Genomic DNA, 57,212 nt, shown 5'->3' on the forward strand with positions numbered 1-57,212 from the left:
AGGCCCGGCTTCATCGCCTGGCCCGCCTGCGCAGCCACTTGGCCTCAACCCTTAGGTCGGGAAGAGGTGTCCTGATCCGGAGCGTCTCTCGACGGTTGGGATCAGTGGCCTGTGTCCGTGAAGACGCCTCACCGAACGAGGTGTCTGTTGAAACAACGTTCACATAATGAACCTGTAAGACGGGAGTGTCAATTCGGGAAAGGCCCTGCGGGCGGCGCCGGCGTGCAGGCGGCGCCCGCTCCGGAGGCCGCGCTGCGGATGCGCCGACGATCACTCCGACCCAAGATGTCAGCACGGGATCGGACTGCCATCGAGGAGACGGAGTCGAGGAATGGCCTGGGCCATGGTGATCATCGCCGGCATGCTGGAGACCGGCTTCGCGGTCTGCCTCAAGCTCAGCGACGGATTCTCCCGACTCGGGCCCACCCTCGGCTTCGCGCTGTTCGCGCTCGGCAGCTTCGGACTGCTGACCACGGCCCTGAAGAGCCTCGACGTGGGTCCCGCCTACGCCGTGTGGACCGGCATCGGCGCGGCCGGGACGGCGATCTACGGCATGGTCTGGCTCGGCGACCTGGTCTCGGTGCTGAAGATCGTCTCGATCGTGCTGGTGCTGACCGGCGTCGTCGGACTGCAGCTCAGCGGCTCACAGCACTGACCGGCGCGGCACTGCCCGAATCACGGCACCGCCCGAGTCACGGCACTGAGACCCGCATCACGGAGCGGCGCGCGGCGGGTCGGTCGCGCTCGGCGTGTTGGCGTCCCGCAGGGCGCGCATCAGCTCCGCTAGCCGCCGGGCGCGCTCCTCGCCCAACGGCGCCAGGAAGTGCTCCCGCAGCGCCGCGACATGGATCCGCTGCGCCTCCTCGCCGATCCGCAACCCCTCGGGGGTCAGCACCGCGTGGGTGACCCGGCGGTCGCTCGGCGAGGTCTGACGCTCGATCAGTCCCGCGGTCACCATCCGGTCCGCCAGCTTGGTGAACCCGCCGCTGGTCAGCGCGACGTCCTGGGCCAGCCGGGTCATGGTCAGCCGCTGCCCCGGAGTGCGCAGCAGCCGCAGCAGCACCTCGAACCACGGCCCCGGCACCTCCACCCCGCCGACCGGTCCCACCTGCAGCAGCGGCGCGGTCCGCGCGTACGCCTCGATCACCAGTCCCCACCAGGTGACCAGCTCCCGGTCCTGCACACCCGCGTCCACCGCCATACCGACCACCCTAACGACCGCACCCCGGACGGTGCTGGCTCCCCTCATCGCTGATCGTTACTGTTCGGACCATGGCCGACTACCACGACGATCTCCGCCTCGCCCACGTCCTCGCGGACCACGCCGACTCGGTGACGCTGGACCGCTTCAAGGCACTTGACCTCGCCATCGACACCAAGCCCGACCTGACCCCGGTCAGCGACGCGGACCGGGCGGTCGAGGACCTGCTCCGTGGCGACCTGCGGCGGGCCCGCCCGCGCGACGCGGTGATGGGCGAGGAGTACGGCAGCAGTGGCGGCCAGGGACCGCGCCGCTGGGTGATCGACCCGATCGACGGCACCAAGAACTACATCAGGGGGGTCCCGGTCTGGGCCACCCTGATCGCCCTGATGGAGCTGGGCCCCGGCGGCGAGCAGCCGGTCGTCGGCATGGTCTCCGCCCCCGCGCTCGGCCGCCGCTGGTGGGCCGCCAAGGGCTCCGGCGCGTTCACCGGACGCAGCCTGACCCGGGCCGGCCGGATGAAGGTCTCCGACGTGGCCCGGATCGAGGACGCCTCCTTCGCCTACTCCTCGCTCACCGGCTGGGAGGAGCGGGACCGGCTGGAGGCCTTCCTGGACCTCTCCCGCAGCTGCTGGCGGACCCGCGCCTACGGCGACTTCTGGCCCTACATGATGGTCGCCGAGGGTTCCGTGGACCTCTGCGCCGAGCCCGAGCTGAGCATCTGGGACATGGCCGCGACCTGCGTCATCGTCGAGGAGGCCGGCGGGCGCTTCACCGGGCTCGACGGCGTTCCCGGGGTACGCAGCGGCAACGCCGCGGCCAGCAACGGACTGCTGCACGGCGAGCTGCTGCAGCGCCTCGGCTGACCCCCGGAGCAGGGGCGGGACGGAACCATCCGGAAGGGACGGGACGTTCCCCCGGTACCGTGGAGAGGTCCCGCCCCCGCACCCCGCTGCGCGCGCAGCATGGAGGAACACCGGTGTCCTGGATCAGCGACCACCTGCTGGCGCTCAACGGCACCCTGGTGCTGCTCGCGGTCTTCCTGCTGCCCGCCCTGGAGTCCTCGGTCTTCCTCGGCTTCCTGATCCCCGGCGAGACGGCCGTGGTCATCGGCGGGGTGACCGCCTACAACGGGAAGAACGCGCTGTGGGTGGTGATGGCGGTCGCCATCGCGGGCGCGGTCATCGGCGACAGCATCGGCTACGCGGTCGGCAAGCGCTGGGGCGACCGGCTGCTGAACCGGATCCCGGCCAGGCTGATCAAGCCCGCGCACGTCCGGCAGAGCAAGGACCTGATCCAGCGCCTCGGCGGGCGCGCGGTCTTCGCCGGCCGCTTCGCAGCGGCGCTGCGGGCCCTGGTGCCGGGCCTGTGCGGGGTCTCCGGGATGCGCTACCGCACCTTCGCGGTCTGGAACGTGCTCGGCGGCGGCGTCTGGGCCGTCGGCTTCGTGCTGCTCGGCTACTTCGCCGGCGCGGGCTGGCACCGGGTGGAGCACTACGCCAGCGTCGCCAGCTGGGTGCTGGTCGGCGTGATCGTGGTGGCGGCGGCCGGCCTGCTGCTGCTCAAGCACCGCGCCGAGAAGCGCGCCGCAGCCCGCTTCGACCAGGAACCCACCCCCGAACGCACCCCCGCCTAAGGGGCGCGAGGAACTGCGCTGCCAACCATGCAAGTCGTAGGGCCTCTTCCCCAAGGTCCCCCGCGCAGCGGTCAGCGGTTATGCGCTGAGGTCCGCCTGCAAAGCCTCCAGCAGGCGCGCGGCGCGTTCGGCCACCCCGTCCGGCCCGTACTCGCCGGCCCGCTCGCACCACTTGCGGGCCAGCAGCAGGTCACCCCGCCGGGCCGCGATCAGGCCGAGCCGCAGCGCCGCGCGCCCGTGCCCGGCGTCGGCGGCACGGGTGTACCAGAGCATCGCCTCGGACTCGCTGCCCTCGCGGGCCAGCAGCAGCCCCAGGTTGAAGGCCGCGCTGCGGCTGCCGCCCTCCGCGGCGACCCGGTACCAGTGCTCGGCCGCGTCGGTGTCGCCGCGCTCGGCGGCCCGTACGCCGACCCGGACCTGGGCACGGTGGTGCCCGGCCTCGGCCGCCGCCGCGTACCAGCGCTCGACCTCCTCGGCGAAGCGCTCCTCCGCGCCCTGCTCCAGCAGCACCGCCAGCCGGAACGCCGCCTCGGCCGATCCCCGCTCCGCCGCCTGGCGGTAGCGCGTCGCGGCGGCGCCCAGGTCGCCGCGCCGCTCCTTGGCCACGGCCAGTTGCAGCGCCGCCTCGGCGTGTCCCTGTCCGGCGGCGCGGGCGTACCACTCCTGGGCGCGGTGCTGCTCGCCCCGTCCGGCGTGCAGGATGCCCAGGTTGAAGGCCGCGTCCACGCTTCCGGCCTCGGCCGCCTTGGAGAACCACGGCTCCGCGCCCGGCGTGTCACCGCGCTGCAGCAGCATCACCGCCAGGGCGTTGCTGGCGTCACGGTGCCCCGCGTAGGCGGCCCGGCGGTACCACTGCTCCGCCTGCGCCTCGCGGCCGTCGGCCGCGCAGAGCAGGCCGAGGTTGAACGCGCCGTTGTGGTCGCCCGCGTCCAGCGCGGTGCGGTACCACTGCTCGGCCATCTCGGTCTCGCCCCAGGAGGAGTGCAGCGCGCCGAGCGCGTTGGCGGCGTTGCCGTCACCCGCGTCGGCGGCCTCACGCCACCAGTCCGCGGCGCCGACCTCGTCCCCGCTGTCGCGCAGCAGAAAACCCAGCGCGCAGGCCGCCTGCGGCTCGCCCTCCTGGGCGGACTGCCGGTACCAGCGCGCGGCCTCCTCGCGCTCCCCGCGCCGCTCCAGCTGGACCCCCAGCCGCAGCGCGGCCCCGGCGTGGCCCCGGGCCGCGGCCTGGCGGTACCAGGGCTCCGCGCCCGGTGCGTCGCCGGCCGCCTCGCGCAGCCGTCCCAGCCGGTAGGCGGCCTCGCGGTGGCCCGCCTCCGCGGCGGCGCGGAACCACCGCCCGGCGCGCTCGTCACGACGGTGCTCCAGCAGGTCGGCCAGGGCGTAGGCGCCCCCGGTGTGGCCCTGCTCGGCGGCCTGGTGCAGCCAGTACTCGGAGCCGGGCTCGTCGCCGTGGTCGCGCAGGTGCAGCCCGAGCGCGTGCGCGGCCGGCGCGCTCCCCGCGACCGCGGCGGTGCGCCACCAGCCGGCCGCCTCGTCCCGGTGGCCGCGCTGGTGCAGCAGCACACCGAGGTTGTTGGCCGCGGCCCGGATGCCGGAGGCGGCGGCGCGGCGCAGATACGGTTCAGCGTCGTCCAGGTCGCCACGGCGCAGCAGCAGGGCGCCGAGCAGGCTGCCGGCCCCGGGGTCCTCCTCGGCGGCCAGCCGGTAGCGAGCTTCGAGGGCGGCCTCCTCGCGGGCCTCCAGGGCCGACTCGAAGCTGCGGAACCGGGACCCCTCACCGTCCGTGTCGTCACCGGCCTCCGCCGGGACGGTCTCGGCCACGCCGGCCCGGGACTCCGCCAAGGCGTCCAGCGGGGCCTCCGCCCGGAGGTCCGCCGGGGACGGGTCGGCCGCCGTGAAGTCGGCCGCTGTCAGGTCGGCGCTCGGGCTCGTCCCGGTGGCGCGCTGCAGTGGCAGCCGCCCCGCATGCGGATCGTCGTCGTGACCGACGCCCGCCACTCCCCCAGCGATTACCGACATGTCGACTCCTGCGTCCGCCGAGTCTCTGCGCAGCCCAGGCACGCACCGGAGCTCATGGTCGCTTTCCGACCTCGCGCCGTCCCCCATGGGTTTCATCGTCGCACCACCCGCAACCCGCGTACACCTGGTATACCCCAGCCGATGAGGTTACTTCAGCGCTTTGTCGATTTCGCGACACATCAACCTCATAACGCGGTTGCCCGGGCCGGTCGCTGATGCCGCCACAGGGCCGCCAGCCGACTCCTGAGCCCCGCTTTCCCCACCCGAGGCAGCGCTAGACGCATCGTCAGATTCCGTACCGGAACGGACGATTGGCATGAAGAGCCGATCAGCCCACCACACCGTACGCCCTCACCGCCCACAGGCCGATCACCCGCAGGGGTGAGACGTGCGCCACACTCCCTGTGCGAACCTGCCTCGCACGTGCGGAAGGCCCGGTGCTGATGCACCGGGCCCTCCGACTTCGCGTAGCGGGGACAGGATTTGAACCTGCGACCTCTGGGTTATGAGCCCAGCGAGCTACCGAGCTGCTCCACCCCGCGTCGTTGTGTCCTCAGACTATGTCACCGGCCATGACCAGCGCAAATCCCTTACCCGGCGGCCCACTCCGGCCGCGCCGGACAGGCTTCGCGGGACAGCGCCGCCGGATGGGGGCGCTCACCGGGCGTCACGCCGGGAACGGGCCGGGAATGCGCCGATGGCCCGGTGCTGATGCACCGGGCCCTCGGACTTCGCGTAGCGGGGACAGGATTTGAACCTGCGACCTCTGGGTTATGAGCCCAGCGAGCTACCGAGCTGCTCCACCCCGCGTCGTTGTGTCCCAACCATAGCACGGGGCCATGGTGCCAACGGACGCGCAGTTCACGGCCTCGCCATGCCCCCGTCGACGCCCCGCCGCGGCGCGGTCACGGTGCCTTCACGGACCTTTGGCGGCGGCTGCCGCGGCGCTCAGCGCTGCCGACAGCCGGGCCTGGGCCTGCTGGTAGCCGGCGGTGTCACCGTGCCGCAGCGCGGTCTGGCCGTCCTGGACCGCCTGCTGGGCGATCCGCAGGTCCGCGGCCAGTCCGGAACGGGCGCCGAGCACCCCCGCCAGCGCCGTCGGCAGGTCGTCGGCCAGCACGGTCCGGTCGCCGTAGGACGCCACCACCCGCACCAGCGGCGGGACGGCCGTGTCCGTGTCCGTGCCCGGCCCGCGCACATAGAGCGGCTCGACCGTCAGCATCCCCGCCCCCACCGGCAGGGTCAGCTGGCCGCCATACTGAACCGTCTCCCCGTCGCGCTGCCACTGGGCGAGCTGCGGCATCACCGCGGGGTCGGCCGTCAGCGCCGCCTGCACCTGCGCCGGGCCCGGGGCGGCCGGCGCCGTCGGCATCCGCAGCAGGTTCAGCCGTCCGTAGCCGGGCCCGGGCGTGGAGTCCACCGCCAGGTACGCCGCCAGGCCGCCGCCCCTGGCGCGTACCAGCACACCCGTCAGCGAGGAGGCCCCGGCGGGCTCGCCCGGCAGCGGCGCGGAGACGTAGGCCGGCGGCTGCGCCTGCCCGGCACCGCCGGTCGGGTCGGCCGGCACGGTCCAGGCGTCCCCGCCGTCGTAGAAGGTGCCCGGGTCGGTGACGTGATAGCGCGTCAGCACCTGGCGCTGGAGCGAGAACAGGTCCTCGGGATAGCGCAGCTGGGCCAGCAGTGCGGGGCTGATCGCGGCCCGCGGCCGGACCGTGCCGGGGAACGCCTTCATCCAGGTCCGCAGCACCGGGTCCTGCGCGTCCCACTGGTACAGCGTCACCGCGCCGGTCCCGGCGTCCACGGTCGCCTTGACCGCGTTCCGTACGTAGTTCACCTCCGGCCCGGCCGCCCCCAGCGTGCCGCGCGCGGCGTCGGGGTAGTCGTCGCTGGTGGTGTAGCCGTCGACGACCCAGACCGCCCGGTGGTCCAGCGTGATCCGGTAGGGGTCGCCGTCCGGGGTGAGCCAGGGCGCCACCGCCTGCACCCGCTGCAGCGGGTCGAGGTCGTACTGGATCCGCGGATCGGCGTCGGGCGCCGTAGGGAACAGCAGCGTCGGCGCCCCGAACTTCAGCGCATAGGCCAGTCGGGTGAACCGGCCGGACAGGCTCACCCCGCCGGCCGACGAGGCGTCGTCCACCAGCGAGTAGGCGGCGCTGCCGGTCCCCTCCGACGAGACACCGCCCGAGCTGCCCTGGCGGTCCGAGCCCGCCTGTGCCGGTGTGCCGTCCGCGCCCGGGCCCGCCGCGCCGCCGGTTCCGGCCGGGGCCGGGGGCAGTTGCAGCCGCAGGTCGGCGGGGGCCGCCGCCGGGCCGGCGACGAAGTCCGTGGTCCGCGTCCCGGCGATGCCGTAGGCCGCGCGGGTGGCGCTGATGCCGCGTTCGACGAACGCCGCCTCGCTGGCCTTCTCGTCCGGCCTGACCTGCAGCTCCTGTACGAACGCCGGATACACCGTGCCGACCAGGACCGAGCTCAGTGCCAGCAGGCCGAGGCCGGTCACCGGCAGCAGCCAGCTCCGCAGCACCGGCGTCAGCAGGAACAGCAGCGTGCAGATCGCGGCCACGCCGCAGAGCACGGTCTTCCCCGGCAGTACCCCGTTGGCGTCGACGTAGCGGAATCCGGTCCAGGTGTCGGAGCCGCGGAAGGTGCTGGGCTGCACCGCCAGCTCGTAGCGGTCCAGCCAGTAGGACACCGCCTTCAGGGCCAGGAACAGGGCCAGCAGCACGGCCAGGTGCGCCCTGGCCGCACCCGAGCAGCGGGCACCGCCGCCGGACTGCGCGCGCAGCCCGCCGAACAGGTGGTGGGCGGTCGCGGACACCAGCAGCGACAGCACCAGGGTGAGGAAGCCGTAGTCGACCACGAAGCGGTACCAGGGCAGCCGGAACACGTAGAAGGACAGGTCCTGGTGGAACTGCGGGTCCAGTTCGCCGAAGCTGGTCGCGTGGGCCCACCCCAGGAAGGTCTGCCAGGCCGCGGCGGCGGCGAGGCCGCCGAGCAGCCCGGGGAGGCCGGCCACCAGCAGCAGCACGCTGATCCCGCGCCCGTCGACCAGGTCCCGGTAGCGCTGCACGCTCAGCTGCTCCAGGGACCAGCCCGCCGGCGCCGGACGCAGCCGGTACGCCAGCCAGGCGTTGACGCCGGTCATCCCGGCCAGCACCGCGCCGAAGCCGGCGAACAGCAGCGCCTGGGTGGTCAGCCGGGTCGAGTACACCGACGAGAAGCCGATCGAGCGGTACCAGAGCGACCCCGTCCACAGGTCCGCGCCGATGGTCAGTGCGGCGAACAGCACCAGCGCCGGCACGCCGACGCGCAGCAGCGACCGGGACAGCCGGTGGCCGGGCAGGCCTCCGCCGCCCCAGCGGCCGGCGGGCCGGGAGCTGCCCCGATCGGGCATCTGGAATACCAACGCACGCACCTCGACAGGACTGGCCTCCGCGGGGACCGGTCCCCGCGGAGCTGGCCGCCGCGGACCGACCGCTGCGGCGGGAGGCCGAGCGCGACATCCCACGGTGCAACTTGGGAAGCCGTCGCCTGAGTTCCCGTACCGGCTCATCGGGCAGAACGTGTGAGGATGGATGCCATGTCCGAAACACCCGTGGAGAGCCTGCCCCCCGCCGCTCGCCCGATCACCCGCGCCGTCCTTGAGATCGACGAGTACGCCTCAGGTCTCGGCTGGGACCAGCCCGCCCGACTGTTCGCCCTGGTCGACACGGCCGCACTGCTGAAGAACGAGCCGGGCCTGGCCCGCCAGCTCGGTCTGGAGCCGGGCACGGCCGATCAGCTGACGCCGATCGAGCAGGACGAGGTGCCCAAGGGCACCCCGCTGGACAGCTTCCTCGGCACCATCGCCTGGCCGGACGCGGTGGCCGGCTGCGCCCTGGTGGTCGAGCGGCTGATCCTGCCGCCGACCGCCGAGGGCCGGATGCCGGAGGGCGTCTCCGAGAAGGAGCTGACCGCCTGGGTGGCCAGGCACCCCGAGCGCCAGGAGGTCCGGATGACCGTCGCCGTGCTGCGCGACGGCAGCCGGGAGACGGCGCTGCGGCTGCGCGAGAAGGACGCCCCGCGCGAGGTCCTCACCGGCCCCGACCTGGTGCCGGGACTGGCCGAGGCGCTGCTCACCACCTTCGCCTGACCGGCTGCCGCGCACTCCCTCGCGCGACCGCCCACCGTTCCGCCCCCGGCGCTGCCGGCCGCACCGGCTACCTGGTGCAGGCCGGCAGCGCCGCGGTGGCGCCGGAACGGATGTCGCCCAGCGCGGCCAGTGCGTCGGATAGCGAGTTCACCTTGACCAGCCGCAGCCCGGACGGGGTCGCCGCCGCGGCCTGCGCGCAGTTGTCGGCCGGGGTGAAGAAGTACTGCGCCCCGGCGTCGCGGGCGGCGATCAGCTTCATGGTGATGCCGCCGATCGGGCCGACCCTGCCGGTGTCGTCGATGGTTCCGGTCCCGGCCACGAACCTGCCGCCGGTGAGGTCGGTGGACTGCAGCTTGTCCACGATGCCCAGCGAGAACATCAGGCCGGCGCTCGGCCCGCCGACGTCGCCCAGGTTGATGTCGATGCTGAACGGGAAGGTGTGCTCACTGCCCGGGGTGATACCCACCAGGGCCTTGCCCGTCGCCGGGTTCTTCACCGTGGTGATGGTGATCTGCTGCCGGTCGGCGTCGGTCTTTCCGGGCGGCACGATGGTGAACACCACGTCCTGGCCCGGCGCGTGCCTGGTCACCAGCGGCGCGATCTGGTTCTCGTCGGTGACCTTCGTACCGTCCACGGCCAGGATCACGTCACCGGCATGCAGCTTCCCGACTGAGGGGCCGCCCTCGACGACCGCGGCCACGATGGGCTCGTTGCCGACCTTGTAGCCGAGCTGGGTGAGCGCCGCCGCCTTGGCGCTGTCCTGCGAGGCCGAGAACTCCTCGGCGTTCTGCTGCTGCGCCTGGGACTCGGTCTGGTTGTCCGGATAGAGGTTGTTGTGCGGGATGACGTCCGCGTCGCTCTTCAGCCAGCCGGAGATCGCCTCGACGAGGTTCAGCTCGTAGTCCGCGCTGGTCACCTCGACCGTGGTCATGTTGAGGTTGCCGCTGGTCGGATAGGTCTTCTGGCCGTTGATCACGATCACCGGCTTGCCGTTCTGGCTGCCGAGGGTGTTGTAGGTCGGCCCCGGACTCATCTCGGAGTAGGGCGCCTTGATCAGCAGGGCGGCGCAGAGCAGCGCTATCAGCAGCAGTGAGGAGGCGAGCATCGTCGCGGAGCGGCGTGGCATGGCACGACAGTACGGGATCACGTCTCCGGCGGCGGCTCCGTGGTCCGTTCCATCGCGGCCCGGAACCGCTCGTATCCGGCCAGCGACGCGTTGTCGCCGGTCGTGCGGGTCCGCGCGGACCAGGTCGCCCAGAGGGCGGCGAGGATTCCGGCGACCAGGGGAATGATCCACCACGCGAGCACACCCATGTCGTACTCCCAGCTCATCGTGCCTATGAGCAGACTATCTGCTCGCAGGACCAACGATCACGGAGCCATTGGGGTCACGCTCACGCGCCGACCGGGGCGGTGCCGCCGCCTCGCGGCCGGTACCCGCTTCGACCAGCCGCGCCGGCCGCCTGCTCCGACCGGGTGTCGCACCGCCCGGAACGGACGCCCTGCTCCGTCCAGGTGATGCCGGTTCCGAGCTGGTGAGCGGATCTCAGCAGGCGGAGACCCACTCCTCGGTCCCGTCCGCGAACCGCTGGTGCTTCCAGATCGGCACGGTGTGCTTGAGGTCGTCGATCAGCCGCCGGCAGGCCTCGAACGCCTCGCCCCGGTGCGCGCAGGAGACCGCGACGATGACCGCCGCGTCGGTGACCTCAAGCCGTCCGAGGCGGTGCACGGCGGCCAGCGCGACCACCGGGAAGTCGGCCACGACCTTCTCGGCGACGCGGCGCAGCTCCTCCGCGGCGCTGGGGTGCGCGCTGTACTCCAGCGCGGTGACGTGCTTGCCGCCGTCGTGGTCGCGGACCGTCCCGACGAACACGACGGTGCCGCCCGCCGTGGTGTCACCGACGGCGGCGTGCACCTCGTCGAGGGAGAGCGGGGTCTCCCGCAGGGCGAGCAGGCGGATCGGGTCGACGACATCTTCCATGTGCACCATGATGACCGAATCCTCCGACAGCTCACTCATCGATTTCGTATCGCGGACATCACATTCCATCATCCCCCGGTGACGCCACCGGTCCGCTTCAGATCCGGCGCCGCTTGCGGGCCCGGCGCACCAGGGCCGCGGTGCCGACCAGCGCCACGGTGGCACCGGCGGCGCCGAGCGTGGTCGCGGCGTCCTTGCCGCCCAGCCGGCGGCCGGCCACCGCGTGGTTCCCGGAGACCTGCTGCAGCAGCTCGCCCAGTACCTGCTCGTTGGTGCGCAGCGGACGCCAGCCCGCCTCGTGCAGCCGGCTGCCGGAGACCACCCACGGGTACATGGTGTAGGCCAGGTCCCCGGCCGGGGCCGGGGTCAGCCCGAGCCGGTGCAGCCGGGCGGCGGTGCCCAGGGCCAGCGAGGCGGGCAGCTCCATCCGGCGGATGCCGGTGATCTCCTCGACCTCCTCCTGCTCCAGCCAGCCGTCGCAGCCCACCGTGACCTCGCCCTCGACCAGCCCCAGCGCCGCGTACTCCAGCGCCGAGGCCAGGTCGTCGAGGTGGCAGAACTGCCAGCAGGGCCGGGAGCCGGCCACCACCAGCAGCCGGGGCGCCTCGAAGTGGCGCGTCAGTACGGTGTCCACGCCGGGGCCGACCACCACCGCGGGGCGCAGCACGGTGACCGAGAGCCCCGGGTGTGCCAGCGGCGCGCGCTGGGCCAGCCGCTCGATCTCCAGCAGGTCGCCGACCAGCGAGGCCTCCTCGGTGGCCTGCAGCGGCGCGTCCTCGGCCAGCGGCACCTCGTTGTCGGCCAGCGCCCCGTAGACCATCGCGGAGGTGCACAGCACCACCCGGTGCACCCCGGCGGCCGCGGCCGCGGTGAGCACGGTCTGGGTGCCGCGTACGTTGAAGGCACTGCGGGTCTTGGGGTCGCTGGTCATGCCGAGGTCCAGGGCCAGGTGGACCACCACGTCCACCCCGGCCAGCCGCTCGGCCACGGCCGGGTCGCGCACGTCGAGCACGCGCCACTGCACCCCGGGGACGTCGCCGCGGCGCTCGTCGAGGGCGAGCACCCGCCGCACCGCGGAGGAGGCGGCCAGCCGCGCCGCCAGGCGCTGGCCCACACCGGAGGCCGCCCCGGTCACGGCCACGACGAGCGGCGGGCCGCTGTACTCGGGCCCGGTGGGCTCCGCGACCGGCTCCGGCCCGGCGTCGGTCGCCGGGTCCGCCTCGGCCGGCCCGCCGGTCTCCGTGCCGGGAACAGCCTCCTCCGCACCCTCCGGAGCGGACTGCTCAGCGGTCAGCCCAGAGCGAACGTACGAAGGTGGGGAACTCACCGGCTCTCCTTCACGGTTAATTTTGATGCGTACGTGTGATGCGTACGCTCGTGTCACGTACCGACCATCCTGCCCGAGGCTGGGGCATGGCGGTGCACCCGGCACGGGGGTGCTCCGGCCACGGCCGGAAACCGCCCGTCCCCCTGCGCCGTCACGCACCTCCCCCGCACCGGGCGCAGACCATCCCGCCGCTCGGAGCGACGGCCGACGAGATCGAGGCACCTCGTGAGCGACTTCCCCTTCGGCTTCGGCGTTCCCGAGGAACCCGAGGACGGAAAGAAGAGCGGCAAGGGAGACGGGGGCGACTCGGACAGTGGCACGGGCTCGGGCGACTCGGGCTCCGGCGGTTCGGGCTCGGGCGGTTCGGGCTCGGGCGGCGGCGGCCCCGCCAACCCGTTCGGGTTCGGCTTCGGCGGGCTGCCGGGGGCCGGCGGCGGCAATCCGCTGGAGGGACTGTTCGGCGCGATGAACCCCACTGACCTGGGCGCGGCCTTCCAGCAGCTCGGCCAGATGCTGTCGTTCGACGGCGGCCCGGTGAACTGGGACCTGGCCAAGGACCTGGCCCGCCAGGCCGTGGTCCAGGGCGCCGAGGACGGCTCGAAGGACCGTTCGGTAGGTGAGTCCGAGCGGAACGCCGTGTCCGAGGCGATCCGGCTGGCCGACCTCTGGCTGGACTCCGCGACCTCGCTGCCGGTCGGCGCGAACAGCGCCGTCGCCTGGAGCCGGGCCGAGTGGATCGAGGCCACCCTCCCGGCCTGGAAGGAACTGGTCGACCCGGTCGCCGAGCGGGTGGCCGCGGCGATGGGCGGGGTGGTCCCGGAGGAGATGCAGGCCATGGCCGGCCCGCTGCTCGGGGTGATGCGCAGCATGGGCGGGGCCATGTTCGGCTCGCAGATCGGCCAGGCGCTCGGCGCGCTGGCCGCCGAGGTGGTCGGCTCCACCGACGTCGGCCTGCCGCTCGGCCCGGCCGGCAAGGCCGCACTGCTGCCGCAGAACATCGAGGCCCTGGGCGAGGGCCTGTCCGTGCCCGCCGACGAGGTCCGCCTCTACCTGGCCCTGCGTGAGGCCGCCCACCAGCGGCTCTTCGCCCATGTCCCGTGGCTGCGGCAGCACCTGTTCGGCGCGGTCGAGGCGTACGCGCGCGGCATCAAGGTCGACGCGAGCCGGCTGGAGGACCTGGTCGGGCAGATCGACCCGAGCAACCCGGAGGCACTGCAGGAGGCCATGTCCGGCGGGCTGTTCCAGCCGGAGGACACCCCCGAGCAGAAGGCCGCGCTGGCCCGCCTGGAGACGGCGCTGGCCCTGGTCGAGGGCTGGGTGGACGCGGTGGTGCACGCCGCCGCCGCGCCGCACCTGCCGCACGCCGCGGCGCTGCGCGAGACCCTGCGCCGCCGCCGGGCCACCGGCGGCCCCGCCGAGCAGACCTTCGCCACCCTGGTCGGCCTGGAGCTGCGCCCGCGCCGGCTGCGGGACGCCTCGCGGCTGTGGGCCTCGCTGGCCGACGCCCGCGGCGCCGACGGCCGGGACGCGCTGTGGGAGCACCCGGACATGCTGCCGACCGCCAAGGACCTCGACGACCCGGACGGCTTCGTCCACCGCGAGGAGCCGAGCGGCGAGGACGTGATCGACTTCTCCAAACTGGACGAGATGCTCGGCCGGGCGGCCGCTGCCGGGGACGAGGGCCGCCCCAAGGGCTCCGGCACTCCGGGGGACGGCGGTCACGACAGCGGTTCCGCCGACGGTGGCAACGACCACTCCGACGACTCCGACGACCAGGGCTCCGACGACGACCGCAAGGGAAACGCGTGAACCAGCAGCTGTTCCGGCCGGACGCCCTGCACACCGACGCCCGGCTGGTGCTGAGCGGCTGGACCGCCCCGGACGACGAGCAGGACCTGCTCCGTCGTGACTACCTGGATCATCTGGAGGCCCGCCCGGACGGCATGTGGCGCTCCTGCCGACCGGCGCACATCACCGCGAGTGCGCTGGTGGTGGACGTCGAGCGCGGGCGCGTGCTGTTGACCCTGCACCCGAAGGTGGGCCGCTGGCTGCAGCTCGGCGGCCACTGCGAGCCGGAGGACGTCTCGCTCGCCGCCGCCGCGCTGCGGGAGGCCACCGAGGAGTCCGGCATCGGCTCGGGCCTGGAGGTGTTCCCCGCGACGGCATTCCCCGGGACAGACCCCACCGGGACCGACCTCCCCGCGACGCCGGCCCCGGTGAAGCTGGACCGGCACGCGGTCCGCTGCAGCGGCAGGGACCAGCCGGAGAACACCCACCTGGACGTCCAGTACCTGGTGACGGCTCCGCGGGACGCGGTGGCGCAGATCAGCGAGGAGTCGCTGGACCTGCGCTGGTTCGGTTTCGACGCGCTCCCCGAGCTCACCGACGCCTCGGTCCGCGAGCTGGCCGCCCGAGCCCGGAAACTGCTCGGCTAGCAGACCGCCGGGCGCAGCCCCCCCGGCCGACCGCAGCCGGCTGGCCGCAGTCGGCCGGCCGGCCGCGGTCGGGCCGCCTAGCCGCAGTCGTCCAGCGCCTTCGGGTCGGCCTCGCCCCGAGGGCCGGGGATGTGCGGCAGCCGGGCCGCGGAGACCACGCCTTCCAGGTACCCGCGCGCCCGTTCGGTCCGCGGGTAGGCCTCCAGCAACGCCCAGAAGCGGCGGCCGTGGTCGGCGACCAGCAGATGGGCCAGCTCGTGCAGCAGCACGTAGTCGACCACGTACTCGGGCATGCCCTGGAGCCGGTGCGACAGCCGGATGGTGCCCTCGACCGGGGTGCAGGAGCCCCAGCGGGTGTTCTGGTTGGTGACCCATCGCACACTCACCGGGACGGCCCGGCCGCCCAGGTAGCGGGCGGAGAGCTCGGTCGCGCGCGCCACCAGGGCCTCGTCGCCCAGGACCTGACGGCTCTCCTGGGCGGCCAGCTTGTCCAGCATCAGCGCCACCCAGCGCTTCTCCTCGGCGGCGGACATCCGGGCCGGGATCAGCACCACCGTCCGGCCCGCCTCGCGATAGGCGGAGACGGTACGACTGCGGCGCGCGCTTCGGCGCACCTCGACATCCTGCGCCGCAGGGCGGTCCTCGGCTCCAGCCGGGACCCGCCGACGCGGCACAGAAGGACGGGAATCCGGTCCGGCTGCCACCCGCCAGACGTTACCCGCTGGCACTGACAGAAGTCGTGTCTCCTGGCTGAATTCCAGTGGCAGGAACGGGTTTTGGGCCTCCCAAATACGGTCATGCCCTGGCAAACCAGACAGGCTGCCGATGGCCTGATCCTGAGATGGTCGGACCATCGCCCCGAGCCTGTGGATAACTCTGCGCATGATTCCCACCGGGCGGGCATTCTCTGCTCAGGCAGTGAAAGGAGACCCATGCGCCCCTGTCTGAAGCCCGCCCTGCGTCGTGCCTGGCGCGACCGGGACACCCTGCAGTTCGGCATCAGCTCCGCCCACAGCGCCATCCTGGAGACCACCGGCCCCGGCGACGTCGCCTTCCTGGACCTGCTGGACGGGACCCGCGAGCTGCCCGCGCTCAAGGCCGAGGCCCAGCGCCTCGGCATCGAGCCGGAGCGGGCCGACGCCCTGCTGGCCGAGCTCAGATCCGGCCGGGTGCTGGACGACAGCATGGCGCAACGGGCCCTGCTGGAGCTGCCTCCGGCCGAGGTGGCCCGGCTCGGCCCCGACCTGGCCGCGCTCTCGCTCGCGCACCCGGAGCCCGGCGCCGCCCCGGCCCGGCTGCTGGCCCGCCGCCGGGCCAGGATCGAGGTGCGCGGGGCCGGCCGGGTCGGCACCGCCGTCGCCTCCGTCCTCGCCGCGGCGGGTGTGGGCCAGGTACGGGTGACCGACGGCGGCAAGGTCCTGGAGCAGGACAGCGCGCCGGCCGGGCTGCTGCCGACCGACACTGGGCGGCCCCGCGCCGCGGCCGCGCGGGCCGCCGTCGGCCGGGCGGCGCCCGGCCGGCCCGACGAGCAGGCGGACTCGGTGCGCGCCCCCGACCTGGTGGTGATCGCCCCGCGCGGGGCCACCGCCGGGCTGATGCCCGATCCGCAGCTCAGCCGGGACCTGCTGCACTCGGGCACCCCGCACCTCTACGCCGGCGTGCTGGAGACCCTGGGGACGATCGGTCCCTTCGTCGTCCCCGGTGCCGGGCCGTGCGGCCGCTGCCTGTCGCTGCACCGCACCGACGAGGATCCGGCCTGGCCCCGGCTGCTGGCCCAGCACTGCTCGGGGCGCGGCGGCGGCACCGCCGCCTGTGACACCGCACTCGCCACCACGGTGGCCGGATTGGCGGCCCTGCACTGCCTGATCTTCCTGGACGGGGGCGCACCCCCTAGCCTGGGCGCATGGGCCGAGGTCTCGATGGTGGACGGCTCGATGCGACGGCGTCCGCTGCGCCCGCACCCGGAGTGCGGCTGCTGCTGGGCCTCGGCGGACCAACCGGTTGGGGGACAATGATGACGGTCCTGGAACCCCGGGCCCGGTCGGCCCCTCCGACCTGCACCCCTCGGGTCTCAGAACGCGTGCGACCCGCCGCACCCGCTCGACCGGCGGCACGGTTGCGACGACAGCCCCGACACAACCCCTCGACTGGGAGGCAGGCGTGAGCGATCTTCCGCGCAAGGCCGTGACCCGCACGGCCAAGCTCGCTGCCCTCCCGCTGGGGATGGCCGGGCGCGCCACCCTGGGTCTCGGCAAGCGGATCGGCGGCCGCCCCTCGGAGGTCGTCGCCGCCGAGATGCAGCAGCGCACCGCCGACCAGCTGTTCCGGATCCTGGGCGAACTGAAGGGCGGGGCGATGAAATTCGGCCAAGCCCTGTCGGTGTTCGAAGCCGCCCTGCCGGAGGAGGTGGCCGGACCGTACCGCGCCGCGCTGACCAAGCTGCAGGAGGCCGCGCCACCGATGCCGGCCGCCTCGGTGCACGCGGCGCTGGCGGAACGCCTCGGCTCGGACTGGCGCGACCTGTTCCTGGAGTTCGACGACAAGCCGGCCGCCGCCGCCTCGATCGGCCAGGTGCACCGGGCGGTCTGGCACGACGGCCGCGACGTCGCGGTGAAGGTCCAGTACCCGGGGGCCGGTGACGCGCTGCTCTCCGATCTGACCCAGCTGGGTCGGGTGGCCCGGCTGATCGGCCCACTGATCCCAGGGCTCGATGTGAAGCCGCTGATCAGCGAGCTGCGCAACCGGGTCACCGAGGAGCTCGACTACGCCCTGGAGGCACAGTCGCAGCGGGTGCACGCCGAGGAGTTCGCCGACGACTGGGACATCTGCGTCCCGCACGTGGTCGCCCAGGGCGACCAGGTGCTGGTGACCGAGTGGCTGGACGGACTGCCGCTCTCGACGGTGATCGCCAAGGGCACCCGGGAACAGCGCGACCGGGCCGGACAGTTGCTGGCGCGCTTCCTGTTCGCCGGCCCGGCCCGCACCGGGCTGCTGCACGCCGACCCGCATCCGGGCAACTTCCGGCTGCTGGTCGACGACGGTCCGGCCGAGGGCTGGCGGCTCGGGGTGCTGGACTTCGGCACCGTCGACCGGCTGCCCGAGGGACTGCCGCTGCCGATAGGGACGGCGCTGCGGATGGCCCTGGACGGGGACGCCGACGGGGTGCTGGAGATGCTTCGCCAGGAGGGCTTCGTCAAGCCGTCGATCGACCTCGATCCCGGCGCGGTGCTCGACTACGTGCTGCCCATCATCGAGCCGGCGGCGGCGGAGGACTTCCACTTCACCCGCAGCTGGATGCGCGCGCAGGCGGCCCGCGTCGGTGACCCACGCTCCCCCGCGTACACGCTCGGGCGCCAGTTGAACCTGCCGCCCTCCTATCTGCTGATACACCGGGTGACGCTCAGCACCATCGGGGTGCTCTGCCAGCTCGACGCGACCGCCCCGCTGCGGTCCGAGCTGCTGGAGTGGCTGCCGGGGTTCGCCGAGCTGGAGGATTGGGCCGAGGTCTGAGCCCGGGACCGGGCGTGGGCGTGGGCGGCGGGACCGGATCGCGCCGGACAGCCCGCAGGCCCGGAACCAGGATGGTCCGGGCCTGCTCGGTGTTGATGTCTGACGGGTGTTCAGCTGCAGGATGTTCGACTGCGGGGTGTTCGACTTCAGGATGTTCGACTGCGGTGACGACTACTGCATGACGACGCTGGCGAGCGCCCTGCGGGCCCGCAGGGTGGCTCGCTCGGCGCGCCGCACCAGGAAGGCGGCCCGCACGAGCCGTTCGTGCTCGGCCTCCTGGAGGCGTTCCTGCATATGGACACGGGCCAGGGCTTCGGGCATGAGTTGCATGTGGAGGCTCCTACTGGGGCTGGTCTCGGAGGCCGCACCGCGGTGGGCGTCGGCGGTCATGGTGGTGTGCTGGAACATCAGGGCCTGCTTGTCGGACGTCGGATCGATGGACGGGTGGAGGGAGTGCAGCGCCGCGAGGTCGGACTTGGCAGTCGCTTCCCGGACGGACCTGCGCAGGGCGGTCACGCGTAGACCTCGTTCTTGCGCGGACGGCCACGGGGCCGCTTCCGGGCGACGACGACGCCCTGGACGAACAGCTCGCCGCCCCAGACGCCCCAGGGCTCCCGGCGCTCAAGGGCACCCTGCAGGCACGCGGCCTTGACCGGGCAGGTGACGCAGAGGGACTTGGCGTACTCCACGTCGGCGGGGGTCTCCGCGAAGAAGACCTCGGGGTCGAGGGATCGACACGGGATGGGCGCGTCGAGGCTCTCGGCCTCGTCGAACGCGGTGATCTGCATCAGGGATACCTCCGGGGGGTGGGCCTGCTCGGTCTGGGACGGGGTGGGAGCGGTCGGGGCTGGCGGGCTGGTCACCGGTGACACGTTGTCCTCGTTCATCTCTGTCGGTGTGGCTCTGGTCTGTCGGTGTGGCTCTGGGTGGTGCGAAAAACAGAAGGGCCGCGGATCCCTTATCGGGATTCCGCGGCCCTGGACAGCCGACCTGACACATGGTCAGGATCGTTCTCTCCAGGGATCAGGCCCGCGGAAGGCCCTGCGTGCAACGTTCTGTGCGACATTCAGCGCTGCGTGCTGCCTGGCTGCGTGCTGCTGCTGGGGCTTTTCGGCACCCGCCGCGTAGGCGTAGCCACTGGTGGCTGCGTCTGCTGCTACGGCTGCCGACATCGGTCGCTCGTCGCGCATGGTCGTCCAGAGCGCCGGTCCACTCTCGACACGGATCGCGTCGAATCCACCGAGAACGGTGGACAGGGAGATGGACAGGGACGGCCGAACGGAGACGGGCATGCCGAGGCAGGGGGCGGCCATGGGCCGACCAGTCATTTTGATCAGACTCGTGCTCACAATGTCCGCCTCCCTTCGGCGTGCTCGGAACCCGGCGGGGCTGGGTTCTTCAGATGGTCAGTTGTGGTGGTACGTGGGGCTACGCCCGCGCCGGATGTGACTCCGGTGGGGCTGACGGCCTCGTCTCCTCGACCGTCATCGGCGACGCTAGTGCGCTTCGCGCCGAAGACGCAAACTATTTTTCCGGCGAGTTCTCATCGGTGCCGGACTCGTCCGAGACGTCCTGAAAATCACCCGCGGGAAGCTCGTCCCGACACAACGACAGCACGGCCGCTCCGTACTTGTCCAGCTTCGCCCGGCCGACTCCGGCGATTTTGGCCAGATCTCCAGCCGAGGCGGGGGCGTCCTCGGCGATGGCGACCAGGGTCGCGTCGGTGAACACGCAGTAGGCCGGGAGGCTCTGCACCCGGGCCTGCTCCGCCCGCCAGTCCCGCAGCCGGCCGTAGAGCGCCTCGTCCAGATCCGAGGGGCAGCCCTCGCAGCGGCGCAGCTTGCGCTCCACCGCCTCGGTCAGCACCCGGTCGCAGACCCGGCACCGCAGCGGCGCCGCGGCCCTGCGCCCGGCACCGCCCGGCTTCGACCCGGAGAGCCCGGAGCCCATCGTGCCCGCGGAGGCCCGGTGGCCCCCGGAGTGCCCGTCGCCGCCGTAGCCGGCCGCGCCACCGACCGCACCGGCGCCCCGCCCGGCGCCGCGCGGCGACCGGCCGGTCCAGCTACTGGGGCGCAGCCCGTCCAGGAACCGGGACGGCTGCCGGCTCGCCCGGCCGCCGGGCGAGCGGGACAGCGCCCAGGAGAGGGTCAGATGCGCGCGGGCACGGGTAACCCCGACGTAGAGCAGCCGCCGCTCCTCCTCCACCTGCTCGTCGGTCTTGGCGTAGCTGATCGGCAGCATCCCCTCGGTCAGGCCGACCAGGAACACCGCGTCCCACTCCAGCCCCTTGGCGGAGTGCAGCGAGGCCAGCGTGACGCCCTCCACCGCGGGGGCGTGCTGGGCCGCGGCACGGGCGTCCAGCTCGGCCACGTACGCGGCCAGGTCGAGCGGCAGCCCGGCACCGCGCCGGTCCGCCTCGAACTCCTCGGCGAGGCGGACCAGGGCCGCCAGCGACTCCCAGCGCTCGCGGACCGCGCCGGAGCCGGCCGGCGGCTGGACCGAGAAGCCGCGGGTCGAGAGCACCGCCCGGACCTGGTCGGCCAGGGTGTCCAGGTCGCCGTCGAGCAGCGGGTCGGTGCTGCCCCTGGCGGCCCCGCGCAGCAGCATCCCGGCCTCGCGGATCTCGGGGCGCTCGAAGAACCGCTCGGCGCCGCGCAGCTGGTAGGCGATCCCGAGGTCGGCCAGGGCCTGCTCGTAGACCGCGGACTGGCCGTTGATGCGGAACAGCACGGCGATCTCGCTGGCGCGGACCCCCGACGCCAGCAGCGCCTGGATCCGCTTGGCGGTGCCCTCGGCCTCGGCCGGTTCGTCCTGGTACTCGGTGTAGACCGGGTCGGGGCCGGCTTCGCGCTGCGAGATCAGTTCGAGGCGGCTCTCCGCGGCCCGGCCGCGCGCCTGTGCCAGCAGCCCGTTCGCCAGGTGCACCACCTGCGGGGTGGAGCGGTAGTCGCGGACCAGCTTCACCACCGTGGCGTCCGGGTGCTTCAGCCTGAAATCCAGCAGGTACGCCGGGGTCGCCCCGGTGAAGGAGTAGATCGTCTGGCTGGCGTCGCCGACCACGCACAGGCTGGAGCGCGGGCCGAGCCAGAGGTCGAGCAGGCGTTGCTGAAGCGGCGAGACGTCCTGGTACTCGTCCACCACGAAGTGCTGGTACTGGGACCTGACCTGCTCGGCGACCTCGGCGCGATCCTCCAGCACGGCGACGGCGAGCAGCAGCACGTCCTCGAAGTCGATCACCCCCCGTTCGCGCTTGAGCTCCTCGTAGACCTTGTAGACCTGGCGGATCTCGGCCGGATCCCTGGGTGCCTCGCGGCCCGCCCGGCGGATCGCCGCGGGATAGTCCTCGGGCACCGTCTGGGTGACCTTGGCCCACTCGATCTCGCCGGTGAGGTCGCGCAGCTCGGTCCGCTCCAGCCGCAGCCGGCAGCGTCCGGCCGCCTCGGCGACCAGCTGCACCTTGCGCTCCAGCAGCCGCGGCAGCTCACCGCCGACCACCCGGGGCCAGAAGTACTGCAGCTGCCGCAGCGCGGCGGAGTGGAAGGTGCGGGCCTGGACGCCCTCGGCCCCGAGCATGCGCAGCCGTCCGCGCATCTCCCCGGCGGCCCGCGCGGTGAAGGTCACCGCCAGCACCCGCTGCGGCTGCATGGCCCCGCTGTGCACGCCGTAGGCGATCCGGTGGGTGATGGCACGGGTCTTCCCAGTGCCGGCTCCCGCCAGGACGCACACGGGCCCGCTGAGGGCGGTGGCGACGGCGCGCTGCTCCGGGTCGAGCCCGGCCAGCACCTCGTCGGCGTCACGCGGGGCACGCGCGTGCGCCGACGCGACGCGCGGGACGTCGCCGACGCGGAGCGCGTCGTCGTGGAGGGGCTGTGCGCCCGGGAGCTCGACCTGCATGGGACCCATCCTCTCAAGTCCCACCGGCGGGCCCGCCGAGTTGTCCACAGGGGCCGTATGAAGATGTGGAATGTTCCGCGCGGGCCCCGCGTTCCACGGGTGCCCGCCCCCGTTCCCACGAAGGAGTCCTCTCGATGTCCGCCACGATCACGATGTACAGCACCACCTGGTGCGGCTACTGCCGTCGGCTGAAGTCCCAGCTCGACCGCGAGGGCATCGGCTACACCGAGATCAACATCGAGCACGACCCGGAGTCGGCGGCCTTCGTGGAGAAGGCTAACGGCGGCAACCAGACGGTCCCGACCGTACTGGTGGTCGGCGCCTCCGGGGAGCAGGCGGTCATGACGAACCCCTCACTGGCCCAGGTCAAGGCCGCACTCGTCTGAGTCCGCGGCCACCGCGTCCCCGACAGGACCCCCGCCCCCACCGGGCGGGGGTCCTGTCGCGTCCGGCGCCGCATCCGGGCCGGTCGCCGGTCGCGGGTTCCCCGTCGCCGGCCCCCGGTCGCCGGCCCTCAGTCGCCCGCGCGCTCGCCGAGGGCGTAGACCAGCCGGTTGCGGTCGGCGCAGTAGCGGGTCTCGGTGACCCGGATCGGACCGGCCGCGGTGAACCCGGTGCGCAGCTGCACCATCAGCGGCACGCCCGGACCGGCCTGGAACCACTGGGCCTCCTCCGGGTTGGGCATCCGGGCCGCCAGCTCGTCCACGCAGCCCACCTCGACATGCCCGGCCACACCCAGCGCCACCTCGTCGCCACCCTCGACCGGGTCCGGGTCCATCAGCGCCGTACTGGCGGCGAGCGCGACCGGATAGTGGGTTTCCTCGATCGACCACGGCTCGCCGTCCATATGCCGCAGCACCCGGCGCAGGACCACCGCCTCACCGGCCTTGATGCGCAGCCGGTCGGTGATGTCGGTGGTCGCCCGTACGATCAGCATCTGGAAGTCGGCCGTCAATTTCCGGCCGGCCCGAACGGCCTCCTGGGCATAGGCCAGCGAAGGGGGCGTGAGCGGTGTTCCGGGCGCCGCCACCGACGGAGATCGATACGCATGGTGATCCAGAACCGGGTGATCCTTCAGATAGGTCCCCTTTCCCTGGACCCTGACCAGCAGACCCTCATTGACCAGCACATCAACGGCTAGTCGGACAGTATTACGAGCGACACCGTATTGATTCTCCAGTTCGCTCTCGACCGGGAGCGGCTCACCGCTCTGCCACTCTCCAAGCATGATCCGGCGACGGAGATCAGCAGCCAGTCGCTGGTATTTGGGGGCCTGGCCGGGGCCGCGGGAAATGTTCACGCAGTGAATGTAGCCATTCGGGTTGCAGAACATCCGAGAAACCAGCCAACATAAGTCAAGATTGGCGCAATCCCTACTATTCCAACGACTTGCGCGGACAGCGCAATCATGCCCCCAATCTAGAGACACGGTTCGCCCCACGGGGCGGAACGGGTCGAGGACTTACCGCCATCAGCCATCACCCACGGCCGGAGCCGCCACGATGAACGACCGGAGAGCCTGGGCCGCGATCGCCTCATTCCCACCGCACCCGCAGAACGTCCGCCACGCCCGGCGGATCACCAGGACCGCGCTCGCGGCCTGGGGTGCGCCCGACCTGATCGACAGTGCGGAGATGCTGGTCTCCGAACTGGTCACCAACGCGCTGCGCTACGGCTGCGGGCCCGTTGACCTCACACTTGCCCTGACCGGGCAGTGTCTGCGGATCGCCGTCACCGACGAGGGCACCTCGCTCCCCGCCCCGCGCGAGGCCGGCGAGGACGCCCAGAGCGGCCGGGGCCTCAGCATCGTCGAGACCCTGGCCGACAGCTGGGAGGTGGTGGTCCGGCTCACCGGGAAGACGGTCACCTGCGAGCTCGCCGTCCAGCCGGTCACCCAGCCCGCCCCGGTGGGCTCGGAGCCCACCGGAGACGCCGTGGACCTCATGGACCCCACGGCGCCCGCCGGGAGCGCCCCGCCCGCCCCGGCGGCGGTCGCCGTCGGAGCGGGCGTCACGGCCGGTTCACGCCGCCCGCGAGGCCGCTCTTCGGGTGAAGCGGGAGCCTGATGCGACCGGGGGGCGCGCATCCGACCCGTTCACCACCTACCAGCGGGCCGCCTCGGGCAGCGGTCCGCCGTACCAGAGCTCCACCAGCCGCCGGGCGATGGAGATCCCGGAGGGCGGCAGCACCGCGCCACTGGCCATCCCTGCCGCCAGTTCCTCACGGGTGAACCAGGCGGCCTCGGAGAGCTCCTCGCCGTCGACGGTGATCTCGGTACCGCCGTCGCGCTCGTCCGCGCTGCCGAGGAAGCCCAGCATCAGGCTGGACGGGAACGGCCAGGGCTGGCTGGCCACGTAGCGGACCGTCGGCAGGTCGACGACCACGCCGGCCTCCTCGGCGACCTCACGGGCCACCGCCTGCTCCAGCGACTCACCGGGCTCCACGAATCCGGCCAGGGTGGAGTAGCGCCCCTCCGGCCAGAGCGAGTGGCGCCCCAGCAGCGCCCGGTCCTGCCCGTCGGTGATCAGCATGATCACCGCGGGGTCGGTCCGCGGGTAGTGCTCGTGCGCGCAGGAGGTGCAGCGCCGGACGTGGCCCGCGGCGGCGGGTCCGGTGGCATGCCCGCAGCGCGAGCAGAACCGGTGCGAGCTGTGCCAGTTCTCCAGCGCCACGGCATGCACCAGCAGCCCCGCCTGGCGGTCGTCCAGCAGCGCGCCGACCTCGCGCAGCCCGGCCGGCCTGGCGTCGCCGTCCAGCCGGCCGGGCAGCGTGCCGCCCGCCAGTGCCACCGCGAAGTAGGAGACGCCGTCCTGGTCCGTGCCCAGGAAGTAGCGCTCGCCGCCCTCGGGCGCCTCGAAGCTGGGCAGCAGGACCAGCTCGCTGCCCCGCTCCGTGTCCACCACGAAGGCCTTGCCCTCGGAGATCACCAGGACCCGGGTGGCCGGGTGGCTCCACGCGGCGGCGAGCCACGGCTCGTCCAGCCGGTGCTCGGCGGCGCGGTCCACGCCCGCCCTGGACAGGGCGAGCGGAGGCAGCTCCGAACCCGCCCCGACGTTCCCCGGCTGCGACTGCACCGTCACCTGGTCCCCATTCCCCGACGTGCTTCCACTCGACACCGCCTCGACACCGTCTCGGAACTCAGGACCGGTCGCCGGTGTTCCAGTGCTCGGCGAGGTCGCTCCAGAGGTAGGCCGACGCCTCCACACCCTTCGCCAGCAGGTCCAGCTCGACCTTCTCGTTGACCGAGTGCCAGCCGTCGGAGGGCACCGAGATGCCGAGGAAGAGCACCGGCGCGTCCAGTACCTCCTGCAGATCGGCCGCGGGCCCGGAGCCGCCCTCGCGGGTGAACCTGACCTCCTGCTCGAAGGCACGGCCCATGGCACGGGCCACCGACTGCAGCGCCGGGTGGTCCAGCGGCGTCAGGCAGGGGCGGGTGGCACCGGTGAAGGTCAGCTCGTGCCGGATGCCGGCCGGGAGCTGCGCGGCGACCCAGGCGGCGACGGCCTGCCGGGTCTTCTCCACGTCCTGTCCGGCGACCAGCCGGAACGACAGCTTGAGGTGCGCGGCGGACGGCACGATGGTCTTGCCGCCGGGGCCGGTGTAGCCGCCGTAGATGCCGTTGACCTCGGCGGTGGGCCGGGCCCAGACCCGCTCCAGCGTGGTGAAGCCGCGCTCGCCCAGAGTGGCCCGGGACTTGGCCACGGACAGCCACGCGGACTCGTCGAACGGCAACTCGGCGAAGAGTTCACGCTCGCGCGCGGTGAGCTCGACGACCCCGTCGTAGAAACCGGGGATCGCCACCCTCCGGTCGGCGTCGTGCAGCGCGGCGACCAACCGGGCCGCCTCGGTGGCCGGGTTGGGGACGGCACCGCCGAAGGAGCCGGAGTGGATGTCCTGGCCGGGGCCGGCCAGGTCGATCTGGCACTCCACCATGCCGCGCATCCCGGTGCAGACGGTCGGGGTGTCCTCGGCCCACATACCGGTATCGGAGATGATCACCACGTCCGCGGCCAGCCGCTCGGCGTGGGCCCGGATCAGCGCGCCGAAGTGCGGCGAACCGGACTCCTCCTCGCCCTCCACCAGCAGCTTGAGGTTGACCGCCGGAGCGCTGCGGCCGGTGACGGCCAGGTGCGCGCGGACGCCCAGGGTGTGGAAGAACACCTGGCCCTTGTCGTCGGCCGCACCGCGGGCGAACATCCGGCCGTCCTTGACCACGGGCTCGAACGGCTCGGTGGCCCAGCCGTCCGCGAGCGCCGCGGGCTGCACGTCGTGGTGCCCGTAGACCAGCACGGTCGGCGCGGCCGGGTCGCCGGAAGGCCACTCGGCGAAGACGGCCGGCAGGCCGCCGTCCTCGGTCTCCCACACCTCGGCCACCGGGAAGCCGGTGGCGCGGAGCTTGCCGGCGAGCCACTCGGCGGAGCGGCGCACCTCCCCGGCACGGCCCGGGTCGGCGGAGACAGAGGGAATGCGCAGCCAGTCGGCCAGATCGTCGAGGAAGGCGGGGCGGTGCTCGGCAATGAAGTCGCGGACCGCGCTGTCCGGGGAAGTCGTCATGGGACGACTCTAGTTCGAACCCGCCCCGCCTCCCGCACCAGTCCAGTCGATCAACGATCACGGCCGGACGCCGGGCTCTGCTGCCGGGCTCTGAGGCCGGGCTCTGAGGCCGGCCGCTCGTCCACCGGGCGGTGGAGGCTCTAAGTTCGGGGGGTGAGCCATCTCCGTGTCGCCACCTTCAACCTGTTGCACGGTCAGCCGCTGGACCCGGGCGGCCGCCCCCTCCCCCTCCCGCGCGACCCGGCCGCACCGCTGGCCGAGGCCATCGCCGCGCTCGACGCCGACGTCCTCGCCCTGCAGGAGGTCGACCGGTACCAGGAGCGTTCCGGCCTGGTGGACCAGGCCGCCGTCGCGGCCAAGGCGATCGGTGCGGCGGACTGGCGCTTCGCCGCCGCGCTGCACGGCAGGCCGGCCCCGGTGGCCGGCTGGATCCACGATCCCGAGGTGCCGGAGCTGCGGCTCTACGGGCCGGACGAGGTCGACAGCGGCAGCGGCACCCCCTCCTACGGGACCGCGCTGATCACCCGGCTGCCGGTGCACCAGTGGCGGGCCCGCCGGTTCCGCCCGGCCCCGTTCGGCCTGCCGCTGCGGGTCGCCGGCCGGCGCGGGCTCACCCCCGTCCCGGACGAGCCCAGGGCGGCCGTGGCCGCCGTGCTGGAGGCGGACAGCGGTCCCTTCACCGTGGTCGCGGCGCATCTCTCGTTCGTCCCCGGCTGGAACATGGGGCAGCTGGCCGGCATCCGCCGCTGGATCGCCGACCTGCCGGCGCCCTATCTGCTGCTCGGCGACTTCAACCTGGTCGGCGCGGTGCCCAGGACGGTACTCGGCGGCGCGGCGCTGGTGGACGCGGGCCTGCCCGGACGCGCCCGGCGTGCGGGGTATCCACGCCGGAGCGTGCGGATCCGGGCACGCGGGGCGGCCCCGCTGCCGCGCCGCCCCTCGCTGCACGGCTGGCGGGACCTGGCCAGGACCCCCACCTATCCCGCGCACCGGCCCTCGGTGCAGTTCGACCACGTGCTGGCGGTGGGGGTGCCGCGCAGCGCGGTGAGCGGGATCAGCACCCCGGTGCTCGGGGTGTCCGACCATCGCCCGCTGCTGCTGGAGGTCGAGCTCTGACGGGCGGTGGAGCCCCGGCGGACGTGGAGCCCCGACGGGCGGTGGAGCCCTGAGCCGGCCCGCCCGGGGCGGTCAGCGGACCCCGTCGGCGGCGCTGCCGCGCGGCGGGCCGATGGTGCGGGAGAGGTCCGACACGACAGCCGGGACCACTGGGGCGTACTGCAGCAGCAGCATCGCCGCGTCGTCGCCGAGCTGACGGCCGACATGGCGGCGGACGTCCTCGTGCAGCCGCTGCAGAACGTCGCCCGGGTCAGGGCCGACCGCGCAGTCCGGCAGCCGCTCGGCCAGCGGGTAGAAGGTGCCCCAGCGGTCGCGGGCCTCGATCACCCCGTCGGTGAAGAGCAGCAGCCGGTCGCCGTCCTGGAGCGGCAGCCGCAGCACCGGCGGGTGTACCTCCTCCGGCTCCAGCACCCCCAGCGGCGGGACCGGGTACTCCGGGTCGAGCGGCCTCACCGGAGTGCCGCCGCGCAGCAGGATCGGCGCGGGGTGGCCGCAGTTGACGATCTCGGCGACCTGGTCGGCGGCGATGCCGACCAGCACCAGGGTGACGAACTCCTCCTCGGTGCCCTCGTGGTCGTTGTCGTGCAGCGCCCGGTGCAGGCTGTCGGCCAGCCAGCCGGCCACCCGGTCCAGGGCGGGCTCCTGGTGCGCGGCCTCGCGGAAGGCGCCGAGCACGGCTGCGGCCGTCTCCACCGCGCCCAGGCCCTTGCCGCGCACGTCGCCGATCACGGCCCGGACCCCGTAGCGGGTCTGCACGACCTCGTAGAGGTCCCCGCCGATCCGGGCGTGCGCGGCGGCGGCCGCGTAGTGCACCGCGGGCCGCACCGGCCCGATCCGGTCCGGGATGGGACGCAGCAGCACCCGCTGGGCGACCTCCGACACCAGCCGCGCGTCGGCGAGCGCCTTCTCCTGCCGGTTGCGCAGCAGCACGCTGGTCGCGCCGATCACCGCGATCAGCACGATGGCGAAGACGCTGGCCGTGTGCACCGACTCGTGCATGGTGCCGTCATAGGCGGCGAGGACGAAGGCGGCCCCGATGGTCACCCCGCCGATCGCCAGCGGGAACCAGGTGCGGCCGCTGACCACCGCGGCCAGCGCGGGGCCCGCGGTGAGGGCCGGCTCGAAGGTGACGGCGGGATTGCCGCTGGTGCGGTCGAGCACGATTACCAGGACGATGCCTACCAAGGGCAGCACCAATATGGCGCGACTCCAACGGGTCAGCTGGCGGAACCTTCCTGCGAGTCTCAACGTCGTTTCTCCTGCGGGCGCTGTACAGACGGGTGCAGAACTGGCAGAGGCAGAACTGGCGGAGGACGGACCGGCGAAGAACTGACTGGCGGCAGCGGGTGACCCGCTTACTCTTTCAGGCGCTTTCAGTGGACCGAAGTTGACAGGTTATTGGGTCCACATTAGGCACGAAATGGACAGGCTGCACAGCCTTTTCACGCATCTCTCATCGCTCCTCCGCCTATGGTCAGCCCGTTCGGAGTAGTGCCTCTCATGAGATGTTCAAGTTCCGTGCGGCCGGGCAGCAGTTCGGGCCGCACCACATTGCCGCTGCGGACATAGAGAAAGGCCGCGGAGACCCGCTCCACCGGCACTCCGCACAACTCGGCCCAGGCCAGCCGGTAGACGGCGAGTTGCAGCGGGTCGGCGGTCTCCCGCTGGTTGGTCTTCCAGTCGACCACCTCGTACCGGGGCCCGCACGCGGACCCCTCGCCGTCCCCGTCGGTGCGGTCCCCATCGGTGCGGTCCCCATCGGTGCGGTAGACGGCGTCGATCCGCCCGCGCACCACCCGGCCGGCCAGCAGCAGCTGGAACGGGGCCTCGACCCGGTACGGAGTGCGGGCCGCGTAGGGGCTGCGCAGGAACGCCTCCTTGAGCCTGGTCAGGTCGCGCTCGTCCTCGATGCCCTCGTCCTCGGCGCCCGGCAGGGCGTCCTCGCCGAGCAGCAGCAGCGGCTCGAACCGGGCCTCCACCCAGGCGTGGAACCGCGTGCCGCGCCGCGCGGCAGGCTGCGGCGGCCTCGGCATCGGCCGGGCCAGCTCGCGGGCGAAGCCCTCCGGGTCCTCGGCCATCCGCATCAGCTGGGTGGCCGTGAGTGCGGCCGGCAGCGGGACGTCCCTGACGGTACGGCGGGCACGCAGCAGTTCGCCTGTCAGGGCCTCCAGATCCCGGTCCCAGGAGGCCGCCAGCCGCTGGTCCTCCAACGTCGGCAACAGCTCCGGCTCCGGCAACAGCTCCGGCTCGGACCCGGCACCGGTCTGCGGCTCGTGGCCGCGCCCGGACCCGGGCCCGTCGGAGCCGGTGCCGGCCGGACCGGCCGGGCTGCGCAGCCCGGCGAGAATGCGCAGCCCGGCCGCGCGTCGGGCCCGCTGCGCCTCCCGGTCCAGCGGCAGCGGCCAGGCGTGGTCGGCGGTCCGGGCCAGTGACGGGTTCTCCGCGTCCGGGGCGGGCGGCTCCGCCCAGGCCTCGATCTCGGCCCCGGGGCGGCTCTCGCAGTACTCGCGCAGTTCGTCCAGGAACGACGACGGCCCGCGCGGCTTCTTCTGGGCCGGTCCCCACCAGTGGCCCGAGGCCAGCAGCAGGTTCCGGGGCCGGGTGAAGGCCACATAGCCGAGCCGCAGTTCCTCGGTCGCGGCATGCGCCTTCATCTCGGCGGCGAAGGCCTTCATCCCGGGACCGGTCCAGGGCGGGGTGCCGGGCAGCGTCGCGCCGTCACCGCGCAGCGCGTGCGGCAGCGCCTCGGCCCTGCTGGTCCAGCGCTCCCGCCCGCGCTCCCCCGGGAACACCCCCTTGACCAGCCCGGGGACGGCCACGACGTCCCACTCCAGGCCCTTGGCCTTGTGCGCGGTCAGCACCTTCACGGTGTCGTCGCCGCCGGGCAGGCTGGTGTCCAGGCCCCGGTCGTACTCCTCGGCGGCGCGCAGGAAGCCCAGGAAGGCCGCCAGCGAGGGGTCCCCGTCCAGGTCGGCGAAGCCGGCCGCGACGTCCAGGAAGGAGTGCAGCGTCTCCCTGCGGCGCGACGCCAGCGCGTGCGGGGAGGCGGAGAGCTCCACCTCAAGACCGGTGACCGCGAGGATCCGGTGCAGCACGTCCATCAGCGGCTCGGCCAGCGCCCGCCGCAGCTCGCGGATCTCGGCGGCGAGGGCGGCGAAGCGGGCCCGGGCCTCCTCGGAGAACGGCAGCTCGCCCGCCCCGCCGCGGCGGCCGTCCGAGGGCAGCAGGAAGGTCTCCAGCGCGTCCGCGAGCGAGACCACCTCGGTGGGGTCGGTACCCGCGACCGCGCCGGCCAGCCGGTCCTGGTCGGCGTCGTCGCCGTGCACGCGGACCAGCTCGGCGGCCCGGCGGCCCAGCAGCGCCAGGTCGCGCGGGCCGATCCGCCAGCGCGGGCCGACCAGCAGCCGGACCAGCGCGGCATTGGCCGTCGGGTCCTGCAGCACCTCGCAGGTGGCGACCAGGTCGGCCACCTCGGGCAGGTGCAGCAGTCCGGACAGTCCGACCACCTCCACCGGGACGTCCCTGGCCACCAGCGCCGCGTGCACATCGGGGAACAGCTCCCGCCCGGCCCGGCAGAGCACCGCGATCCGGCCCGGCGGGGTACCGGTGTGCACCAGGTGCGCGATGGAGTCGGCCAGCCAGCGGACCTCCTCGTCGTGGGTGTCCAGCAGCGCGCAGCGCAGCACCCCCGCGTGCTCGGCGCCCGGCCCCGGGCGCAGCGCTTCGACGCCCTCGTGCATCTCCCGCAGCGGCGCAGCCAGCCCGTTGGCGAACTCCAGCAGCCGGCCGCCGCTGCGGCGGTTCTCGCTGAGCGCGTAGCGGGCGGCGGGGCTGCCGTCCGGGTTGGGGAAGTGCCGGGGGAAGTCGTCCAGGTTGGCGACCGAGGCCCCGCGCCAGCCGTAGATGGCCTGGCAGGGGTCGCCGACGGCGGTGACCGGATGCCCGCCGCCGTGCAGCCCGCTCTGCCCGAACAGGCCGGCGAGCAGCAGCCGCTGGGCGACCGAGGTGTCCTGGTACTCGTCCAGCAGCACCACCTGGAACTGCTCGCGGAGCTGGCGGCCCACCTCGGCGCTGCCCTGCGCGAGCCGCGCGCAGGCGGCGATCTGGTCGCCGAAGTCCATCAGCCCGGACTCCTGCTTGCGGCGCCGGTAGCGGGCGACCAGCTCGGCGAGCTCCAGCCGGGCGGCCGCGGCCCGCGGCACCTTGCGCAACTCCTCGTTGCCGAGCTTCGCCCCGGCCAGCTCGGTGAGCAGCGCGGTGTCGTAGGCCTGCAGGTCCGCCGGGTCGACCAGGTGCTCGGACAGCTCGCCGTCCAGCGTCAGCAGCTCGGCGATCAGGGTGGAGAAGCTGTTGGTCAGCGCCGGGTAGGGACCAGGGGCCTGGCGCAGCACCCGGGCCGCGAGCTGGTAGCGGGTGGCGTCGGCCAGCAGCCGGACGTCGGGCTCCAGCCCGATCCGCAGGCCGTGGTCCTTGAGCAGCCGCCCGGCGAAGGCGTGGTAGGTGGAGATCTCCGGCTCGCCGAGGACGTCGTCGGCCGCGGCCGGGTCGAGGTCCACCACGCCGGCCTGCGTCAGCGAGCGGCGGACCCGCTCGGCGAGTTCCCCGGCGGCCTTGTTGGTGAAGGTCAGCCCCAGCACCTGCTCGGGCCGGACCTGTCCGGTGCCGACCAGCCAGACCACCCGGGCGGCCATCACCGTGGTCTTGCCCGAGCCCGCGCCCGCGACGATCACCGCGGGGGCGAGCGGCGCGGTGATCGCGCGCGTCTGCTCCGCGGTGAAGGGGATGCCGAGGAGCTCGTTGAGCTGCTCGGGGCTGTTGAGGGCTGGACTCACCCGAGGAACGCTAGCGGTCGGCACTGACACCGACGCACCCGAAACCGTCCGCCGACCTCGCCCCCGCCCGTGACCCTGCTCACGCGGCCACCGCTCACTCCACCACCTGCCGCCCCTCCGGGCGGCCGCTGCAGCTGCGCCGGAACGAGCAGGTCTCGCAGGCCGGGCCGACGGTCGGGGTGAAGCGCTCGTTGACCACGCGGTCGGCGGCCTCGGCCAGCAGACCCTCGATCCAGGCGGCGTCCGGCCCGATCGAGGGCTGCGCCTGGACCTTGGGCCGGTCCTCGTCGGCCCGCCCGGCCGGCTGCCGGAGCTGGACCAGCTCCGCGCCACCGGGCTCCGCGGGCTGCCCGGCGAAGGCGTCCAGCTGGTCCAGCGCGCCCTCGCGCACCGCCAGCTGGTACACCCCCAGCTGCGGATCGGTGAGCAGGTCGGAGCTGGACACGACCCGTTTGCCGGTCTTGAAGTCGACCACGAAGGCGGCGCCGGTGGCCCCGTCCTGTTCGACCCGGTCCATGCTGCCCCGGATCCGGATCAGCTGCTCGCCGACCTTCAGATCCACCTCGAACGGGTGCTCGGTGGCCACCGGCACCCGGCCGCGCTCGCCCGCGTGCCAGTTCAGGAAGCGTTCCAGCGCGGCCCGCGCCTCGCCCTTCTGCTGCTCGGACTTCCACGGCGCGTCGAAGGCCAGAGCGTCCCAAACCGTGTCCAGCCGCTCCATCAGCACGCCCAGGTCGGGCGGGGTGTGCCCGGCGCCGACCTGCTCGGCCAGCACGTGCACCACGTTGCCGAAGCCCTGCGCTCCGCTGGACGCCTGCTCGGCGTGCACCTCGCGGCCCAGGAACCACTGCAGCCCGCAGCTGTTCACCTGCGCCAGCGCGCTGCCGGAGAGCCGCAGCGGTTCGTCCGGATCGCGGACCGGCACGGCGTTCTCGGTCGGTTCCGCCATCCCCCACCAGCGCCGGGGATGCGCCGAGGGCACCAGCGGCAGGCCGTCCTCGTCGGCCAGCGCGGCCAGCCGGGTCAGCCGCTCCGCCGCCGCCTCCCGCAGCTCCGGACTGCGCGCCGGGTCCACGACGGTCGCGCGCAGCTCGGCGACCAGCGCGGCGACCGCGAGCGGGCGGCGCGGCCGATGCGTGACGTCCTCCACCCGCACGTCCGGGACCCGGCTGCCGTCCGGCCGCTCGCGGTAGAGCTCGCGCAGGAACCGGGACGGCTCGTCGCCGTCCTCGGCCGGGGCCTTCACCGCGGTGACGATCAGCCGCTCCTTCGCCCGGGTGACCGCGACGTAGAAGAGCCGGCGCTCCTCGGACAGCAGCGCCCCCGGGGTCAGCGGGTCGGCCAGCCCGGAGCGGCCGATCCGGTCCGCCTCCAGCAGCGAGCCCCGGCGGCGCAGGTCCGGCCACAGGCCCTCCTGGACCCCGGCGACGACCACCACCCGCCACTCAAGACCCTTGGACCGGTGCGCGGTGAGCAGCCGGACCGCGTCCGGACGGACGGTCCGGCCGGACAGGGTGTCCGCCGCGATGTCCTGCTGTTCCAGCTCGGCCAGCAGGTTGAGCGCGCCGCGCGGGCCCCGGACCCGTTCCTCGGCGCGGGCCGCGATCTCGAACAGGGCGCAGACGGCGTCCAGGTCGCGGTCGGCGTTGCGGCCCGCGGCACCGGGGCGCAGTGCCGCCGTCTCCAGTCGGCGGCGCCAGCGCTCCGACCCCTCCCACAGCGCCCACAGCGCCTCCTCGGCGGAGGCGCCGCCGGCGAGCATCTCGCGGACCTTGCGCAGCAGCAGGCCCAGGTGCAGGGCGCGCCCGGCGAACGAGCGGTCCAGGGTGACCAGCCGCTCGGGCTCCGCGAGCGCCGCCCGGATCAGCACGTCGGCCGCGGGGACGGGCCGCGGCCGCTCGCCCGGCGCCGACTGCCGACCGGACCGGACCGCCGCCCGCTCCTCCTCGCGCAGGGCCCGGCCCAGGCGGCGCAGGTCGGCGCCGTCCAGGCCGCCGAGCGGGCCGGTGAGCAGCGTCTGCGCGAGCTCGGTGGTCAGCGGGTCGTCCGCCCGCGGGCCCGGCTGGGACTCCCACGCGGGCTCCCGCCCGGACGCCGGCTCGGACTCCGGCTCCGAAGCAGGCTCGGCGCCCGGCCAGGCGCCCGGCGCCGCGCCGGCGCGCTCGCGTACCGCGCCCACCGCGCAGACCCGCAGCGCGGTCAGGATCGGCGCCACCGCGGGTTCCAGGTGCAGTGGCAGGTCGTCGCCGTCGACCTCCAGCGGGACCCCGGCCGCGGTCAGGGCCCGGCGCATACCGGGGATGGAGCGGCCGCCGGCCCGGACCAGCACCGCCATCTCGCCCCAGGGGACGCCGTCCTCCAGGTGCGCCCGGCGCAGCAGGTCCGCGATGTTGTCCAGCTCCGAGCCGGGCGTGGGGTAGGTGTAGACCTCGACCGAGCCGCCGTCCCGGGCCGGGATCAGCTGCCGGTGCTGCCGCAGCGCGGCGAGCGGCAGCCGCCCGGTCGGCATCCGCTCGGTGACCGCGCGGGTCGACGCCAGCAGGGTCGCGCCGGAGCGGCGCGACACCCGCAGCACCCTGACCGGCGCCGGACTGCCGTCCGCCTGCGGAAAGTCCTGCGGGAAGTCGAGGATCCCGTTGACGTCCGCGCCGCGGAACGCGTAGATCGACTGGTCCGGGTCGCCGAACGCGACCAGCTCGGCGCCGTCGTCGGCGAGCGCGTGCAGCAGCCGTACCTGGGCCGGGTCGGTGTCCTGGTACTCGTCCACGAACACCACCCGGTACCGGCCCCGCAGCTGGGCGCGGACCTCCGGGCGCTCGGCGAGCAGCACCGCGCGGTGCACCAGCTCCGAGTAGTCCAGCGCCCCGTACAGGTCGAGCACGTCGAGGTACTGGGCCAGGAAGTCGGCGGCGGCCAGCCAGTCCGGGCGGCCGACACCGGCCGCGAAGCGCCGCAGCTCGTCCTCGCCGAGGCCCAGCTCGCGGGCGCGGGCCAGCACCGCCCGGACCTCGTCGGCGAAGCCCCTGGTGGTCAGGCAGGCCCGCAGCTCGTCCGGCCAGTGAATGCCCAGACCGGCCCTGGCGTCCTCGGCCCCGCCCGCCAGCAGGTCGCGGACCATCACGTCCTGCTCGGGGCCGGAGAGCAGCCGGACCGGCTCGGCGAACAGCTCGGCGTCCTGGTGCGCCCGGAGCAGGGCGTAACAGAACGAGTGGAAGGTGGTGGCCTGCGGCGTCCCGCCGTCGGCCGCCCCGGCGCGGGCGGCCATCCGGTCCCGCAGCTCCACCGCCGCCTTCCGGCCGAAGGTCAGCACCAGGATCTCCTCGGGCGCGACGCCCTCGGCCAGCCGCCGGCCGACCGCCTCCACCAGCGTGGTGGTCTTGCCGGTACCGGGCCCCGCGAGCACCAGCAGCGGCCCGCCCCGGTGGTCGACGACGGCCTGCTGGTAGGCGTCGAGCACCGGCGGTACGGGCGGTCGGAGCGGGTCGCGCACCAGGCGGTACGCACCCCCGCGCACGGTGGTGACAGGCTGGGAGGTCATCGGCAGGATCCAGGGGAAGTGCGGTCGCGGCAGGGCCGGGGAGGCCGCCTCAGGCGTCTCCCGCTACCGCGAGCCTACGATCCTCCCCCGTCGGTCCCCCTGTTGTCCCCGTTTCCGGGCAGATTCCCCCCGGCACACCTGACCCGCGCGCCGGTCCCGCGAGGCGGACCCGCACCGCCCGCCTCCGTGCCGGACGCGTCGGCGTGCCGAACGCCTCAGCCGCCGTCCCACCGGGCCCGGGCCAGGTCGACCCGGGGCAGGTCCTCGGCCGCGCCGGAGCCACGGGCCGGGCCGCGACCGCGCACACTGCGCAGCGGCGTCCCCTCGACCCGGTACTGCTCCAGCGCCCGCAGCTCGTGCCCCGGCAGCAGCGCGCCGTCCGCGCGCACCACCCGCCACCACGGCACGGCCCCGCCGTACAGCGCCATCACCCGCCCGACCTGGCGCGGCCCGCCCTGCTCCAGGTACTCGGCGACGTCGCCGTAGGTCATCACCCGCCCGGCGGGGATCTGTTCCGTCAGCTCAAGCACCCGCTCCGCGAACGGCGGCAGCGGCTGGGACTCCTCGTCATCGGTCACCCGCGCATTGTTCCGCACACCCCCGACACCGCTCCCGGCCCCGGGGCGCCGGACCCGTACGGCCAGACACGTACGAGTGGTACCGGCCCGGTACGTCCTCGCTCACCCGGGCGGAGGAATGTAGCATCCGCCGAGGGTTCACTGCCCAGGACCTGGCGGCAACGCGCACCTCCCACCCATGCCACCCTTAGAAGGGTCGGTGACAGGCGACCAGAAGGCATACGTCAGATGACCGGATCGAGCGCGAGCGCCGACCAGGCGGCGAACGCTTCCGGAGTGATGCCCCAGGACAGCGCCATGGACAACGGTACGGACGACGAGCCGGTCCGACCAGCCGACCCGCCCCCGCCGACGCCGCCGGTCGACCTGGTCAAGCATCCGCGGTCGCCGACCGCGGTGCCCCGCCCGGCCACCCACGTGTCCGTGGACGAGCCGCTGCTCACCGCCAGGGTGCACCGTCCCGCCGACCTGATCCGCTTCCTGCTCGGGGTCCTCGGAGTGGCGGCGGTCCTGGTCATCGCGGGCATCGCCCAGTCCACCACCAACGGACTGCAGCTCGACATCGCGGCCGGGACCAAGAAGGTCCCCAGCGCACTGACCACCATCACCAGCTTCCTCTCCACCGCCGCAGTGCTGATCGTGCCGCTCGCCTTCGCGGTGGAGCGGCTGATCAAACGCGACGGACTGCGGGTCGCCGACGGGGTGCTCGCCGCCGTGCTCGCGCACGGCATCTCGCTGGCCGTGGACCTGTGGGTGGTCAAGTCCGCCCCCTCCTCGGTCTCGGCCGCGCTGACCCAGAACCTCCCCAACGGCGCGGTCACCGACCCGGTGCACGGCTATCTCACCCCGGTCATCGCCTACATGACGGCGGTCGGCATGGCCAGCCGCCCGCGCTGGCGGGTCGCCCTGTGGGCGGTGGTGCTGCTCGACGCGCTGTCCGAACTGATCAACCTCAACACCACACCGCTGTCCATTGCAGTAACCATCCTGCTCGGCCTGACCGTCGCCTACGGCACCCTCTACGCCGTCGGCACCCCGAACGTCCGGCCCACCGGCGAGACCCTGCTGGCGGGCCTGCGCAAGGTCGGCTTCGCCCCGGTCAGCGCGCACCGCTCGCCCGACGGCCCCGAGGGCACCCGCCGCTACCTGGTCGTCCAGGAGTCGGCCTCCCCGCTGGACGTCCACGTCATCGACCGGGAACAGCAGGCCTCCGGCTTCTTCTACCGGCTCTGGCGGCGGCTGCAGCTGCGCACCGTCGCGGTCCGCTCCAGCCCGCAGTCACTGCGGCAGGCCCTGGAGCAGGAAGCCCTGATCGCCTACGCCGCCAACGCCGCCGGGGCGCACTCACCCCGGCTGATCGCCACCTCGGAACTGGGCCCGGACGCGGTGATCCTGGTCTACGAGCGGGTCGAGGGCCGCTCCCTGGACGGCTGCGCCGAGGAGGAGCTGACCGACCAGGTCCTGGCCGACGCCTGGACCTCGGTGAAGGCGCTGCACGACCGCCGGATCGCGCACCGCCGGCTCACCGGCGAGTCCCTGCTGGTCACCGAGCAGGGCGGGATCTGCCTGATCAACCTGGCCGGCGGCGACATCGCGGCCGGCGACCTGACCCTGCGGATGGACCTGGCCCAGCTGCTCACCACGCTGGCGCTGCGGGTCGGACCGGAACGCGCGGTCGCCTCCGCCAACGCCGTGCTCGGCTCCGAACGCACCGCCGGAGCGCTGCCGCTGCTGCAGCCGGTCGGCCTCAGCCGCTCCACCCGGCTCGCGCTGCGGCAGCACAACCGGACCCGCAAGGCGGCCGTGGACGCCGTGCACGCGGAGCAGATCAAGGCCGGGGTCAAGGTCGAGGACGCGCTCGCGGAGAACCCGGTGCCGCAGGACTTCCTGTCCGAGATCCGCGAGCAGATCCTGGAGGTCGTCCCGCAGGCACCGGTGGAACCCGCGCGGCTGCAGCGGCTCAAGCCGAAGACCCTGATCAGCATCGTCGCCGGGGCCTTCGCCGCCTATCTGCTGCTCGGCCAGCTGGCCAAGAGCAACCCGGTCACCGCCTTCAGCCACGCCAACTGGATGTGGATGCTGGTGGCCCTGGCCGCCTCGGCCCTCAGCTACGTCGGCGCGGCGATGAGCCTGGCCGGCTTCGTCCCGGAGCAACTGCCGTTCTGGCGGACCCTGTTCGCCCAGATCGCCGGATCCTTCGTGAAGCTGGTGGCTCCGGCCGCGGTCGGCGGAGTCGCCCTGAACGCGCGCTTCCTGCAGCGGGCCGGGGTCCGTCCGGGCCAGGCGGTGGCCAGCGTCGGCGCCTCCCAGCTGGTCGGCCTGGGGATGCACATCCTGCTCCTGCTCGGCTTCGGCTTCGTCGCCGGCACCGGCAGCAGCTCGGACATCCCGTCCTCGCGGACCGTGATCGCCGGGCTGCTGGTGGCGGCGGTACTGGTGCTGGTCGGAGCAGCCATCCCGCCGCTGCGGCGCTGGCTGCTGACCCGGGTGAAGACCCTGTTCGTCGGGGTGGTGCCGCGGATGCTCGACCTGCTGCGCTCGCCCAGCAAGCTGGCCACCGGCTTCGGCGGCATCATCCTGGTGTCGCTGGCCTTCGTCGCCTGCCTGGACACCAGCCTGCACGCGTTCGGCGGCGAGCTCCCCTTCGCCACCATCGCGGTGATCTACCTGGCGGGCAACGCCGCCGGCTCCGCCGTACCGACCCCGGGCGGTATCGGGGCCATCGAGACCCTGCTGATCGCCGGCCTCACCGGCGCGGGGCTGCCGTGGGCGGTCGCGGCCCCGGCCGTGCTGCTGTTCCGGCTGCTGACCTTCTGGCTGCCGGTCCTGCCCGGCTGGATCGCCTTCGCCTACCTCCAGCGCAAAGAAGCCCTCTAAGCCTCAGCCAGGCACACAAAGGGGCGCGGGGAACTGCGCTGCCAACCATGCACTACGCACAGGTCCAGCAGAACAGTTCCCCGCGCCCACAAAAGGGCCTTAGTACACCGGCTTCTCTGGCTCAACCGTGTTGACCCACCCGATCACGCCGCCACCCACGTGCACCGCGTCAGCGAACCCCGCCGAGTGCAGCACCGCCAGCACCTCCGCGGAGCGCACCCCGGTCTTGCAGTGCAGCACGATCTTCTTGTCCTGCGGCATCCGCCCCAGCGCGTCGCCCATCAGGAACTCGCCCTTGGGGATCAGCACGGCACCCGGGATGCTGACGATCTCGAACTCGCCGGGCTCGCGGACGTCGACGAGGAAGATGTCCTCCTTGTCGTCCTGCCACTGCTTCAGCTGCTTGGGCGTGATGGTCGAGCCCAGCGCCGCCGCCTGCGCCTCCTCGCTGACGACGCCGCAGAAGGCCTCGTAGTCGATCAGGTCGGTGACGGTCGGGTTCTCGCCGCAGAGCGCGCAGTTCGGGTCCTTGCGGACCTTGACCTGGCGGTACTGCATCTCCAGGGCGTCGTAGATCATCAGACGGCCGACCAGCGGCTCGCCGACGCCGGCCAGCAGCTTGATGGCCTCGGTGACCTGGATCGAGCCGATGGACGCGCACAGCACGCCGAGCACGCCGCCCTCGGCGCAGGAGGGCACCATGCCGGGCGGCGGGGCCTCCGGGTAGAGGCATCGGTAGCAGGGGCCGTGCTCGGCCCAGAACACGCTGGCCTGGCCGTCGAAACGGTAGATCGAACCCCAGACGTAGGGCTTGCCCAGCAGCACCGCCGCGTCGTTCACCAGGTAGCGGGTGGCGAAGTTGTCGGTGCCGTCGACGATCAGGTCGTACTGCGCGAAGATCTCCTTGACGTTGTCCACGTCCAGGCGGGTCTCGTGCAGGATGACGTTGACGTAGGGGTTGATCTCCTTGACCGAGTCGCGCGCGGACTCGCCCTTGGAGCGGCCGATGTCGGACTGGCCGTGGATGATCTGGCGCTGGAGGTTGGACTCGTCGACGGTGTCGAACTCGACGATGCCGAGCGTGCCGACGCCCGCCGCGGCGAGGTACATCAGCGCGGGCGAGCCCAGGCCGCCCGCGCCCACGCAGAGCACCTTGGCGTTCTTCAACCGCTTCTGCCCGGCCATCCCGACATCCGGGATGATCAGGTGGCGGGAGTACCTGCGGACCTCGTCCACGCTGAGCTCGGCGGCCGGCTCGACCAGGGGTGGCAGCGACACGGGTGACTCCGTTAGTCGTCAGTACGGGTTTTCTCCGCCAACAGTGCCACGCCGTGCGCTATTCCAGACCCCCGAGTCCGAGGTGCGAGACACCCGGTGAGACGTCGGCCCGGACGGTAAAGCTCAGACCCGACAGGCGGTCTCCATCCAGATGTCCGCCAGCGACTCCTCCAGCGGGACCCTGGGCCGCCAGCCCAGACGCTCGCGCGCGGTGCGGATGTCGGCCTGCCGCCACAGCACCTCGGCCGGGCGGTCCGCGCCGTCGGCGCCGGGGATCGGGCTGCGGGCCTCCTCCATCAGCCGGCCCTCGAAGCCCGAGGCCCGCACCAGCAGGTGAGCAGCGTCACGCATCCGCACCCCGCTGCCGCCGCCGATGTTGATCACCCCGGTCGCGGCCGAGACCGCGGCGGCCTGCACCGCGCGGGCGACGTCCCTGACGTCCACGAAATCTCGGAATGCGGACAGGTCGGCCGCCCTGACCTGTGGCTCGCCGCGCTCCAGGGCCCGGCGCAGCCCCTCCGACAGGCGGCCGAACATCGACCCGGCCGGGACACCGGGGCCCACCACGTCGAAGATCCGCAGCACCACCGCGTCCAGTCCCGAGGACAGCGCCAGTTCGGTCCCGGCCAGCTTGGTCACCCCGTACGGGCCGACCGGACGCGGCTCGGCGGTCTCGGCGGTGGCGGTACCGATGGGCACCGGGCCGTACTCGGCCGCGGAACCGATCTGGACCAGCCGGGCCGGGTCGTGGCTGCGCCGGATCGCCTCGCAGACGGTGGCCACCGCCTGGGTGTTGGCCCGCACCAGCTCGCGCGGGGTGCCGTAGGTCGCGCCGGAGCAGTTCACCACCACCCGGGGCAGCACCGCGTCCAGGAAACGGGCGAGCGCACCGGGGCTGCCGGCGGCGAGATCGAACCGGATGTCCGCGGTGTCCCGCCGGCCCAGCACGGTCACCTGCAGCTCCGGGTCGGCGAAGAGGCGGTCGGCGACGCGACGGCCGATGAATCCATCGGCGCCCAGCAGCAGCACTCTCATGACGTGTCCTTCCTTGAGCGGGGCCGGTCGGGCCCCGCGATGTGCGTGTGATGAGCGGACTGACGGGTGGCGGCCGGGTCCCGGTGCGACTGCGGGCGCAGCAGCACCACCCAGGCGTACGGCAGCAGCAGGGCCGCGGCCGTGCCGCAGCCCCACAGCAGTGCCGGAGTCGGCGCCGGTATGGACCAGGACAGCGGGGTGCGCAGCACCGCCGCGGCCACCCCGACCGAGGCCAGCGTGCCGAGCAGCGCCGCCAGCGCCTCCGCCCTCCGGTCGCAGCGCCAGAGCAGCAGCACCAGCAGCAGCACCGTGCCGGTGCACTCCTGCACCGACCAGGCCGTCCCGTCGGCGCCGACCACCGCGGCGGCGATGCCGGCACCGGCAACGCGGCGGTGCTCCACCGCGAGCGCGGCGAAGGTCAGCGCCGAGAGCGCCGCCAGGTACAGCGCCACCGCAACCGGGAGCACCGGGCGCATCCGCATCCGGAACTGCACCTGGGACCGCGCCGCGCCGAGATGGCCCCAGCCGATGTGCCGGAACCAGCGCGCGCACCACTCGGCCGCGCCGAGACCGCAGGCCAGCGCGGCGGAAAGGGCCGGGCTCGCGCCGCCGAGGGTGCTGAGCGCGAGCAGCGCGGCCATGCCGACGGCGAATCCGAAGCGGGCCGCGAAGGTCTGTCCCCGGCCCGCGCCCGCGGCCGCGGCCAGCGCGAAGAGCACGGCGACGGTGAGGCCGACCCCGAGCCCCCGGTCGCCGCCCCCGGTGTACCGGGCCAGCCGCAGCGCGGCGCAGGGGAGCAGGTAGAGCAGGGCGGCGAGCAGCGCCGGTCGGGCCCGGCGACGCCACGGGCTCTGCGGCGGCGGCACCCGGAGCGCACCCGGACGGCGTGGCACCCGGGCGAACAGTTCCTCGGCGAGCGAGAAGACGTCCGCATGGCGGTAGCGCGCGGCCGTGCTCGGCCCTATCCCGACGGCCTCCAGCTCTGCCGCGATCTCCAGCGGGTGGACGGCGGACTCACAGAGCGTCAGATGTCGTTCCAGCAGATCGTGGACCGGGTCGGCGGTGGCCGTCGGGCCACCGGACCGCGCGGGCAGGTCGGGGCGCGGCTGGGCGGCCGACCAGGCCGGAGCCGGTTGCGCGGTCACCGGTCGGTCCCGGCCCCGCGAGGAGCGATCCCGGCGGCGGGGTCCGTTCATCCGGCACCGGCCCAGAGCTCCGCCGGACGGCTGAACGGCTGCCGGGTGGCACCGGACGCCACCGGGCGCGAGGCCGGGCCCGGGCAGTGCGACACCAGCTCCAGATACAGCTCGCGGAAGGCGGTCGCCGCAGGCTCCACCGCGTAGAGCTCCTGGGCCCGCAGCCGTCCCGCGCTGCCGAGCCGGACCCGGCGCTCCTGGTCACGGAGCAGCGCGGCGCAGGCCGCGGCCAGGGCGCGCGGGTCGCCGGCCGGCACCAGCAGGCCGGTCGGGCCGACGACTTCTCTGGCCGCGCCGACATCGGTCGCCACCAGCGGGCGTCCGCTGAGCATGGCCTCGGCCAGCAGCCGGGGCGCGGGGCCGTCGACGCCGGAGAACACCAGCACCGTGCCGCCTTCGTGCACCGTCCGCTGGCCCTCCGGCCGGCCCTCGAACAGCACCGCGTCCTCGTCCGCCGGGAACAGCGTCCCGGCCAGCGCACGGCAGTGCTCCGCGTACGGTTCGGCACCGGAGCGGGCCTCCCCGTGGACGCGCAGCAGCGCCTCCGGGACCTCGGCGCGCAGCAGTGCGAACGCCTGGAGCATGTCCTCCAGCCCGGCGCGCGGCTCCAGCGGCCCGGACCAGGCCAGCGTCGGGGCCTCCGGCTCGGCACCGGCGGCCGGGCGGTCCGCCTGCTCGGTGCCCTCGTAGACGACCCGGATGGTGTCCGGGTCGGCGCCGCAGTGGAGCTGCCAGCGGCGGTCGTAGCCGCTGCCGGGAGTGATCAGCCCGGCCTGCTGGTAGCCCTCCCGGGCCAGCAGGCGGAAGAAGGCGAGCAGCAGCGCCCGCACCGGCCAGCGATACGGCGCGTCGCGGTAGCCGCGGGCCCGTTCGCGAAGGTGCAGGCTGTGCTCGGTGATGATCAGGGGTATGCCGTAGAAGTGCTTGGCCAGCAGCCCGGGCAGGACGGCCGGCCCGCCGCCCACCGCATGGCACAGGTCCACCTCGGCGAGCCCGGGCCCGGTCCCACCGTGGAGGCCGGCTCCGCCACGCGGGACGGCGGTGCCGGGGACGCCGGTATCGGCACGGCGTCCGGGGGCCCGCCCGGGGGCCGGATACCAGGGCGCGGACAGCGGCCGCAGGCACCGTTCCAGCAGGTCGGTGGCGACCAGCGCGTCCCGGACCAGCGGTTCGCCGGCCGCCCCGGTCCCTGCCGCGCCGAACGCGCCGGGAGCCTGCCAGGCCTCCTCGACCGCGCGCAGCGCGGCTCCCGAGCGCAGCACTGCCGGCAGCCCGCCGCCGCGCCCGGCCGCCGCCAGCGCGTACAGCGCGGGGCCGAAGCCGCTCTCCTCGCCGGGCTCGACCAGCGAGCGCAGCAGCGCCCGGTAGGCGGCCAGGGCCCGGCGCCGTCCGAGCCCGCGCAGCACCGCCGGGGCCGGAGCGCTGTGCCATAACGCCGACAGCCGGGCCGGCGGCAGTTCGGCCGGCAACGGGACATCCCCCACGGCACGGCGGCCCGTGCCCAGGGCGAACAGCTCGAACTCGTGCTCAGGGAGCCCCTGGGTGAGCCGGTCGCACCAGCCACCCTCGGCACTCCTCGCACTGGGAAAGGCACTCTCGGTGAGCAGGGCGATGCGCATGGAACCTCCCAGGAGACGTCGTGGCCCTCATGGGCCCGATGGATGGCCGTGATGGATGTGATGGATGTGATGGATGCGATCCAGCAGAGCTGGATGCGTGCGGCCCCTGGCTGCGCCCCCGAGACCGCTCCGACGCCTGTTCGGCCCGGCGGGACGAAACTACGTCCGGCCGCTGACCACCAGTCGGCCAATCCGACTCGCACCACCCGAAGGAGTGAACCCCCGAAACCCCCGGCATCCTGCGGCGTTGCGCTCACCTATCGCGTCCGGCGCACCCGTCGCGGCTGGCGCACCCCTCGCACCCGCCACTGCCGCAACCCGCGCCACCACGCGCGGGGTAACCCGACCCCGGCTGAGTCGTTGCCCCCGAAGGGCGAGGTGCGCCCCCGTCGCCCTGGAGGTCGCCGATGCCCCGCCGCACGTCCCCGACCCTGGCTCTGGTCCTGCTCTGTGCCGGTGTCCTCGCCGCCGGCTGCTCGGCGTCCCCACGTCTGTCGTCCGCCCTGCCGTCGCCGCATCCGCCGCCCGGCGCCGCCGCTCTGCCACCGCCCGGCACCACCGCGGCGCCGAGCCAGCAGCCCGCGGTGCGCGGCCTGGCCGTCGCCGACCCGGCCCCGGCGAGCCCACCGGCCATGCCCGACGCACGCCCCGCGCGCAACGACGGCGGTCATGGCGACGACCGCGGCGACCACCACGGCGTCGGACACCCGGCCGGGCACGGCGCCGAACGCGGGGAGGACCACGACGACGGTCGCGACCGCGCCCGGCCCCGCCGGTCGCCCGAGCCCGAGCGCCCGGCCACCGTCTGCGACCTGGGCCTGCACTACGCCGGCTGGTCTCCCGGCAGCAGCCAGGAGGCGACCTGCCGCGCCGTCTACGGCTGATCCACGCTCAGCCGGCCCACAGCGCGGCCCAGGCCTGCAGCCAGGGCGCGCATCCCGGGACACCGGCGCAGGGACGGCCGCTCAGCCCACCCGCGTCGGCACCGCCGTCAGCAACTCGCGGAACTGTGCCGCGACCAGCTCTGGGTACTCCATCATCGCCACGTGCCCGGCCTCCGGGAGCACCAGCAGGCGCGAGTCGGAGAAGGCCTGCCCGGCCCGTCGCGCCATCCGGTACGAGACCAGCTTGTCCCGCAGCCCGTACACCAGCAGCACCGGCACCCGCACCTGCTGGGCCTGCCGCCACAGCGACTGCTCGCCGCGCTCGGTGTAGGCGCGGACGATCCCGCGCGCCGTCCCCGACAGCACGTCCAGCGAGTACGGGAGCGCCATCCGGCGCTGGTACTCGGCGACCATCTGGGCCCTGCGTTCCGCGTCGATCTGCCCAGGATCGCCGTAGCAGAGCTCCAGCAGTGCCTCGGTCTGCTGGTCGGCCGGAGCATTCCGGGTGAGCCGCCCGAACAGTGCGGGCACTCCCGGCATCGCCAGCAGCGCGGTCGGCAGCGCGGTGCGCTGCGGGGGCAGCTCGGGCAGCGCCGGCGAGATCAGCGTCAGCGTCCGGACCAGGTCCGGACGCAGCGCCGCCAGCCGGGTGGCCACCGCCCCGCCCAGCGAGTTGCCGAACAGGTGCACCGGGCCGCGATCGGCCAGTTCCAGGTAGTCGACGACGGCGCGCATATGGGCCGTCACCGACAGGTCGCCGTGATCCGGCGGCGGGGACTGGCCGAACCCGGGCAGGTCGACGGCCTGGCCGTCGACGTCCCCGGCGAGCCGGTCCATCAGCAGTGACCAGTTCTGTGTCGACCCGCCCAGCCCGTGCACGAACACCGCAGGTGGCAGCCCCTCCCGCTCGGGTTGCACCGCGGCCACGGTCAGCCCGCACCCGGGCACCTGCACCGGCTGCAGCGGCCGCGGCACCGCACCGGCGCCGGGGTCGACGGCAGCGCCGTCGGGGCTGGAACGGGGGGTCTGGGGCATGTCGTCCACTGCGCTCATGACGACGATGCTACGAGCGTGGCAGCCGGAGCCCGACGGAACCCGGCCGCGGCGGTGCGCCGGGGCGCGGTCCGGAGCCCGGGCTTCTACGCTCAGTGAGCGGACCCACTCCATCGCGCCTGGGAGGCGCCATGACCGACATCGCGATCCAGGACCCCTCGGACGACGGGCCCCTGCACGACGAGACTCCTCAGGACGGGCCCGAGCCCGAAGAGGAGCTGGAACTGGAGGCCCCGGAGGCGGACACCGCCGAGCAGCACCGGGTGATCGTGCTCGACGAGGACGAGTACCGCTCGCCCTGACCGCCGCACTCCGCGCAGGGTGTCCGGTCCGTACCGGTACGACACGGTCCACCCCGTCCTGGGTTGTCCGTTCCGCACAAACGGGTGCCCAGGTTTCTTCTCACGACCTGCGGCGCACCGGATTACCGACAAGTAGGATGAACCCTGGAAAGTACCACCCGCACGGCCTCGGCCGCGCGCGGACGCCCCCCGCGCACCGGAGCCCCACAACATGAGTGAGGAGCGCCGTGACGGCCGTTCAGGACACGGACGAGCGCCCGCGCGCAGGCAAGACCGGCACCGGCCGCCTGCCGCGGAGCGCCCGACGCAACCAGCTGCTCGGCGCTGCCGAGGAGGTGTTCGTCGCCCAGGGCTACCACGCCGCCGCCATGGACGACATCGCCGAGCGCGCCGGGGTCAGCAAGCCGGTGCTCTACCAGCACTTCCCCGGGAAGCTGGAGCTCTACCTGGCGCTGCTGGACAAGCACTGCGAGGCCCTGGTCGACGCGATCCGCTCGGCCCTGGAGGCGACCACCGACAACAAGCTCCGGGTGCTGGCCACCACCGAGGCGTACTTCGCCTACGTCGCCGCCGAGTCCGGCGCCTTCCGGCTGGTCTTCGAGTCCGACCTCACCAACGAGGACGCGGTGCGCGAGCGCGTCGAGGCGGTCACCCGCGCGACGGCGACCCTGGTCAGCAAGGTGATCGCGGAGGACACCGACCTGCCGGCCGAGGAGGCCATGCTGCTGGCGGTCGGCGTCTGCGGCCTGTGCCAGATCACCGCCCGGTTCTGGCTCGCCCAGGGCGGCGAGATTCCCAAGGACGAGGCGGTCCGCCTGGTGTCCAGCCTGTCCTGGCGCGGCCTCAAGGGCTTCCCGATGCACGGCGGCGACGCGACCGCGCACTGAGCGCCCCCGGGCGCGCGGGGAGCGCGCCTCAGGGACAGCCCTGGGAATGCCCCCGGGCGCACTATGGTTGGGCGGGTACGGCGCGATCATCCGCGCATGGAACACAAGCAGCGCCTTGAGGGGCCGGAGGGACGAAGCCGTGGAGGTCAAGATCGGCGTGCAGAACGCGGCTCGGGAGATCGTTCTCGAGAGCTCGCAGACTGCGGACGAGGTCGAGAGCGCGGTCGCCGCCGCACTTGAGGGCAGCACGAAGCTGCTGAAGCTCACCGACGAGCACGGCCGCAAGGTGCTGGTTCCGGCCGAGCGCCTCGCGTACGTGGAGATCGGCGAGCAGGCTGCGCGGAAGGTCGGCTTCGGCGCGATCTGAGGTCGGCACCATGCCGTCGGATGCCCCGCCCCCTGCCGGGGCGGGGCATCCGCATGTCTGAGACAGTCGCAGCCTGGGGCAGTCGGCCGTCGCACCACCGGGGGGATCATCGCCCCATCCGCATGGGCCGGGCGGGACCTGGGTAGGCACATCCCGAATCGTTCGCGACCCGGGAGGAGCGTGCCCATGGCGTTGGAGCTGTTCGCATTCGCCCTGGTGGGACTGGCCGTCGGTGGCGCCGCCGTGCTCGCCCTGCCCGCGCTGTTCCCCGCACCCCGCCCGGTGACCGTACTGACCGGCGTCTGCTCGGCCCTGCTCACCGGCAGTGTGGGGCACGCCATCCTCGGCCCCGGCCACCAGCTGGCCACCGTACCGATCTCGGCCGTCGGCGCCTGCCTGCTGATCTCGCTGCTGGCCCGCCCGGACCAGCGGTCATCGCCCGCCCACGCCGCACACGCCGCACGCCACCGCCGCCCGCACCACGCCTGACCGACCGTCGGACAACGTCGGCCAGGCGTCGTCGCGCCAACGCGGCGCCCGCCGTGAACCCTCCGTCAGGAGGCCAGCCCCAGCGCGGCCATCCGCTTGGTGTGCGCCTCGGTGATCCGGTTGAACATCTTGCCGACCTCGACCAGGTCGAAGCCCTGCACCTCGACGCCGCCGATCAGCAGGTTGGACAGCGCGTCCCGCTCCGCGACCACCCGCTGGGCCTGGCTCAGCGCCTCGCCCATCAGCCGCCGGCCCCACAGCGCCAGCCGCCCGCCGATCCGCGGCTCGGCCAGAATGGCGTCGCGCACCTTCCCGACCGCGAACTCGGCGTGGCCGGTGTCGGCCATCACCCGCAGCACCAGGTCCCGGGTGTCGTCGTCGAGCCGGACCGCGACCTCGCGGTAGAAGTCGGCCGCGATCGAGTCGCCGACGTAGGCCTTCACCAGGCCCTCGGGCCAGTCCGCCGGCGCGGTCAGCCGGTGGAAGCCGTCCAGCGGCTCGGCGAAGGGCTGCATGGCCTCGGTCGGGTCGGCGCCGACCTCGGCCAGCCGGTCGTGCAGCTGCTGGTAGTGGTGGAACTCGGCGGCGGCCATCCCGGCCAGCGCGGCCTTGTCCTCCAGCGTCGGTGCCAGCTTGGCGTCCTCGGCGAGCCGCTCGAACGCGCTGAGCTCGCCGTAGGCGAGGGCGCCGAGCAGGTCGACGACGGCGGCGCGGTACTGCGGGTCGGCCGCGCAGGTCTCCCAGTCGCCGATGGAGGGGTGCGCCTCGGTGGCGCGGAGGTCGTCGGTGCTGTCCTTGGAATTCTCCATACGCGGCACCCTAGTACCTCCTCGGAACCTCCCCGGGCCCGGGATTCGGGGGCTCCGGCGCCATGGTCACCCAGGCCGGCGCGGGTCTGCCGCGATCCACTTGTCGCCTGGTTGTCACGCCCTTGTCGCCCGCGTCACATGTTCGATCTTTCGCTTGACGGTATGGTGGTAGTGAGGACCGGCGTATGCGCCGTCTACGACAGCAGCAATCGCCCCGGTCCTCACGCACGCGGATGCCCGGTCGGTGGAACGATCGGCTCCGACCGACCCAGCCCTTCCGATCCGGGGACGGACCACGAAGGGCCCCGCAGTGGCCGAGCGAGGGCCGCCGCAGACCGCACTCACGCGGTCCCGCGCCGGGCCTCCCACCATGGTCGCCGCTCGCAGTGCCGCCCGCCTCGCCGGTGACCCCAGTCGCCCGCGAACGAGCGAACCGGCGCGCGAGCCGACCGCGAGGACGCCGGTTGCGGTCATCGCGCCCATACGCGACACGTATGAGCGCCCGGCCGCCCCACGCCATCGGCCGCCCACACCGGAAGAGGCATCGCCCTGACTACGTTCCGAGACCTCGGGATCCTTCCCGAGACCGCAGAGGCCCTAGAGGCCGTCGGCATCATCACCCCTTTCCCGATCCAGGAGATGACCCTCCCCGTGGCCCTGAGCGGCCACGACGTCATCGGCCAGGCCAAGACCGGCACCGGCAAGACCCTCGGTTTCGGACTCCCGATCATCGACCGGGTGCGCGTCCAGGCGGACGTCGACGCCGGTCGCGCCACCGCCGCGGACCTGCCGTCCTCGCCGCAGGCACTGGTCGTCGTCCCGACCCGCGAGCTCTGCACCCAGGTCACCAACGACCTGCAGACCGCCGGCAAGGTCCGCAATGTGCGGGTCCTCGCCATCTATGGCGGCCGTGCCTACGAGCCGCAGGTCGAGGCGCTGCAGAAGGGCGTCGACGTGGTCGTCGGCACCCCCGGCCGCCTGCTCGACCTGGCCCGCCAGCACAAGCTGGACCTCTCCGCCGTCCGCATCCTGGTGCTGGACGAGGCGGACGAGATGCTCGACCTGGGCTTCCTGCCCGACGTCGAGAAGATCATGACCATGCTGCCGACCAAGCGGCAGGCCATGCTGTTCTCGGCGACCATGCCGGGCCAGGTCATCAGCCTCGCCCGCCGCTACATGAGCCAGCCCACCCACATCCGCGCCACCGCGCCGGACGACACCGGCGCGACCGTGGCGTCGGTCAAGCAGCACATCTTCCGTGCGCACTCGCTCGACAAGGTCGAGCTGGTCTCGCGGATCCTGCAGTCCGAGGGCCGCGGCCTGGCGATGATCTTCTGCCGCACCAAGCGCACCGCCGCCGACGTCGCCGACCAGCTCACCCAGCGCGGCTTCGCCGCCGGCGCGGTGCACGGCGACCTCGGCCAGGGCGCCCGCGAGCAGGCGCTGCGCGCCTTCCGCAACGGCAAGGTCGACGTCCTGGTCTGCACCGATGTCGCCGCGCGCGGCATCGATGTCGAGGGCGTCACCCACGTCATGAACTACCAGTGCCCCGAGGACGAGAAGACCTACCTGCACCGCATCGGCCGCACCGGCCGCGCGGGCGCGTCCGGCACCGCGGTGACCCTGGTCGACTGGGACGACATGCCCCGCTGGTCGCTCATCAACAAGGCCCTCGACCTGGGCCTGGGCGAGCCGGAGGAGACCTACTCCACCTCGCCGCACCTGTACGAGCTGCTGCACATCGCCCCCGGCACCAAGGGTGTGCTGCCGCGCGCCGACCGCACCCGTGCGGGCCTGGGCGCCGAGGAGATCGAGGACCTCGGCGAGCCCGGCGGCCGCGGACGCCCCACTGCGAGCGGCCGGTCCGCCGAGCGTCCCGCCCGTGGCGGCCGCGGCGACGGCCGCAGCGAGAGCCGCAGCGACAGTCGTCGTCCCGCCGTCGCGACGGAGGCCCCGGCCGAGGAGCGGCCGCGCCGCGAGCGCTCCCGCCGCCGCACCCGTGGTGGCGCCGGCGACGGCGCACCGGTCGAGCTGACCGCCGCCGAGGTGACCGCCGCCGCGCAGACCGAGGCGGGCCTGGTCGCACCGGCCACCGCGCCGGAAGCCGCCGTCGAGGCACCGACCCGCCGCCGCCGTGGCTCCAGGGCCGCCGAGGCTGCCCCGACGGCCGAGGCCACCGTGCACCAGGCGGCGGAGACCGTCGCCGAGGCCGCGGCCGAGACCGTCGCCGACGCCGCCGAGCCGGCCCCCCGCCGTCGCCGTCGGCGCGGTGCCGCCGCCGACGCGGAGGCCGTCGTCGCGACCGAGACCGTCGTCGCGACCGAGACCGTGGTCGAGGCGACTCCGGTCGTCGAGGTGACCGAGACGGTCGCGACCGAGGCCCCGGCCCCGCGTCGCCGCCGTGCCGTCAAGGCGGTCTTCGCCGAGCCGGTGATCGCTGAGCCCGTCATCGCCCAGCCCGTCGCGGCGCAGCCCGCCGCCGAGGTGGCCGAGGCCGTCGAGGCGTCGGCACCGGCCCCGCGCCGTCGCCGTGGCGGCAAGGCCGCCGAGGCGGTCGTCGAGACGGTGAGCGAGGCCGCCGCCGAGGTCGCCTCCGCCGCCGTCGAGGCCGATGTCGAGGCTCCGGCCTCGCGCCGCCGTCGGCGTACCGCTGCCGCCGAGGCGCCGGTCGCCGCCGAGGCGCCGGTCGCGGAGGCCGTGACGGAGGCCGAGGCACCCGCCCCGCGCCGCCGTCGCAGCACCCGCGCCGTCACGACGCCCGGCGTCGAGACCCCGGCCGAGCCGGTGACCGAGACGGTCGCCGAGGTCGCGTCCGAGGCTCCGACGACCCGGCGCCGTCGGAGCACCCGCCCCGCGACGACGGTTGACGCCGCGACGGTGGCCCCGGCCACCGTGACGGTGGCCGCCGAGCCCGCCGCTCCGGCCGCCACGGGTGAGGCCGCGCCGCGCCGTCGCCGGGCCGGCCGTCCGGCGGGCGCCGCGACGGTCGCGCCCACCCCGGCGGAGGTCCCGGCCCCGCGTCGGCGCACCACGCCGGTCGCGACCGTGCCTGCCCCCGCGGGCGAGTCCGCCGCACCGCGTCGGCTGCGCCGCAGCGAGCGCCTCGCCGCGGCCGCCGCCGCGACGGCTGCCGCAGAGGCGCGGGGCGCACGCTGACGGCGCGAGCCCTCAGCGGAGTAACACCGTGCGGGCCGGCACCGTGCCGACAGACACGGTGCCGACAGACACGGTGCCGGCTGAACCGGTGCCGGCTGAACCGGTGCTGCTGACCAGGTGAAGTGACGACGGCGGGCGAGTTGGACCGGTACTGGTCCGACCCGCCCGCCGTCGCCGTGTCCGCTGTCCGCCACGCAGTCGTCATATCCGCCGGATAGGGTCCTGACAGGCCAGTACACCGCCACCCCGCCGCCGGACGGAGACCATCATGAGCACGCCCCGCTTCCTCACCCTGCCCGCCTCGGCCCGCAGCGTGCGGTTGGCGACGGCGCGCGGGGAGTTCGCCGCGCTGCACGCCCGTCCGCCGGTGGGTCCGACCCTCGGCACCGCCCTGCTGGTCCCCGGCTTCTCCGGCAGCAAGGAGGACTTCATCGCCCTGCTGGAGCCGCTCGCCGACGCCGGGTTCCAGGTCGTCGCCATCGACCAGCGCGGCCAGTACGAGACCGGCGGCCCGGACGACGAGTCCGCCTACAGCCTGGAGGCGCTGGCCCTGGACCTGCTCGCGGTCACCGAGGTGCTGCCGCGCGGCGAGGCCCCGGTGCATCTGCTGGGCCATTCCTTCGGCGGCTATGTGGTCCGCGAGGCCGTGCTGCGCAGCGCCAACGCCCTGCCCTGGGACTCGCTGACGCTGATGAGCACCGGTCCCGGCGTGGTCGGCGCGGAGGAGGGCGAGCGGGCCAAGCTGCTGGTGTCGGTGCTGCCGGTGATGGATCTGGAGGCCATCTGGCAGGCGATGCAGGAGATGGACGCCGCCAACGGCGCCGACCAGGAACTCCCGGAGGACATCCAGGACTTCCTGCACCGTCGCTGGCTGGCCAACGTCCCGGCCGCACTGGCGGTGACCGGTCGTCAGCTCACCGAGGAGCCGGACCGGGTGGACGCGCTGGCCAAGGCCGGACTGCCCACGCTGGTGCTGTCCGGCGAGGCCGACTACGCCTGGCCGGTGGCGGAGCAGGCGGCGATGGCCCAGCGGCTCGGCGCACCGTACGTCGCCGTCGAGGGCGCCAACCACTCCCCCAACGCCGAGCGTCCGGCGAGCACGGCGGCGGCGCTGGCCGACTTCTGGCACGGCGTCGGCTGACATACCGCCAGGCGTCTCAACTCGCCGTTCGGAACAGAATCATCGACAATTCCGCCAATTGTCGGACAAGGGCCGGAATCGAACGCGACAGAAGTCGTCCAATTCAGTAAAGTGCGCAGTGCTGGAATACCTCTGCCCAGCATTGTCGTTCCCCACACTGCACACCGTGCGCGCCCCACTTCCCTTCAGCTGCGGGGACCTCCCGGACGCCGGCCCCCCGAAACACGGGGGCAACGACGGGGCAACCGCTGCGACGCAGCTCGGCTGCAGAGTGGACGAAGAAGGAGTGGGTGCGGGCGTGACGCCGCGCACCGCCCGTTCCTCGCAAGAGGTCAGGAAGGGAGAGCCCCCATGCGTTTTGAGATCACACGCCTGGACGACAACGAGAGCGCCGAGGGCGCCGACACGGATCGCCTCATCGCCGACGCGGAAACCGTCCGCGCCATGGTGGAGGACGCCGCCGAGAGCGGCGAGCGCCTCTACATCCGCCCGCACCAGGCGCCCTGACCGCTCACACCGCATGCGCTCAGCGGTCAGCGGGCCGCGAGCTCGTCGGCGAGGGCGGACGGCCCGCCGGACGCCGGGGCCGACGCGGCCGGCAGTTCCCTGGCGTCGTGCCGCAGATGGCGGCGCTGGGCGACCACCACCAGCATGGCCAGCAGCGCGGTTCCGGCCGCGACCACGAACGGCATGTGGATGTTCACGTGGTCGGCGAGCTTGGGCGCCAGGAACGGGGCCGCCGCCGCGGCGAACCAGCGGACGAAGTTGTATCCGGCCGAGGCGACCGGGCGCGGGGCGTCCGATATCTCCAGGGCGAGCTCGGTGTAGACGGTGTTGTTCATCCCGATGAAGGCGCCGGACAGAATGGTGGCGACGACCGCCGCGGTGTGCGAGCCGTAGCCGAGCAGCAGCAGGTCGGCGGCGAGCAGGGTCAGCGAGGCGCCGAGCACCCGGAGTGAGCCGAAGCGGTCCTGCAGCCGGGGGGCGACCAGCACCGAGCAGACCGCCAGCAGCAGGCCCCAGGCGAAGAACACCCCGCCGCTCCGGTACGGGCTCATGTCCAGCACGAACGGCGAGAACGCCAGCACCGTGAAGAAGGCGTAGTTGTAGAAGAACGCGCTGGCGGCGGTGGAGGCCAGGCCCTTGTGGCCGAGGGCGCGCAGCGGCTCTGCGAGGCCGACTTTGCGCGACGCCTTCGGCTGTTCCTTGAGGAGGAAGGTGATCGCGACGAAACCGACGGCCATCAGGGTCGCGGTCCCGAAGAACGGGTAGCGCCACTTCATGTTGCCGAGGACCGCGCCCAGCAGCGGCCCGCAGGCCATACCGAGGCCCAGCGCCGACTCGTACAGCAGGATGGCCGCCTCACTGCCGCCGCTGGCCGCACCGACGATGACGGCGAGCGAGGTGGAGACGAAGAGCGCGTTGCCGAGACCCCAGCCGGCCCGGAAGCCGACCAGCTCGCCCACGCTGTGCGAGGTGCCCGCCAGGGCCGCGAAGAGCACGACCAGGGCGAGCCCGGCGAGCAGCGTCTTCTTCCCGCCGATCCGGCTCGACACGAAGCCGGTGACCAGCATGGCCACCGCGGTGACCAGGAAGTAGCTGGTGAACAGCAGCGACACCTGGCCGGGGGTGGCGTTCAGGCCCTTGGCGATGGACGGCAGGATCGGGTCGACCAGGCCGATGCCCATGAAGGCGACGACCGCCGCGCCGGCGGTCGCCCAGACCGCCTTCGGCTGGTGGAGGATGCCGGCCCGCTCCCGCTCGTGCTCCTCGAACCCGTGCCCTTCGAACTCGCGTCCCTCGAATCCTGTCGAAGTCCGTGGCTGTCCCACGACCGCCTCCTCCGTCACCGTCGCCGAATTTAGATTCACCATACATCTATCTAGTTGCTCTCTACAACCGATACCTCGGGCGGGTGATCGTCCTTGACGAGGCGGTCGGGAGGGAGGACCGTTGTCGTCCATGAGGGGCGAGCCCAGTTGCCCGAGGTGCGGGGGCCGTGTCCGCGCTCCCGGACTGTTCACCGATGCCTGGCAGTGCGACGCCCACGGCACTGTCCACCCGCTGCAGCCCGTGGTCCCTCCCAGCGTGGAGGCGCTCGGCGTGGCCGTGGCGCGCGCCGAGGTGCCGGTCTGGCTGCCCTGGCCGCTGCCGGTCGGCTGGCTGTTCACCGGGATCGCGCACGCGGGTGACGACCTGTCCGGTGCCCGCGCCACCGCTGTGGCCTGCTCGGGACCGGGACCGCTCGGCGGTCCGGGCGAACTCATCCTGGTGGCCGAGGAACTGGGGGTCGGCCTCGGCGCGCGTTTCGCCGGCCTGCCCGGACCCGACCCCGGCGACGCGATCAGCGTCGACCGCCCCCCGCACGCCAAGGTGCTGGCGACCGGTCGGCCGACGGCGCTGTGGCATGTCAGCGGCACCCCGGACGACCGCGCGGTCTTCGTCGGCGAGGCCCGCGGCCTGTGGCTGTGGGCCGTCGTCTGGCCCGAGCGCAGCGGACTGCTGATGTACGACGAGCTGGTGCTCACCGACCTGCGGGACGCGGGCGCGGAGCTGGAGCTGCTGCCCTGCGGCGCACTGTCGCCCAGGCTGCTGTCCTGACCCACCGCCGGTCCGAAGCCCGGTCGGCCCGCCGGACCGGCCCGGGTAGGGTCGGGGGACAGCTTCCGACGCCCTGGAGTCGCCCCCGTGCGCATCGACCTGCACGCCCACAGTTCCGCCTCGGACGGCACCGACAGCCCTGCCGAGCTGGTCCGCAACGCCGTCGCGGCCGGGCTGGACGTGGTCGCGCTGACCGACCACGACACCGTCTCCGGCTACGCCGAGGCGACCGCGGCCGTGGCCGGCACCGGGCTGACCCTGGTGACCGGGGCGGAGCTCTCCTGTGTCGTGGACGGAATCTCCATGCACATGCTCGCCTATCTCTTCGACCCGCAGGAGCCGGAGCTGGCCCGCGAGCGCGAGCTGGTCTACAACGACCGCTTCCGCAGGGCCGAGGCCATGGTGGAGCGCTGCCGTGCGCTGGGCGCGCCGATCACCTGGGAGCAGGTGCGGCGGATCGCGGGCGGCGGCGCAGTGGGGCGTCCGCATGTCGCCAGCGCGCTGGTCGAAGCCGGCGTGGTGGCGAGCGTGGACGAGGCGTTCACCCCGCAGTGGCTCGCCAACGGCGGCCGGGCCGACGTCCGCAAGCACGAGCTGGACCCGTTCGAGGCGGTGCGGCTGGTCCGCGGCGCCGGCGGGGTGCCCGTGTTCGCCCACCCCGGCGCGGTGAAGCGCGGGCACACCGTCCCGGAGAAGGTCATCGCCGACCTGGCGGCGGCCGGCCTGGCCGGTCTGGAGATCGACCACCTCGACCACGACGAGGACACC

Annotated in this window: 47 protein-coding genes, 2 tRNA genes and 1 riboswitch (1 of these 50 running past the window's edge); of the genes, 22 read left to right on the top strand and 27 right to left on the bottom strand. The window is 73.7% G+C overall.

What is annotated here, in order from left to right; translation table 11 throughout:
* Positions 1 to 147, bottom strand: a riboswitch (M-box (ykoK) riboswitch). This riboswitch is flagged as partial in the annotation.
* Between the two features lie 184 nt (positions 148 to 331).
* On the top strand, positions 332 to 655 hold the full coding sequence (locus ABH925_RS10760) for a multidrug efflux SMR transporter (RefSeq protein WP_370147145.1): 324 nt from the start codon (positions 332 to 334) through the stop codon (positions 653 to 655).
* Between the two features lie 57 nt (positions 656 to 712).
* Here the strand turns inward: ABH925_RS10760 and ABH925_RS10765 are convergent, their stop codons facing one another.
* Positions 713 to 1,201, bottom strand: a complete 489-nt coding sequence (locus ABH925_RS10765; protein WP_370147146.1) for a MarR family winged helix-turn-helix transcriptional regulator — start codon at positions 1,199 to 1,201, stop codon at positions 713 to 715.
* A 71-nt stretch (positions 1,202 to 1,272) separates the two neighbouring features.
* Between ABH925_RS10765 and hisN the strand changes: the two genes are divergently transcribed.
* The gene (gene hisN / locus ABH925_RS10770; RefSeq protein ID WP_370147147.1) at positions 1,273 to 2,067 is read left to right on the top strand and encodes a histidinol-phosphatase; all 795 of its coding nucleotides are present in this window, start codon (positions 1,273 to 1,275) and stop codon (positions 2,065 to 2,067) included.
* A 113-nt stretch (positions 2,068 to 2,180) separates the two neighbouring features.
* Entirely contained in the window at positions 2,181 to 2,837 is a 657-nt protein-coding gene (locus ABH925_RS10775; protein WP_370147148.1) for a DedA family protein, read from the top strand.
* Between the two features lie 78 nt (positions 2,838 to 2,915).
* On the opposite strand, the gene ABH925_RS10780 is transcribed toward ABH925_RS10775, so the two are convergent.
* From ABH925_RS10780 to ABH925_RS10795, 4 genes are all read right to left on the bottom strand, one after another.
* A complete protein-coding gene (locus ABH925_RS10780) occupies positions 2,916 to 4,856 on the bottom strand; it encodes a tetratricopeptide repeat protein (protein WP_370147149.1) in 1,941 nt (646 codons plus the stop codon).
* A gap of 468 nt (positions 4,857 to 5,324) precedes the next feature.
* A tRNA-Met gene (locus tag ABH925_RS10785) sits at positions 5,325 to 5,398 on the bottom strand.
* 194 nt (positions 5,399 to 5,592) lie between these two features.
* A tRNA-Met gene (locus tag ABH925_RS10790) sits at positions 5,593 to 5,666 on the bottom strand.
* Positions 5,667 to 5,772: 106 nt separating this feature from the next.
* On the bottom strand, positions 5,773 to 8,247 hold the full coding sequence (locus ABH925_RS10795) for a UPF0182 family protein (protein ID WP_370147150.1): 2,475 nt from the start codon (positions 8,245 to 8,247) through the stop codon (positions 5,773 to 5,775).
* A gap of 186 nt (positions 8,248 to 8,433) precedes the next feature.
* Here ABH925_RS10795 and ABH925_RS10800 point away from each other — a divergent pair, with 186 nt between their 5' ends.
* On the top strand, positions 8,434 to 8,985 hold the full coding sequence (locus ABH925_RS10800; RefSeq protein WP_370147151.1) for a PPA1309 family protein: 552 nt from the start codon (positions 8,434 to 8,436) through the stop codon (positions 8,983 to 8,985).
* 67 nt (positions 8,986 to 9,052) lie between these two features.
* Here ABH925_RS10800 and ABH925_RS10805 read toward each other — a convergent pair whose 3' ends face one another.
* The 4 genes from ABH925_RS10805 to ABH925_RS10820 form a co-directional block, all read right to left on the bottom strand.
* A complete protein-coding gene (locus ABH925_RS10805) occupies positions 9,053 to 10,111 on the bottom strand; it encodes a PDZ domain-containing protein (protein ID WP_370147152.1) in 1,059 nt (352 codons plus the stop codon).
* Between the two features lie 17 nt (positions 10,112 to 10,128).
* Positions 10,129 to 10,317: a hypothetical protein gene (locus ABH925_RS10810; RefSeq protein WP_370147153.1), complete on the bottom strand. Its 189-nt coding sequence runs from the start codon at positions 10,315 to 10,317 to the stop codon at positions 10,129 to 10,131.
* Between the two features lie 214 nt (positions 10,318 to 10,531).
* Entirely contained in the window at positions 10,532 to 10,975 is a 444-nt protein-coding gene (locus ABH925_RS10815; RefSeq protein WP_370147154.1) for a molybdenum cofactor biosynthesis protein MoaE, read from the bottom strand.
* An 88-nt stretch (positions 10,976 to 11,063) separates the two neighbouring features.
* The gene (locus ABH925_RS10820) at positions 11,064 to 12,107 is read right to left on the bottom strand and encodes an NAD-dependent epimerase/dehydratase family protein (RefSeq protein ID WP_370147435.1); all 1,044 of its coding nucleotides are present in this window, start codon (positions 12,105 to 12,107) and stop codon (positions 11,064 to 11,066) included.
* Positions 12,108 to 12,518: 411 nt separating this feature from the next.
* Between ABH925_RS10820 and ABH925_RS10825 the strand changes: the two genes are divergently transcribed.
* Both ABH925_RS10825 and ABH925_RS10830 read left to right on the top strand, forming a co-directional pair.
* Positions 12,519 to 14,102, top strand: a complete 1,584-nt coding sequence (locus ABH925_RS10825; protein ID WP_370147155.1) for a zinc-dependent metalloprotease — start codon at positions 12,519 to 12,521, stop codon at positions 14,100 to 14,102.
* A complete protein-coding gene (locus tag ABH925_RS10830) occupies positions 14,099 to 14,728 on the top strand; it encodes an NUDIX hydrolase (protein ID WP_370147156.1) in 630 nt (209 codons plus the stop codon). Before ABH925_RS10825 ends, ABH925_RS10830 begins: the two co-directional genes overlap by 4 nt.
* A 77-nt stretch (positions 14,729 to 14,805) precedes the next feature.
* On the opposite strand, the gene ABH925_RS10835 is transcribed toward ABH925_RS10830, so the two are convergent.
* A complete protein-coding gene (locus ABH925_RS10835; protein WP_370147157.1) occupies positions 14,806 to 15,402 on the bottom strand; it encodes a M48 family metallopeptidase in 597 nt (198 codons plus the stop codon).
* Between the two features lie 258 nt (positions 15,403 to 15,660).
* Between ABH925_RS10835 and ABH925_RS10840 the strand changes: the two genes are divergently transcribed.
* Positions 15,661 to 16,743: a ThiF family adenylyltransferase gene (locus tag ABH925_RS10840; RefSeq protein ID WP_370147158.1), complete on the top strand. Its 1,083-nt coding sequence runs from the start codon at positions 15,661 to 15,663 to the stop codon at positions 16,741 to 16,743.
* Between the two features lie 145 nt (positions 16,744 to 16,888).
* The gene (locus ABH925_RS10845) at positions 16,889 to 18,238 is read left to right on the top strand and encodes an ABC1 kinase family protein (RefSeq protein WP_370147159.1); all 1,350 of its coding nucleotides are present in this window, start codon (positions 16,889 to 16,891) and stop codon (positions 18,236 to 18,238) included.
* 171 nt (positions 18,239 to 18,409) lie between these two features.
* Here ABH925_RS10845 and ABH925_RS10850 read toward each other — a convergent pair whose 3' ends face one another.
* From ABH925_RS10850 to ABH925_RS10860, 3 genes are all read right to left on the bottom strand, one after another.
* Positions 18,410 to 18,646 (bottom strand): hypothetical protein, encoded by a 237-nt coding sequence (locus tag ABH925_RS10850; protein ID WP_370147436.1) that lies wholly within the window; start codon positions 18,644 to 18,646, stop codon positions 18,410 to 18,412.
* 104 nt (positions 18,647 to 18,750) lie between these two features.
* Positions 18,751 to 19,125: a WhiB family transcriptional regulator gene (locus ABH925_RS10855; RefSeq protein ID WP_370147160.1), complete on the bottom strand. Its 375-nt coding sequence runs from the start codon at positions 19,123 to 19,125 to the stop codon at positions 18,751 to 18,753.
* Positions 19,126 to 19,762: 637 nt separating this feature from the next.
* The gene (locus ABH925_RS10860; protein ID WP_370147161.1) at positions 19,763 to 22,132 is read right to left on the bottom strand and encodes an ATP-dependent DNA helicase UvrD2; all 2,370 of its coding nucleotides are present in this window, start codon (positions 22,130 to 22,132) and stop codon (positions 19,763 to 19,765) included.
* A gap of 134 nt (positions 22,133 to 22,266) precedes the next feature.
* Between ABH925_RS10860 and ABH925_RS10865 the strand changes: the two genes are divergently transcribed.
* Positions 22,267 to 22,518, top strand: a complete 252-nt coding sequence (locus tag ABH925_RS10865) for a mycoredoxin (protein WP_370147162.1) — start codon at positions 22,267 to 22,269, stop codon at positions 22,516 to 22,518.
* Between the two features lie 128 nt (positions 22,519 to 22,646).
* Here the strand turns inward: ABH925_RS10865 and ABH925_RS10870 are convergent, their stop codons facing one another.
* Positions 22,647 to 23,465 (bottom strand): GntR family transcriptional regulator, encoded by an 819-nt coding sequence (locus ABH925_RS10870; protein ID WP_370147163.1) that lies wholly within the window; start codon positions 23,463 to 23,465, stop codon positions 22,647 to 22,649.
* A gap of 169 nt (positions 23,466 to 23,634) precedes the next feature.
* Here ABH925_RS10870 and ABH925_RS10875 point away from each other — a divergent pair, with 169 nt between their 5' ends.
* Complete coding sequence (locus ABH925_RS10875) at positions 23,635 to 24,198, top strand: ATP-binding protein (protein WP_370147164.1); 564 nt, start codon at positions 23,635 to 23,637, stop codon at positions 24,196 to 24,198.
* A 36-nt stretch (positions 24,199 to 24,234) separates the two neighbouring features.
* On the opposite strand, the gene nudC is transcribed toward ABH925_RS10875, so the two are convergent.
* Together nudC and ABH925_RS10885 are read right to left on the bottom strand one after the other, a co-directional pair.
* The gene (gene nudC, locus ABH925_RS10880; protein ID WP_370147438.1) at positions 24,235 to 25,167 is read right to left on the bottom strand and encodes an NAD(+) diphosphatase; all 933 of its coding nucleotides are present in this window, start codon (positions 25,165 to 25,167) and stop codon (positions 24,235 to 24,237) included.
* A gap of 103 nt (positions 25,168 to 25,270) precedes the next feature.
* Positions 25,271 to 26,686: a dipeptidase gene (locus tag ABH925_RS10885; RefSeq protein ID WP_370147165.1), complete on the bottom strand. Its 1,416-nt coding sequence runs from the start codon at positions 26,684 to 26,686 to the stop codon at positions 25,271 to 25,273.
* Positions 26,687 to 26,839: 153 nt separating this feature from the next.
* Here ABH925_RS10885 and ABH925_RS10890 point away from each other — a divergent pair, with 153 nt between their 5' ends.
* On the top strand, positions 26,840 to 27,802 hold the full coding sequence (locus ABH925_RS10890; protein WP_370147166.1) for an endonuclease/exonuclease/phosphatase family protein: 963 nt from the start codon (positions 26,840 to 26,842) through the stop codon (positions 27,800 to 27,802).
* A gap of 72 nt (positions 27,803 to 27,874) precedes the next feature.
* Here the strand turns inward: ABH925_RS10890 and ABH925_RS10895 are convergent, their stop codons facing one another.
* The 4 genes from ABH925_RS10895 to ABH925_RS10910 all read right to left on the bottom strand — a co-directional run bounded on the left by ABH925_RS10895 (position 27,875) and on the right by ABH925_RS10910 (position 36,750).
* Positions 27,875 to 28,963, bottom strand: a complete 1,089-nt coding sequence (locus tag ABH925_RS10895) for a PP2C family protein-serine/threonine phosphatase (RefSeq protein WP_370147167.1) — start codon at positions 28,961 to 28,963, stop codon at positions 27,875 to 27,877.
* A 281-nt stretch (positions 28,964 to 29,244) separates the two neighbouring features.
* Entirely contained in the window at positions 29,245 to 32,634 is a 3,390-nt protein-coding gene (locus ABH925_RS10900) for an ATP-dependent DNA helicase (RefSeq protein ID WP_370147168.1), read from the bottom strand.
* A 94-nt stretch (positions 32,635 to 32,728) separates the two neighbouring features.
* Positions 32,729 to 36,172, bottom strand: a complete 3,444-nt coding sequence (locus tag ABH925_RS10905) for an ATP-dependent helicase (protein WP_370147169.1) — start codon at positions 36,170 to 36,172, stop codon at positions 32,729 to 32,731.
* A gap of 215 nt (positions 36,173 to 36,387) precedes the next feature.
* Entirely contained in the window at positions 36,388 to 36,750 is a 363-nt protein-coding gene (locus ABH925_RS10910; RefSeq protein WP_370147170.1) for an MGMT family protein, read from the bottom strand.
* A 228-nt stretch (positions 36,751 to 36,978) separates the two neighbouring features.
* Between ABH925_RS10910 and ABH925_RS10915 the strand changes: the two genes are divergently transcribed.
* Positions 36,979 to 39,627, top strand: coding sequence for a flippase-like domain-containing protein (locus ABH925_RS10915; protein ID WP_370147171.1), 2,649 nt, complete (start codon positions 36,979 to 36,981; stop codon positions 39,625 to 39,627).
* Between the two features lie 99 nt (positions 39,628 to 39,726).
* Here ABH925_RS10915 and moeZ read toward each other — a convergent pair whose 3' ends face one another.
* The 4 genes from moeZ to ABH925_RS10935 all read right to left on the bottom strand — a co-directional run bounded on the left by moeZ (position 39,727) and on the right by ABH925_RS10935 (position 44,755).
* Positions 39,727 to 40,905, bottom strand: a complete 1,179-nt coding sequence (gene moeZ, locus ABH925_RS10920; RefSeq protein ID WP_370147172.1) for an adenylyltransferase/sulfurtransferase MoeZ — start codon at positions 40,903 to 40,905, stop codon at positions 39,727 to 39,729.
* Between the two features lie 123 nt (positions 40,906 to 41,028).
* Complete coding sequence (locus tag ABH925_RS10925; RefSeq protein ID WP_370147173.1) at positions 41,029 to 41,940, bottom strand: NAD-dependent epimerase/dehydratase family protein; 912 nt, start codon at positions 41,938 to 41,940, stop codon at positions 41,029 to 41,031.
* Positions 41,937 to 43,085 (bottom strand): hypothetical protein, encoded by a 1,149-nt coding sequence (locus ABH925_RS10930; protein WP_370147174.1) that lies wholly within the window; start codon positions 43,083 to 43,085, stop codon positions 41,937 to 41,939. Before ABH925_RS10930 ends, ABH925_RS10925 begins: the two co-directional genes overlap by 4 nt.
* A 47-nt stretch (positions 43,086 to 43,132) precedes the next feature.
* Positions 43,133 to 44,755 (bottom strand): DUF3492 domain-containing protein, encoded by a 1,623-nt coding sequence (locus tag ABH925_RS10935; protein ID WP_370147175.1) that lies wholly within the window; start codon positions 44,753 to 44,755, stop codon positions 43,133 to 43,135.
* Positions 44,756 to 45,162: 407 nt separating this feature from the next.
* Between ABH925_RS10935 and ABH925_RS10940 the strand changes: the two genes are divergently transcribed.
* The gene (locus ABH925_RS10940; RefSeq protein ID WP_370147176.1) at positions 45,163 to 45,639 is read left to right on the top strand and encodes a hypothetical protein; all 477 of its coding nucleotides are present in this window, start codon (positions 45,163 to 45,165) and stop codon (positions 45,637 to 45,639) included.
* An 81-nt stretch (positions 45,640 to 45,720) separates the two neighbouring features.
* Here the strand turns inward: ABH925_RS10940 and ABH925_RS10945 are convergent, their stop codons facing one another.
* The gene (locus tag ABH925_RS10945) at positions 45,721 to 46,692 is read right to left on the bottom strand and encodes an alpha/beta fold hydrolase (protein WP_370147177.1); all 972 of its coding nucleotides are present in this window, start codon (positions 46,690 to 46,692) and stop codon (positions 45,721 to 45,723) included.
* Between the two features lie 131 nt (positions 46,693 to 46,823).
* On the opposite strand from ABH925_RS10945, the gene ABH925_RS10950 reads away from it, so the two are divergent.
* The 4 genes from ABH925_RS10950 (at position 46,824) to ABH925_RS10965 (ending at position 48,737) form a co-directional block, all read left to right on the top strand.
* Positions 46,824 to 46,994 (top strand): hypothetical protein, encoded by a 171-nt coding sequence (locus ABH925_RS10950; protein ID WP_370147178.1) that lies wholly within the window; start codon positions 46,824 to 46,826, stop codon positions 46,992 to 46,994.
* Between the two features lie 227 nt (positions 46,995 to 47,221).
* A complete protein-coding gene (locus ABH925_RS10955) occupies positions 47,222 to 47,881 on the top strand; it encodes a TetR/AcrR family transcriptional regulator (protein WP_370147179.1) in 660 nt (219 codons plus the stop codon).
* Positions 47,882 to 48,020: 139 nt separating this feature from the next.
* Entirely contained in the window at positions 48,021 to 48,248 is a 228-nt protein-coding gene (locus tag ABH925_RS10960; protein ID WP_370147180.1) for a DUF3107 domain-containing protein, read from the top strand.
* Positions 48,249 to 48,434: 186 nt separating this feature from the next.
* On the top strand, positions 48,435 to 48,737 hold the full coding sequence (locus tag ABH925_RS10965) for a hypothetical protein (RefSeq protein ID WP_370147181.1): 303 nt from the start codon (positions 48,435 to 48,437) through the stop codon (positions 48,735 to 48,737).
* Positions 48,738 to 48,802: 65 nt separating this feature from the next.
* Here the strand turns inward: ABH925_RS10965 and ABH925_RS10970 are convergent, their stop codons facing one another.
* Positions 48,803 to 49,546, bottom strand: coding sequence for a ferritin-like fold-containing protein (locus ABH925_RS10970; protein WP_370147182.1), 744 nt, complete (start codon positions 49,544 to 49,546; stop codon positions 48,803 to 48,805).
* 639 nt (positions 49,547 to 50,185) lie between these two features.
* On the opposite strand from ABH925_RS10970, the gene ABH925_RS10975 reads away from it, so the two are divergent.
* From ABH925_RS10975 to ABH925_RS10985, 3 genes are all read left to right on the top strand, one after another.
* Positions 50,186 to 52,702, top strand: coding sequence for a DEAD/DEAH box helicase (locus ABH925_RS10975; protein ID WP_370147183.1), 2,517 nt, complete (start codon positions 50,186 to 50,188; stop codon positions 52,700 to 52,702).
* A gap of 268 nt (positions 52,703 to 52,970) precedes the next feature.
* The gene (locus tag ABH925_RS10980) at positions 52,971 to 53,843 is read left to right on the top strand and encodes an alpha/beta fold hydrolase (RefSeq protein WP_370147184.1); all 873 of its coding nucleotides are present in this window, start codon (positions 52,971 to 52,973) and stop codon (positions 53,841 to 53,843) included.
* Positions 53,844 to 54,194: 351 nt separating this feature from the next.
* Positions 54,195 to 54,350: a hypothetical protein gene (locus ABH925_RS10985; RefSeq protein ID WP_370147185.1), complete on the top strand. Its 156-nt coding sequence runs from the start codon at positions 54,195 to 54,197 to the stop codon at positions 54,348 to 54,350.
* Between the two features lie 26 nt (positions 54,351 to 54,376).
* Here the strand turns inward: ABH925_RS10985 and ABH925_RS10990 are convergent, their stop codons facing one another.
* A complete protein-coding gene (locus ABH925_RS10990) occupies positions 54,377 to 55,588 on the bottom strand; it encodes an MFS transporter (RefSeq protein WP_370147439.1) in 1,212 nt (403 codons plus the stop codon).
* A 217-nt stretch (positions 55,589 to 55,805) separates the two neighbouring features.
* Here ABH925_RS10990 and ABH925_RS10995 point away from each other — a divergent pair, with 217 nt between their 5' ends.
* Entirely contained in the window at positions 55,806 to 56,444 is a 639-nt protein-coding gene (locus ABH925_RS10995; protein ID WP_370147440.1) for a DUF6758 family protein, read from the top strand.
* Between the two features lie 87 nt (positions 56,445 to 56,531).
* Positions 56,532 to 57,212, top strand: the 5' portion of a protein-coding gene (locus ABH925_RS11000; protein ID WP_370147186.1) for a PHP domain-containing protein. It continues 168 nt past the right edge of the window; only the first 681 of its 849 coding nucleotides appear in the window; its start codon is at positions 56,532 to 56,534; the stop codon falls past the right edge of the window.

Source organism: Streptacidiphilus sp. EB129 (assembly GCF_041262645.1).
Classification (GTDB): Bacteria; Actinomycetota; Actinomycetes; order Streptomycetales; family Streptomycetaceae; genus Streptacidiphilus.

Coding starts and splice junctions, on each gene's coding strand:
- ABH925_RS10870 (WP_370147163.1), bottom strand. CDS start 23,465: ATGTTCTGCAACCCGAATGGCTACATTCACTGCGTGAACATTTCCCGC.
- ABH925_RS10805 (WP_370147152.1), bottom strand. CDS start 10,111: ATGCCACGCCGCTCCGCGACGATGCTCGCCTCCTCACTGCTGCTGATA.
- ABH925_RS10860 (WP_370147161.1), bottom strand. CDS start 22,132: ATGCAGGTCGAGCTCCCGGGCGCACAGCCCCTCCACGACGACGCGCTC.
- ABH925_RS10915 (WP_370147171.1), top strand. CDS start 36,979: ATGACCGGATCGAGCGCGAGCGCCGACCAGGCGGCGAACGCTTCCGGA.
- ABH925_RS10760 (WP_370147145.1), top strand. CDS start 332: ATGGCCTGGGCCATGGTGATCATCGCCGGCATGCTGGAGACCGGCTTC.
- ABH925_RS10765 (WP_370147146.1), bottom strand. CDS start 1,201: ATGGCGGTGGACGCGGGTGTGCAGGACCGGGAGCTGGTCACCTGGTGG.
- ABH925_RS10850 (WP_370147436.1), bottom strand. CDS start 18,646: ATGTTCCAGCACACCACCATGACCGCCGACGCCCACCGCGGTGCGGCC.
- ABH925_RS10965 (WP_370147181.1), top strand. CDS start 48,435: ATGGCGTTGGAGCTGTTCGCATTCGCCCTGGTGGGACTGGCCGTCGGT.
- ABH925_RS10795 (WP_370147150.1), bottom strand. CDS start 8,247: ATGCCCGATCGGGGCAGCTCCCGGCCCGCCGGCCGCTGGGGCGGCGGA.
- ABH925_RS10840 (WP_370147158.1), top strand. CDS start 15,661: ATGCGCCCCTGTCTGAAGCCCGCCCTGCGTCGTGCCTGGCGCGACCGG.
- ABH925_RS10995 (WP_370147440.1), top strand. CDS start 55,806: ATGAGGGGCGAGCCCAGTTGCCCGAGGTGCGGGGGCCGTGTCCGCGCT.
- ABH925_RS10905 (WP_370147169.1), bottom strand. CDS start 36,172: ATGACCTCCCAGCCTGTCACCACCGTGCGCGGGGGTGCGTACCGCCTG.
- ABH925_RS10940 (WP_370147176.1), top strand. CDS start 45,163: ATGCCCCGCCGCACGTCCCCGACCCTGGCTCTGGTCCTGCTCTGTGCC.
- ABH925_RS10875 (WP_370147164.1), top strand. CDS start 23,635: ATGAACGACCGGAGAGCCTGGGCCGCGATCGCCTCATTCCCACCGCAC.
- ABH925_RS10885 (WP_370147165.1), bottom strand. CDS start 26,686: ATGACGACTTCCCCGGACAGCGCGGTCCGCGACTTCATTGCCGAGCAC.
- ABH925_RS10810 (WP_370147153.1), bottom strand. CDS start 10,317: ATGAGCTGGGAGTACGACATGGGTGTGCTCGCGTGGTGGATCATTCCC.
- ABH925_RS10970 (WP_370147182.1), bottom strand. CDS start 49,546: ATGGAGAATTCCAAGGACAGCACCGACGACCTCCGCGCCACCGAGGCG.
- ABH925_RS10800 (WP_370147151.1), top strand. CDS start 8,434: ATGTCCGAAACACCCGTGGAGAGCCTGCCCCCCGCCGCTCGCCCGATC.
- ABH925_RS10980 (WP_370147184.1), top strand. CDS start 52,971: ATGAGCACGCCCCGCTTCCTCACCCTGCCCGCCTCGGCCCGCAGCGTG.
- ABH925_RS10985 (WP_370147185.1), top strand. CDS start 54,195: ATGCGTTTTGAGATCACACGCCTGGACGACAACGAGAGCGCCGAGGGC.
- ABH925_RS10865 (WP_370147162.1), top strand. CDS start 22,267: ATGTCCGCCACGATCACGATGTACAGCACCACCTGGTGCGGCTACTGC.
- ABH925_RS10855 (WP_370147160.1), bottom strand. CDS start 19,125: ATGAACGAGGACAACGTGTCACCGGTGACCAGCCCGCCAGCCCCGACC.
- ABH925_RS10815 (WP_370147154.1), bottom strand. CDS start 10,975: ATGGTGCACATGGAAGATGTCGTCGACCCGATCCGCCTGCTCGCCCTG.
- ABH925_RS10945 (WP_370147177.1), bottom strand. CDS start 46,692: ATGAGCGCAGTGGACGACATGCCCCAGACCCCCCGTTCCAGCCCCGAC.
- ABH925_RS10935 (WP_370147175.1), bottom strand. CDS start 44,755: ATGCGCATCGCCCTGCTCACCGAGAGTGCCTTTCCCAGTGCGAGGAGT.
- ABH925_RS10925 (WP_370147173.1), bottom strand. CDS start 41,940: ATGAGAGTGCTGCTGCTGGGCGCCGATGGATTCATCGGCCGTCGCGTC.
- ABH925_RS10950 (WP_370147178.1), top strand. CDS start 46,824: ATGACCGACATCGCGATCCAGGACCCCTCGGACGACGGGCCCCTGCAC.
- hisN (WP_370147147.1), top strand. CDS start 1,273: ATGGCCGACTACCACGACGATCTCCGCCTCGCCCACGTCCTCGCGGAC.
- ABH925_RS10780 (WP_370147149.1), bottom strand. CDS start 4,856: ATGTCGGTAATCGCTGGGGGAGTGGCGGGCGTCGGTCACGACGACGAT.
- ABH925_RS10975 (WP_370147183.1), top strand. CDS start 50,186: ATGACCCTCCCCGTGGCCCTGAGCGGCCACGACGTCATCGGCCAGGCC.